The sequence below is a fragment of the Flavobacterium panici genome (assembly GCF_903819335.1).
Classification (GTDB): domain Bacteria; phylum Bacteroidota; class Bacteroidia; order Flavobacteriales; family Flavobacteriaceae; genus Flavobacterium; species Flavobacterium panici.
In genome coordinates, this window is the sequence record NZ_CAIJDE010000029.1 from 154562 (window position 1) to 212232 (window position 57671).

The following is a 57671-nucleotide window of genomic DNA, read 5'->3' on the forward strand; positions in this document are numbered from 1 at the left end:
AATTATTGGCTTTAGCCAAAAAAGGATTAGTCGCATTTGCCGGAATACCGGTTGATGTTTTAATGACTTTTTATATGTTTTGCTGTAGTTTAAGCGAAGCTCCGTTTCAGTCTGAAGAAAAAGTTATTTCTGTAGAAACAGGAAAAAAAGCTTTACAGATGTTTCGAGAATTGGCACAATTAATTGATCCGGCAAATTTTAACCGAAACCCAATTCAGGTTTACGAAGCAATGGTTAATACCGATGAAATTGCCTACTGCCCTTTTGCTTACGGATATTCTAATTATTCAAGAGCCGGATACAGTAAAAACCTGCTTCATTTTTATGATTTGGTTAAGCTGAATAATGCGCCTATGATAAGTTCTCTGGGCGGTACAGGATTAGCGGTTTCATCTTTCAGTAAACATATTCCCGAAGCAATTCGTTATGCTGAATTTACAGGTTCATCTCAAGTACAGCAGAATATTTTTGCTGACAACGGAGGGCAGCCGGGACATTTGCAAGCCTGGAAAAATGACCGAATCAATTCAATAACAAACAATTATTTCAAAAATACTTTACCAGCTTTAGAAAGAGCTTTTCTACGACCAAGATATTCCGGACACATGTATTTTCAGGATCATGCAGGCGATGTAGTTCGTGATTATTTAATAAATGGAGGCGATGAAGAACTTGTTTTAGATGCATTGAATGGACTTTATGCTAAATCTTTAAAACTGCAAAATTCATGAAACCATTAGAAGGATTAATTGTATTAGAGTTCTGCCAGTTTTTGGCGGGTCCTTCTGCCGGATTAAAGTTAGCCGATTTAGGCGCAAGAGCTATTAAAATTGAACGTCCTATAAAAGGCGAAGCGTGCCGACAATTAAGCATTAAAGATCTTTTTGTTGACGACAGCAGTCTTTTGTTCCATACAATTAATAGAAATAAAGAATCTTTTGCAGCCGATTTAAAAAATCCAGACGATTTGGTTTTAATCAAAAAACTAATCGAAAAGGCCGATATTATGACGCATAATTTCAGACCGGGCGTGATGGAAAAAATCGGTTTAGATTATTTTACAACGCTTACCATAAATCCGAAGATAATATACGGAACTATAGCAGGTTACGGCGATAAAGGTCCTTGGGCAAAAAAACCGGGACAGGATTTGCTTTTGCAGTCCCTTTCGGGTTTAAGCTGGCTTAGCGGCCGAAAAAGTCAGGGACCTGTTCCTTTTGGTTTGGCTGTCGCCGATTTAATGTGCGGGAATCATTTTGTGCAAGGGATTTTAGCGGCATTATTAAAAAGAGCCAAAACCGGAAAAGGTGTTTTGGTTGAAGTGAGTTTACTGGAATCTATTTTAGATGTTCAGTTTGAAGCGATTACTTCTTTCTTAAACGATGGCGGGCAACAACCGGAAAGAGGCGATATTAAAGGAAGTGCACACGCTTTTTTAAGTGCGCCTTACGGAGTTTACAAAACACAAGACGATTATATTTCGCTGGCAATGGGCGATTTACTTTTCATAGGAAATACGCTTGGAGTCGATTTAAATCAATATGCTGACAAACATCTTTGGTTTGAAAAAAGAGACGAAATCAGAATTCTTTTAGCCGATAAATTAGCCGAACAAAAAGCAGATTATTGGTTAGGATTACTTCAAAAAAAAGGTATCTGGGCAGGAAAAGTTTTGAATTACGAAACTTTGGATCAACAGCCTTTTGTGAAAGAATTACAATTAAAACAAACCGTAAAAAATTCAGACGGAAAAACTTTGGTTACAACCCGAAGTCCTATTCAGCTTGACGGCAAAATTTTAAGCAGTACAAAAGCAGCACCTAAAGTGGGCGAAGATAATTTAGCAATACATCAACAATTTTTAAACGAGTAGAATGAAACCTTTAGAAGATTATTTAATAATAGATTTTAGTCAGTTTCTTTCGGGTCCGTCGGCGAGTCTTCGCTTGGCCGATTTGGGCGCACGCGTTATAAAAATTGAAAAACCGGGAACTGGTGATATTTGCAGAACCTTATATACTTCTGACTTAATCATGAACGGCGAATCGTCTGTTTTTCATACCATAAACAGAAATAAAGAATCGTTTGCCATTGATTTTAAACAGCCAGAGGAACTTCAAAAATTAAAAAAATTACTGGCTAAAGCCGATGTTGTCATGCATAATTTCAGACCGGGCGTTATGGAACGCATTGGTTTAAGTTATGATGATGTAAAAGCGATAAATCCAACGGTAGTTTACGCTTCGATTTCTGGTTTCGGGAATCATCCAGAACTTAAAGATTTACCAGGACAAGATTTGTTACTACAATCTTTAACGGCTTTAACCTGGCTGAGCGGTAATCAGGAAGACGGCCCGGTACCAATGGGATTATCGATTGTAGATATGCTTGCGGGCGCACATTTAGCACAAGGAATTTTAGCGGCTTTATATCGAAAAGCAACACAAAATATAGGCGGAACGGTTCAGGTAAGTATGCTTGAATCTGCTTTTGATTTTCAGTTTGAAACGATTACTACTTTCTTTAATGATGGCGGAGAATTACCCGTTAGAACTAAAACTAATAATGCTCACGCTTATTTAGGCGCGCCATACGGAATTTATCAAACTAAAAATGGTTATCTGGCTTTGGCAATGGGATCGATTCCGGTTTTAGCTTCACTGTTGAAATGTGATGAATTATTACAATTTCCAGAGAATAAATTTACGCTAAGAGACGAAATAAAAAATATCCTGGCTTCTCACCTATTGACACAGGAAACACAGTTTTGGCTGGATATTTTAGAACCTGCTGACATTTGGTGTGCGGGAGTTTTAAACTACGAACAGCTCTTCAAAGAAGATGGTTTTAAAGTTTTGGAATTTACGCAACAAGTTGAAATGCTCGACGGCTATACGTATAAAACTACAAGATGTCCTATAAAAATTGATGGTCAATATTTTACATCTGATAAAGGTTCTCCAAAATTAGGACAAGATAACGAGCGAATTATAAAAGAATTTATAGCATAAGTATGGACAAATTCAGAATCGCTGTTAGAAAATTTTCTCCTTTTGAAAGTACGCTGCAAAAGCTGTGGGACGCATTTTGCCTGAAAAACAATATTGAGATTGAGGTTGAAATGGTTCCGCTGGAACTGCACGATCTTTATGAAGAAACCATCGTCAATAAAGGTTTAAAAAACGGAAAATGGGATATAGCACACTTAAATACCGATTGGATTTTTGATGCCGCAAATGAAAGAGCTGTTCTGGATTTAACTTCTTTTATCAATCAAAATCCGCCGCAGGATTATCCTGAAGGCTGGCATCAATCGTTATTAAATCTGCAGCAGATTAATGGCGGAACTTACGGACTTCCGTTTCACGATGGACCTGAATGTTTGATTTACAGAAAAGATTTATTTGAAGATTTATCCGAAAAAGAAAACTTCAAGAAACAATTTGGTTACGAATTGTTCCCTCCAAAAACTTGGGAGCAATTCACCCAAATTGCCACATTTTTTAATCGGCCGGAAAGTAACTTATTCGGCTGTGTTTTTGCCAATTATCCTGACGGTCATAATATGGTTTTCGATTTCTGCCTGCAGTTATGGACGCGCGGGGGATCTCTTTTAAATCCTCAAAACAAAATAAATATCAATCATAATCAAGCAGCTGCAGCTTTAGATTATTATAGAAAAATAGTTAACAATACAAATGCGGTTCATCCGGGTTCGAAGAATTTTGGTTCTGTTGAAGCAGGAATGGCTTTCGCCGAAGGACAAGCCGCAATGGCAATCAATTGGTTTGGATTTGCTTCGATGTGTGAAGTAATTGAAGAATCAAAAGTAAAAGGTAAAGTGGATATTACCGAATTACCGCATGATGAAAACCACAAAACGGCTTCATTAAATGTGTATTGGCTTTATACAATTGGCATTGGAAGTAAAAATAAAGCACTTGCGTATGATTTTTTACGATTTGCAACAACAGCAGAAAGCGATAAATTATTGACAATCGAAGGCGGAATTGGATGCAGAAAATCAACATGGAATGATACCGAAATCAACAAAACGATTCCGTATTACCATAAACTGGAAATGCTGCATGAAAATGCTTTGACTTTGCCACAAACGCCAATTTGGCCAAAAGTAGCTGAATTGATAGATCAAATGGTTTTAAAAGCGATTGAAACTGATATTCCGTCGAAAACGCTTTTAGAAGAAACACAGGAAAATATTGAAAAAATAATGAATTGATTAGGCTGGTCAACTTTGTCAAAGTTTAAAACTTTGACAAAGTTTGCTCGTACCAACAGAACTTAAAATAGTACAAAAATGAATATTCCATATAAACCTTTACTGCCTGAAACCAAACAGCCCATTATCATTATCGGCGCAAGCGGAATTGTAAAAGATGCCCATTTGCCCGCTTATAAAATGGCTGGTTTTTCGGTTTTTGGCATTACGAACAGAACGATTGCAAAAGCACACGATTTAGCTAAAGAATTTGAGATTCAGCATGTTTTTGAAAATGTTGCCGATGCAGTAAAAAATGCGCCATCAAATGCGGTTTACGACATTACCGTTTTGCCAGATCAATATATCGAAATATTAGAGCAATTGCCCGACGGTGCTGCGGTTTTGATTCAGAAACCAATGGGAAATGATTTGGCTCAGGCAAGAGAGATTGTAGAAGTCTGCGAAAGAAAAAACCTTGTGGCTGCGATCAATTTTCAGCTTCGATTTTCGCCTTTTGTCAGCGCTGCGAGATATTTAATTAACGAAGGATTGCTTGGCGATTTATACGATTTTGAGTTTAAAGTGACGGTAAATACACCATGGGAATTGTTTCCGCTGATTAAAGAACATCCTAGATTGGAAATTCTTTTTCACAGTGTTCACTATATCGATTGCATTCGCTCGTTTCTGGGAAATCCGAAAAGTGTGATGGCAAAAACAGCCAAACATCCGCTTAAAAAATTATCATCTAGCCGTTCTACAATCATTTTAGATTATGGTGAAGATAAACATGTTGTAATCAATACAAATCACGATCATCATTTTGGCCCAAATCACGAAGAAGGCTACATTAAATGGGAAGGCACAAAAGGCGCCATCAAAGCCAAAATGGGTTTATTAATGAATTATCCCGACGGACTTCCTGACATTTTTGAATATGCAATTGAAGACGAAAACGGTCAATACGAATGGAAAAAAATCAACCTTGAAGGTTCTTGGTTTCCAGAAGCTTTCATAGGGACAATGTCGAATCTAATGCGTTTTAAAGAAGGCTCAGATTCTAAATTATTAGCAAGCGTTCAGGACGTTTTAGACACCATGAAAGTCGTTGAAGCGTGCTATATCAGTAACACAAACGGCGGTATTTCCCTTGCTGAACTATAAAATTTTAAACCATATAAGTGATATAAGTTCATTTAATCACTTTGTGTAAAAAGTAGAAACAAAATTTAAAACCATATAAGTGATGTAAGTTCATTTAATCACTTTGTGGAAAAAGTAGAAACAAAATTTAAAACCATATAAGTGATGTAAGTTCATTTAATCACTTTGTGGAAAAAAGCAATAAATAATTTAAAACCATATAAGTAATATAAGTTCATTTAAATCATTTTGCGCATAGCTTTTATGACCTAAAATAAGCGCTCTTAAAATCAACGCACTGCTTAAATGACCTTACATTACTTATATGGTTCAAAAAACAAAAAACTATGTATTTCAAATCAACCTTTTTCGAAGATTATCAACTTGAAGATAAAAGAGTTACATTAGGAAGGACTATTACAGAAACCGATTTTGTGGTTCATGCCGGACATACGGGAGATTTTTTCCCGCATCATATGGATGAGGAATGGTGCAAAACACAGCCATTCGGACAGCGTATTGCGCACGGAACTATGGTTTTTGCAATCGGAATCGGTTTGACGGCATCAGAAATAAATCCTGAAGCTTTTTCAAGAGGATACGACAAAATGCGTTTTGTAAAACCGGTTCATATTGGTGATACAATTCATTCTGAAATCACGATTTCTGAAAAAGGCGAAGCAAAAAATCCAGAAATGGGAACCGTAACAGAACATGTCGAAATCATTAACCAAAGAGGTGAAGTGGTTTTGGTATGTGATCACTTATTACTGGTGAAGAAAAGATCCTAAGATACTAAGACTCTAAGATGCTAAGATTTAAAACTTTGCGTCTTAGTGCCTTCGCGGCAAAAAACCTTAGAACCTTAGCATCTCAGAATCTTAGCAACTAAAAAAAACTATCTAACAAATGCAAGTAACAAACCAAACAGGCGATCTTCATGAAGTGCCGACTGAAGGCGGAAAAACTAACTATCTTCTGCCATTTATTTTAATTACCAGCCTATTTTTCCTTTGGGGAATGGCACATAATCTGGATTCTATTTTAATTCCGCATTTAAAAAAGGCGTGTGAATTAAACAACCGCCAGTCGACATTGATTGATACTTCGGTGTTTTTTGCTTATTTTATAATGGCGATTCCGGCGGGAATGCTCATTAAACGATTTGGTTACAAAAACAGCATCATTACCGGATTATTGGTTTTCTCCGCGGGAGCATTTTTATTTGTACCTGCTGCCAATTCAAGAACTTATGAATTGTTTTTATTCGCTTTGTTTGTTATTGGCTGCGGCTTAACGATTTTAGAAACAAGTGCCAATCCGTATGCTGCGATTTTGGGCCCTGCCGAATCTTCTTCTAAAAGATTGAATTTAGCGGCTTCTTTCAACGGATTAGCAGCAATGGTGGCTCCAATTGTAGGTTCATTATTCATCTTATCAGGAAAAAATCATACTCCGGCACAAATGGCAGCGATGCCCGAAGCTGAAAAAGCAACGTATTTATTAGGTGAAGCAGCTGCGGTAAAAATGCCTTATATCATTTTAGGAAGTGTATTGGTTTTAGTGGCGATTATATTCTATTTCATGCATTTACCTTCAATGAAACCACAACATACCGAAGCTGAAATTAAACCGGGATTTTTCTCTGTTTTAAAATTTCGTCATTTAAGCTGGGCTGTTGTAGCGCAGTTTTTTTATGTTGGCGCGCAAGTTTGTATTACTAGTTTCTTTATCAGAATTGCGCAACAAGGAGCCCATTTAGACGAAAAAACAGCCGGATATTATCTTGGTGTTTACGGTTTCTTATTTATGGCGGGACGTTTTATTGGAACTTTCTTCCTGAAATTTGTAAAAGATTATGTCTTACTTTCGATTTACTGTGGCGCCAGCATTATTCTTTGTTTATTAGCCATTTACGGAACCGGAATTGTAGTTATTTATGCACTTGGCGGCATCGGATTTTTTATGTCAATTATGTTTCCAACTATTTTCTCTTTAGGATTGGTTGGTTTAAAATCAAATACTGAAACTGGTTCTTCATGGCTGGTAATGTCAATTGTAGGCGGAGCGATTCTTCCCTACGCAATGGGAACTTTAATTGACATGAAACATGATGATATTCAGTCTGGATATATAATTCCTCTAGTTTGTTTTGTGATTATTTTATCGTTTGGTTTGTATGGACATAAAGTAAAAAATGTCAATCAAATTGTGAATGGTTAATTGCGAATGGTTAATTGTGAATTGTGAATGATGAAAATAAATCTTACATCGATTTTATTTATAAAAAAAACGCCTCATTACTGAGGCATTTTTTGTCATGTTTATTTAATTAATGATGATCATTGTGGGAATGATCGTGGTCTTTTTTTGAATCTTTTTTAGATTTATTGTTGTTTTTATTATCGTGTTTATGTTCACCTTTAGGTTTGTTGTACTTTTCAGGTTTTGGGCCTCTGTTTTTTTGAGGTTTTCCGTGATAACCTTTTGGATAATTGGCTCTGTGTTTGGTATGATACGTATACGGAGCGTCTCCTCTATAATTGGTCAAAACTACTTTATAACCTGAATACAAATCATATTGTCTGTATCTTGAAGGAAGCCTTTTCGCACGAGTCCAATTTCCGCTGTTGTCGTAAATAAATACGCTTTGGTTTACATCATAATACACATCGATGTCAGGCAAATAATAATACCTGTCGTTATCGTACCCTTCTGGTCCCCAGCTTGGAGGTGTTCCAATATTAACATTAACTGATACCTGCGCATGGGCAAAAAATACACTCATAAATAATACTGAGGCGAATACTAATTTTTTCATGATTTTGAGTTTTTAATATTAATTTTAGTAGATATTAATCTAAAGTAGTGCCAAAATCTACATTTACAATATCCATTATACAAAAACATTAAATCAATCGACGAAGAGTACTTTTCAACCGATATATATTAAATTTAAAACGCCCCATTTCTGAGGCGTTTTAGTCATGTTTCAATTTAATTTAATGGCGGATATACTAATATTTTTAACCAATCAAAAATATAATCTTTTTTTTACACTAAATTATCTTTTAGACCAAGGTTCGAATTTTGACGACGAACGTAATATTCAAATTGAAACAATTTTATTTCCAGCCTCCGCCCAAAGCTCGGTATAAGTTCACAACGGCTTGTAATTTTTGCAAATTATCATTGATTCCGCTTAACTGGGCTGCTAAAAGGTTTTGTTCAGAAGTTAGTACATCTGTATAATTAGTGGCAGAGCTGTATTCTAAAAGCTGCTGCGTAAAATCGACTGCTTTTTCAAGGGCTTCAATTTGTTTTTGTCTTGAATCTTCTTTTTCAACGGCCATTTGATACGAATACAAAGCATTCGAAACTTCCTGACCCGCTGTTAAAAGGCTCTGCTGAAAGTTATTGTAAGCTTGTAATTGCTGCGACTGCGCAGTTGTTAATCTCAATTTGTTTTTTCCCTGATTAAAAATAGGCTGTGTTAATCCTCCAATAATCGAATAAAAAATAGAATTACTAAAGAAATCTTTTAACTCTAAATTCGAAAATCCGCCGCTTGCTGTAAGCGTTAAACTTGGATAGAAATAGGTTTTAGCCAAATTTGTAGATTCAAAAGCAACTCTGAAATTAAACTCAGCCTGACGAACATCAGGTCGGTTTTGTAATAACTGCGAAGGCACACCAATTGCAATATTTTCAGGAATAACCTGCGTTCCTAATTCTCCTCTGTCAATTGGTCCCGGAGCTTGTCCTAATAAGATATTTAAAGCATTTTCGGTTTCGCGAATACTTTGCTTCAAATCCGGAATCAAAACTTCTGCTGCATACTGATTAGCTTCACTTTGTACAACCGCCGCACCTGTTACAATTGCGCCTTCTTTTAAATCTTTAATGGTTGCCACATTTTTAATACGGCTTTCTAATGTTTCCTGTGTGATTTTTAACGATTTATCATAAGCCAGCAATCTAAAATAATTGTTCGCAATATCTGAAATCAATTGCGTCTGAACAGCTTGTTTCGCCGCATCTGTAGCTAAATAAGTTGCCAAAGCTGCTCTTTTAGAACTGCTTAATTTTCCCCAGATATCAGCTTCCCAAGACGTACTCAAACCTAATTTATAAGTTGTCGTTAAGGTATTGATATTAATTCCCGCCGGAAAATTAAGTCCTGCTTCTGATTGTTTCGTGTGGGTTGCATTGGCATCCAATTGTAAGGTTGGATAATACGCTAATTTACTTTGACGAAGTGAAGCTTGTGCCTGTATGATATTCTCAATTGCATTTTTCAAATTAAGGTTATTGTCTAATCCTTTTTGAATTAATGCATTCAGTTTTTCATCTTTAAAAACGCTCTGCCACGGCATATCTGCAATCGTAGTCGAATCGGCGGAAGCCTCATCACGATACAGTTTATCTGTCGAGAGTGTTGTTGGGCGTTCGTACTTTTTGGTAATTGAGCACGCACTTAAAAGCGTGGCTGCAATTACCATAAGAATATATTTATTTGAACTATTAGTCATCTCTGTTTTAATTTAATTTACTCTTTGTGAGCTTCTATTAACTGAATTTCCTCGTCATCGTCTTCATCATCATAACCATCTTTTGCCGGGCCGCTCACTCTTTCTTGTAAAGTCTGGAAAATGATAAATAAAACCGGAATAACAAATACTCCTAAAATGGTTCCAATTAACATTCCTCCTACTGCTCCAGTACCGATAGATTTGTTCCCCACAGCTCCTGCTCCAGTTGCAAACATCAACGGAACAAGTCCTAAAATAAAGGCGAATGAAGTCATCAAAATTGGTCGTAAACGTGCCACGGCTCCTTCAATAGCAGCTTGTACAATTGGCAGACCTTTTCGTCTTCTGTCCAAAGCAAATTCGACAATCAAAATACCGTTCTTGGCCAAAAGTCCAATTAACATGATTAAGGAAATCTGCAGGTAAATGTTACTGTTCAGTTTAAAAATAATCGAGAATAAATAAGCTCCGGCTAACCCAAACGGAATCGAGAATAATACCGCAAATGGTAAAATATAACTTTCGTATTGGGCACTTAATAAGAAATAAACGAAAACCAAACACAAAATAAAGATGAAAATCGTTTCACTTCCAGAGGCTAATTCCTCACGTGTTAATCCTGAAAACTCATATCCATAACCTGCCGGAAGGTCTTCTGCTGCCACTTCCTGAATTGCTTTAATCGCATCACCGGAACTAAATCCAGGATTTGGTGCTCCTGTAATAGCAATAGAAGAGAAAAGGTTAAATCTTGAAATAGATTCCGGCCCAAAAACTCTGGTCATTTTTACAAATTCTGTAATTGGCGCCATGTTTCCGGCACTGTTTCTAATAAAGATTTTGTTAAGTCCTTCTGTATTCGTACGGAATTCCGGAGAAGCCTGAATCATAACACGGTATTGTTTTCCGAATTTATTAAAGTTCGAAGCATACAATCCGCCATAATATCCCTGCATTGTTGATAAAATTGAATTTATCGAAACTCCTGCATCTTTGGCTTTTGCCAAATTAATATCCATCATATATTGAGGGAAACCAGGATTAAACGGCGTTGTTGCGTATTGTATTTCTGGACGTTTTGATAATTTTTCTAAAAACTCCGTATTCACTTTAAAGAATTCAGCAGTTGTGTGTCCGCCTTTATCCTGAAGCTGGAATTCAAATCCACCACTTTGTCCAAAACCTTGAATTGTGGGTGGTGAAATAAAGAAAATATTAGCTTCACGAATACCGCTTGTTTTAGCAAAAAGCTGTCCGATAACGTCATTCACACTCAACTCACGCTGATCCCAAGGATATAATTTTACAATAACCATACTGTAAGCACTTCCCGCTCCAGCCGTAAAGTTCTGCCCCACAATACGAAGCGTGTTTTTTACTCCCGGAATAGTTTTGGCAATACTGTCTACTTTCTTCGCAATTACATCAGAACGTTCCATCGAAGCCGATGGCGGTAAACTAATATTAGCAAAAACAGTTCCCTGATCTTCTGCAGGAACGAAAGCAGACGGCGTGGTTTTCATCATATAAAATAAACTCGCACCAGCAATAACAATAGCGGCTAATACAATCCATTTTTTAACTGAAAGGAAACTTACCGAACGCTTGTATCTTTCTGTTACATTTTCAAATGCAACGTTAAACGACGTATAAAATCTTTGTAAATAACTTTTATGTTTATGATCGTCTGCGTGTGGTTTTAAAAGCAAAGCACACAAAGCCGGGCTTAAAGTCAAAGCGTTTACTGCCGAAAGAATAATCGCAACAGCCAGCGTGATACCAAATTGTTTGTAGAAAACCCCTGTTGATCCGTTGATAAAAGTAACCGGAATAAATACTGCCGCCATTACCAATGTAATCGAAATAATGGCTCCCGAAATTTCGCTCATCGCATCAATCGTAGCTTTCTTAGCTGATTTATAACCGTGATCGAGTTTAGCGTGCACCGCCTCGACGACCACAATCGCATCATCGACCACAATACCAATGGCAAGTACCATTGCAAAAAGTGTTAATAAATTAATCGTAAATCCGAATAAACTCAGGAAGAAAAATGTTCCTACAATCGCAACCGGAACCGCAATTGCCGGAATTAAAGTAGATCTAAAATCCTGAAGGAAAATAAATACTACGATGAAAACCAAGATAAAAGCTTCGATCAAAGTATGAATTACTTTTTCGATAGAAGCATCTAAGTTTTCGTTAACGTCAACCAGAATCGTGTATTTTACTCCTTTTGGAAAACTCTTCGCTGCTTCTTCAATCAATTTTTTAGAATTGTTGATTACGTCACGCGCATTCGATCCCGGCGTCTGGCTGATCGCCATCGCTGCCGATTCTACACCGTTTGTTTTAATCGTTGAAGCATAACTTAAAGATCCTAACTCAACTTTAGCGACATCTTTAAGGCGAAGCATTTGTCCGTTTCCAACAGATTTTATAACAATATTCTCAAATTCCTGAGCGCTTGTTAAACGCCCTTTGTATTTAATTACATATTGAAAAGCCTGATTTCCGTTTTCACCAAATTTACCCGGTGCTGCTTCGATATTTTGTTCTGCCAAAGCAGCCGAAATATCGCTCGGAATCAGTTTATATTGCTGCATTACGTCTGGTTTCAGCCAAATTCTCATCGAATAATCTTTGGCACCAAAAACAGTTACATCTCCTACTCCAACTACACGCTGAATTTGTGGTACAAGGTTGATCTTCGCATAATTTTGAAGGAATGTCTGATCGTAAGCTTTATCTTCACTGTATAAAGAGAAAATTAATAAGTTACTACTCTGGCTCTTGGTTACCGTAACCCCAGCCTGAGTTACCTCTACTGGTAGTAAACTTGTTGCTCTTGAAACCCTGTTTTGAACGTTTACCGCTGCTAAATCAGGATTTGTTCCTACTTTAAAGAAAATTTTAATCGATGCATTTCCATCATTTGTTGCTGAAGAAGTCATGTAGGTCATGTTTTCTACACCATTAATTTGCTCTTCAAGCGGAATTACAATACTTTTTAATACCACATCTGCATTGGCACCCGTATAACTTGCCGATACGTTTACCGTTGGCGGCGCAATATCCGGATACTGAGAAATAGGTAACTCAATTAGGCCCAGAACACCTAAAATGACAATAATAACAGATATTACTGTCGAGAGTACAGGTCTTTGTATAAATTTTTTAAACATTTCTTTTATTTTAAATCGGCGTATACTGTTTCTGCTTTTTGATTTTGAGCTTTAATCTCGCTTCCTTCTTTTAAAGCAGCAACTCCTTCTAATACAATTTCGTCACCAGCTTTTAAACCGCTTGTTACTACATAATAATTATTAGTTGTGTTTTCAAGTACCGTGATATTGACATTTTTAGTTTTATTGTCTTTTCCTAAAACAACTGCGAAAATTTTATCCTGAAGTTCAAAAGTTGCGCTTTGAGGAACTATGATTACATCTTTAACGTCATTCGGAATTCTAACTGTTGTGCTGCTTCCGCTTCTGATAACTCCTCTTGGATTTGGGAAACGAGCTCTGATATTTACCGTTCCGGTTTCCGTATTAATTAATCCGTTTACGGTTTCGATTTTTCCTTTTTGATCGTATGCAGAACCATCTGAAAGCAATAAAGAAACTGCCGGAAGACTTTTAATTTTTTGATTTAATGAAGCTCCGGAATCTTTAGTAAAATTCAAAAGTGCTTTTTCATTTAAAGCAAAATAAGCATATACATTTCCAATGCTCGAAACTGTAGTTAAAGGTTCTGTTGTATTAGAACTTACCAAACTTCCTAAACGAAATGGGATTGAACCTACAACGCCGTCAACCGGACTTGTTACAGTTGTATATCCTAAATTGGTTTTAGCATTTACTAAAGCGGCGTTTGCCTGAGCTAAAGAAGCCACAGCAGATTCATAAGTATATTGTGCTGATTCTAAATCGTATTTGCTTATAATTCCTTTTTCAACCAATGGCCTTACTTTGTTTACAGCCAGTTTTGCTGCACTTAAATCGGCCTGAGCACTTTTAATACTGGCAGATGCTGTACGAACTTGCTGCTCATATTCTGGCGCGCTTATTTTAAATAATGGCTGCCCTGCTTTTACAACTGCTCCTTCATCAACAAAGATTTTATCGATGTATCCTTCAACTCTAGGTCGGATTTCTATATTCTGCTGTCCCTGAATACTGGCTGGGTAATCGCTGTTTAATGTAGCAGATTCCGGCTGTAAAGTCAGCGTTTTATACTCTTTAACCTGCGGTGCGCCTCCGGCCTGAGCCGATTTATCATTTTTACCGCAAGATGCGATAATAACTGATGCTGCGAGAATGCTTAAAAATGATTGCTTATTCATTTGAAATAATATCTAATTATCGATTATATGACAACAAAAGAAATAAAATATAACAAGCAAAAATTTTGAAATAGACGGAGAGCAAATGACAATCGATAAAGATAGCCTGACACACGATGGGATTTTTCAAAAGTTAAACAAGCGTTTAATTCCTAAACTCATCGGCTCAAAAATGGTTTTTAAGGACTGTAATTCTGTTTTTAGCGATTGGTTCAAAATCGCATTTAAATAAAGAGTAATATTGTCAAAAAAAGATAAAATTCGAAATGGCACCAAAAATATACAGACCATATTATTTTACCGGACTTCATATTCTGAGCTGGGTATTATTGGGATTTATCATGTTGTTTTACATGCCTTTAACCTGGAATGTAATACTTCCCGGTGTGTTTTGGATTTGGCAGATCGTTGTATTGGTTTTACTAATTATCATTTTTTATTCTAATGCCAAAATCATAGTTCCAAAAACCATTATAAAAGACAATACTTCTCCGTTTTTGATTTGGGCTTTTCTCACCGTTTTTGCCATGCAGGTTATTGCTTATTTTTATACTTCTCAAACCGATCTTCACAATAAAATCAGTTTAGTTTTAGGGTTTAAAAAATACCGAAATCCATATTTTGACAATTATGTATTAATGCTCACTTTATTGGTTTTAGGAATCAGCACGAGCTGGGCAATGTTACAGCATTGGCAGAAAGCCGCACAGCACAAACAAAAACTGGAACAGGATAAAACGATGGCCGAACTGGCAATGTTGAAAGCGCAGATTAATCCGCATTTTTTCTTTAATTCCCTAAACAGTATTTATTCGCTTACGTATACAAATATTGAAGATTCGAGAAATGCGCTTCATACGTTAAGCCGAATGATGCGCTACTTACTTTATAGTACCGAAGAAACAACGACATTGCTGAAAGAAGCTGAGTTTATGAGAGATTTTATCTCGCTGATGAAACTTCGTGCAAACAAAAAATTAACGATTACAACCGATATTCCGGAAAAGATACACGATTACCCAATTGTTCCGATGTTATTACTACCTTTAGTAGAAAATGCTTTTAAACACGGCATTCATGCTACGGATAAAAGTGAAATTTATATTTCGCTGAGACAAGACGGAAGTAATCTTGAATTTGAGGTAAAAAACACCTATTTCGAAAAAACAGCAACGACTGATGAAGGCGGAATTGGTTTAACGAATACAAAACGCAGACTTCATTTAATTTACCCAAATAAACATACGCTGACAGCCGGCATTGGTAAAAACGGAATGTATGATGTAAAACTGCAAATAAACTTAGAGTAATGACAACATTAAAATGTATAGCAGTAGATGATGAACCTCTCGCATTAAGACTTGTCGAAACTTTTATCGAACAAACTCCTTTTTTACAATTAATGGCAAGCTGTGATAATGCTGTTGAAGCCATGAGTATAATTCGGGAAAAACAGCCAGATCTTGTTTTTCTGGATATCAATATGCCTAATTTAACGGGAATGGAACTGGCGAGACTTTTGCAGGAACAGCCGGGTTTAGTGCCAAAAATCGTTTTTACAACAGCTTACAATCATTATGCTATTGAAGGTTATAAAGTAAATGCAGTCGATTATCTTTTAAAACCTTTTAGTTATGAGGAATTTCTGCGCGCTGCAAATAAAGTATTGCAAATAACAGAAGAAGCTTCAAACAACTTCCAGACGGTTGCTGCAGATGACGAATTTATTTTCTTAAAAGTAGAATATCAATGGGTACGTATTCCGCTTAAAGAAATTTTATATATCGAAAGTTTAAAAGATTATGTAAAAGTACATCTTGATGATTCTCAAAAAGGAGTGCTTTCGCTGATATCTTTAAAAGCTTTAGAAGAAAAACTACCATCGGCAAAATTTATGCGCGTTCATCGTTCGTTTATTGTTTCTCTTGACAAAATAAACGCTATTACCAAAAATTCAATTTTCATTGGAAAAACGGAAATTACGGTGGGCGAACAATACAAGGAAACATTTAAAACGATTGTCGATAAATGGCTGAAATAATATTGAAAATTAAAATATCATGCAAAAAAGATCCAACAAATATTATCTAACCCTAAGCTTAAAAGAATATGCCAACGGCGACACGCATCCGGCAAAAGAACTGGGAATAGAATTCGATAATCACGACGAAATTTTCGGAATCATCCAAAAAATAAAGGACAAAAATATATTCGAAAATCCGCATGAAGCCACACAATTTGCACTTGGCTTAAAATTGTTCAGCGAAATAAAACTGAAACACCGAAATAATCCTTTATTTGATGAATTGAATGAAGTGTTTCCAGTTTTTATGAAGAAGTTGAAAAGTCTTTAAACCGAAGTTTTCAGTCGCAGTCACAGTTTTCAGTTTCTCCAGCTAAAACTATTCACTAAGGAATATTCATAATTCATAATCAACAATTAACTTTTTATTCCCTAATTTAGTTATCCCAAAAAATCAAGATCATGGATAACAAAATAACCAAAGAAGATATCAGTCAGGAAGTATTTGATTTGTATGATGATTATGCTCATAATAAAATTAACCGAAGACAGTTTGTAGAAAAACTTTCCATATTTGCGGTGGGTTCGCTTACACTTCCGTCACTTTTAAGTTTTATGACGCCCAATTATGTCGACAGTATTTTGGTGCAGCCAACAGATCCTAGATTAAAAACGGGCTACATCAACTACGATTCTCCAAAAGGCGGCGGTTCTATAAAAGGGCTTTTATCGCAGCCCGCTGAAACCAAAAAGAAATTATCCGGAATAATTGTGGTTCACGAAAACCGCGGACTTAATCCGTATATTGAAGATGTGGGAAGAAGAGCTGCAATTGAAGGATTTATTACTCTTGCACCAGATGCCTTGTCGCCATTAGGCGGTTATCCCGGCAATGACGACGAAGGTCGAGAACTGCAAAAGAAACGTACCAGAGAAGAAATGCTCGAAGACTTTATTGCTGCTTACGAATATCTTAAAGCGCACCCAGATTGTAACGGTTATATTGGCGTTGTCGGGTTTTGTTTTGGTGGATGGATTTCGAATATGATGGCAGTAAAAATTCCCGATTTAAAAGCAGCAGTTCCGTATTACGGCGGACAGCCAACAAAAGAAGAAGCTGAAAAAATAAAGACTCCTATCCTATTGCATTACGCAGGTTTAGATACGCGTGTAAACGAAGGCTGGCCGGCATTTCAGGAAGTTTTAAATAAAAATAAAGTCGAAAATACCGTTTATTTTTATCCAAATGTAAATCACGGTTTTCATAACAATACAACGCCAAGATACGATGAAGCAGCGGCAACGCTGTCGTGGACGAGAACTATCGATTTTTTTAAAATAAAACTGAAAAAATAAACGAGAAGTTTCTACAATGACAAAAACTAAACCATCAGTTTATTTCTATATTCCAAAACAAGTGACTTTACTTGATTTGAGCGGTGTTGTCGAAGTGTTTCAGGAAGCTCGTGATTTGGGTTTGGATTATCAATTGATATTTATCAGCGGGCAATCTTCTGTAAGTTCAAATTCTGGTTTAGAACTTTCTTCATTAATTCATTTTACAAAAGTTAGTCCGCAGAAAGAAGATATTATTTTTATTTCCGGATTTAGCACGCGTGCTTTACATGCAATTTCTGATGATCCTGATTTTTTTGACTGGCTGCATAAAGCAAATCAAAATCAAATTACAATTTGCAGTGTTTGTACCGGAGCCTTTCTTTTGGCAAAATCCGGTCTTTTAGATTATAGAGAATGTACCACGCATTGGAAATTTGTTGAAAAACTTAAAACTGATTTTCCTCTTGTAAAAATACAAAAAAATACACTTTATACGAAGTCTGAAAACATTTACACAAGTGCTGGAATTATTACCGGAATTGATTTGGCTTTGTTTCTGATTGAAGAAAGACACGGCAAAGAAACGGCATTAAAAATAGCCAAAGAACTCGTAGTTTATAAAAGAAGAAACGGAACGGAAGAACAGGAAAGCGTTTATTTACAATATCGAAATCATCGTGACGAAAAAATCCATACCATTCAGGATTGGATTATTTACAATTTAGAAAAAACTTCGACCATAGAATTTTTAGCTGAATTAGTTTATGTAAGCCCAAGAAATCTAACCCGAATTTTTAAAAAAGAAACTGGCCTTACAATTGCTGATTACCGAACCAAATTAAGAATTGAAAAAGCAAAAAGTCTTCTCGCTAATTCTGATTATAAAATAGAACATATTGCCCATTTATGCGGTTACAAAACTTCTAAACAATTAAAAATTGTACTGCATCAAAATAGCGATACTTTAAGTTCTTCCATCAAAAAATTGTTGTCCTAAACCGACTATTGTTTGTCCTTTTTCTGCATTTAGTTCCAAAGTACATTTGCAATCTAATCAAATAGATAAACAAATGAAACTTAGAGACAAAAATCCCACTTTGATCATAATTGATGTGCAAAAAGGTTTTAATGAAGAAGACTTTTGGGGCGGCAACCGAAACAATAAAGATGCTGAAACTAAAATTGCACAGATTCTTGAAAAATGGAGAACGCTGCAATTACCCATTTTTCACATTGTGCACAGTTCTGTACATCCAAATTCAAAATTACATCCTTCTAATCCCGGATTTGAAATTAAAGACGAAGCAAAACCAATTGGCAATGAACCAGTAATTACAAAAAATGTAAACAGCGCTTTTATTGGCACAGATTTAAAAGAAAGACTGGACTCGCAAAACATTACCGATCTTGTTATTGTGGGTTTAACTACAAATCATTGTGTTTCTACAACAACACGAATGGCAGGTAATTATGGTTATGAAACTTTATTAATTGCCGATGCCACAGCCACGTTTGACCGAATAGGAATAAATGGAGAAAAATTCGATTCTGAATTAATTCATCAAACTACTTTAGCCAGTCTGCATAAGGAATTTGCAGAAGTAATTACGACTGAAAAACTATTGGAATTAGTATAAAATAATTGCAGCTTTTAAACCAGTTTAGCATTATAAATCAAAAAACTGGATCATTTTTTAGTTAGGATGCCTACCTAAGTTTGTCGTGACGATAATGTCCTAACAAAAAATCAAAAAAATGAAAAAAGCAATTTTAGCAGTAGTACTCGTTATTACCCTGCAAGCCGCAGCGCAGGAAACAAAAGCACCGCACGGTTATACGTACGGAACTAAAGAAGTGGCAAAATCACCGTTTACACTTGAAGAATTAAAACTTTTAGAACAATCTTTACTTTTTTCTGAAGAAGATGTAAAGTATTTACAAATGAGTCACGATATTCTTGAAGGTCAAACAGATGCCATTCTGGATGTTTGGTACGGATTTGTGGGATCGACTCCGCAATTGGTTTACTTTTTTGGAAACACAAAAACCGGAAAACCAGACGGAGAATATTTAGCAAAAGTAAGAGGTCGTTTTAAAATGTGGATTCTTCAAACAGCTGAAGCAAAATACAATCAGGACTGGCTTAACTATCAATATGAAATTGGTTTAAGACATTACACCACCAAGAAAAACAAAACAGATAACGTTACTTCTGTTCCTGTGATCAATTATCGTTATATTCCGGCTTTAACCATTCCGGTTACAACGACGCTAAAACCATTTTTGGCAAAAACCGGAGCAAGTGCCGCCGATGTTGATAAAATGTATAATGCCTGGGTAAAAAGTGTTTTAATGCAAAGTATACTTTGGGGTCAGCCTTACATGAAAAAAGGCGAATTTTAAAACAAAAAACAGCCAAAACTAATGATCAGTTCTGGCTGTTTTTTTATTTACTGCACGACAAAATTATTGTAAATTTGGTCTATCCACAAAATGCATTTTTAATTTAAACTACTAGTCCAGATGTTAAGACCTTGGCAATTTGAAATCCACTTAGATAAAAAATCAGACAAAGCGCTTTACCTGCAAATTGCTGATGCGATTATCAATGCGGTAAAATCAGGTAAACTGACCAGCGGAAATGCTTTGCCCGGAAGCCGACAACTTGCTGGACTATTAAATGTGAACAGAAATACGGTAATTGAAGCTTTAGATGTTTTAATTGCCGAAGGCTGGCTGATTACAATGGACCGAAAAGGAACATTTATTGCCGATATTCTTCCTGAAATCAGCCCAAATAAAAAAGCAGAAACACAAGTCAATATTGCAGTCGAAAATCAGAAACCGCATCTTATTTTTGATGACGGACTTCCCGACAGCCGCCTCGCTCCTATGAACGATCTGGCACGTGCTTATCGTGAAATTTTCAACAGAAAATCGCGCTGGCAGATTATGGGTTACAGCAATGAACTTGGGAATATCGAATTTCGAAAAGCGATCGTACAAATGCTGAATTTTAAACGCGGAATGAATGTTTCTTTGGATGAAATCTGCATTACACGCGGCAGTCAAATGGCGATGTATCTGGCGGCGCATTGTTTATTATCAAAAGGAGATTATGTTATAATTGAAAATCCCGGTTATAAACCTGCGTGGGAAGCGTTTGAAAATGCCGGTGCAAGTCTGCTTCCGGTTAGTGTTACCAAAGATGGTTTAGATTTAGATGAAGTCGAAAATCATCTTAAAAAACATTCTTCTGTAAAAGCGATTTATGTAACGCCTCATCACCAGTTTCCAACTACGGTTACGATGAGTTTGAAGAAAAGATTAAAACTTATTGAACTTTCGAATCAATACGGATTTACGATTATTGAAGACGATTATGATAATGAGTTTCATTTCGGACAACGTCCAATATTGCCCATTTCGAGTTACAACAATGCTAAAAACTTTATTTATATTGGGACTTTAAGTAAAATTGTGGCTCCGGCTTTGCGAATTGGTTATGTGGCAAGTTCATCTCAAAATATTGAAAAAATAGCCAATCACCGCAGAATAATTGATGTTCAGGGTGATAATATTATGGAAGAAGCAGTTCTACATCTTATTAATGAGGGAAAAATCAAAAGGCATCTTAAAAAAACAAACCTCATATACAAAGCCAAAAGAGATCATTTTGAAAGTCTTTGCAAACTTCATTTAAAAGATAAAATTACTTTTATTAAACCAGAAGGCGGTTTGGCATTTTGGATTGTTCCGAATAAAATTATCGATACTCAAAAAGTCTGCACCGAATTGCTTTCTAAAGGAATCAAAATTATGATTCCTGAAAAATTCAGTTTTGGCACTCCAATAAATGGATTTCGATTAGGATATGCATCACTTACCGAAGAACAAATGGAAGAAGGAATAAAAGCACTTTCGAAATATTTATAAACGAACTGGTTTGTGATCGTTACAATCTAATCTGATATCTTTTGTTTCTAATTGAATGTCCATTAATCGGCAATAATTATTCCCGTTTTGCTGTACAAAATAACCGCAATTGTGACACGTACTCTGAACATTTATAACTTGTAAATAGTGCAATTGTTCAATTACAGAACTAAGATTTTTCCACAAAACCAATTTCTCCTTTTCGGGTACTATTTTTACCAAATCAAATAAAGGATTTGTAAAATCTTCGGTTACCAAAACCATTTCTAAACCTTTTGCCGTGAGTTCGATTGTAGAGCTTCTGGAATCATTCGCATTAACAGTTTTTGTAATGTATTCTTTTTGTTCCAAAATTTTGATTGTATCGCTAATCGTAGCTTTTGTCAAATGGAATTCTTTCGCCAGATAACTTACTGTTGCTTTATTTTTGGTGTGATGTTTTATAAATATCAAAACCTGAATCTGTATTGGACTCAAATCGTGTTTTTTTGCTTTTTCCCACAACAAAACTCTGAAAACCTGAGACAAGCGCTCAAATCCTGCTGTAATTTTTCCGTCTAAACTATTGTTCTGCGTTTCTAAATCGAAGATATTTTTCATAATTATAACAAATAAAATAGACTGAAAGTCCCCACACTTTCAGTCTATGAATTAATAATTCTAAACGAAAAATTAATAACAGTTTTCCATTTCAATAATCGAAAAACCGTCTTTAAGAATTTGATTTTCTATATCTGCAGGCGCTTTGTCAATATGACAAAATCTGCATTCTTTTGAGGTCAAAGGCTGACCTTCTTGTAAAACTGTTTTAAGGTATGCTTTTCCATATTCAAAAACCTGATTTGCATCATCCGTAGTTTCATCTACTAAAATATCAAAATGCATTATTTTACCGTCTTTTCGGGTTACATAAGTATCCCATACTGCTACTTTCATCTTATTTTTATTTTTTTATTTGTTGTGTTGTTATTTTTAAACACATAGGGACATAGTTTTTAAAGCGTAGTAAAGGCGTTTCACTTGTTTAAACAAACATAGCTATGTGTTAGAAACTAGTTTCTTTTTGCAATCTTTTTAAAAGAAAAAATCTATGTTTCTATGTGTTAAAAATTAAATTCCTTGTTTTGTTTTAAGTATATTATTTTCTCTAATAAGTCAACTTTGTCAAAGTTTAAAACTTTGACAAAGTTTGAGGACTATTTGTATTTACCCAACCACTTCTTCCATAGAAGCACCAAAATTAATGTGCAATACATTTCCGTTTGGCGTTACCAAAGCCGGAACTGATTTTATACCAGCCTTCTGAGCTTCAGCAATTCGAGATCTGTCTTCTCCGATGTTTACTACTTCAACATCTTTTACTAAATTTAAAATGTCGTGTTCTGCGCTTACGCAAACTGGACAACCTGCATGATAAAAAATTGATTTACTCATTTTGATTTGATTTTAATTTGACTTCATTGCCGAGACAAAATTAGGCAGGATACCTAACCATTAAATAATCCAGTTTTGTCATTTCTGAGCATTTTCTGGTCTGGTTCTTCAAATAATCTGGACTAGTTTATATAGAAAAAACTGGATATTTTTTACATTCCACGATTGCGATACCTTTGTCGGTATGAAAGAGGATATTATTTTTAATTTGAAACAGGTTCACGATCGTATTGAAAATGCCTGTAAAGTTTCGGGCAGAGATGTTTCTGATGTGCAATTATTATTGGCAACCAAAACTGTTCCTGCGGAGAGAATACGAATTGCAATCGAAGCCGGAGAAAACCTGATTGGTGAGAATAAAATGCAGGAATTCAGAGATAAAGATTCTGAATTAAAAGATTTAAAAATAGAACGTCATTTTATTGGTCATCTACAAACCAATAAAGTCAAAGATGTTTTGAAATATGTAAGCTGTATTCAATCTCTGGACCGATTAAGTCTTGCGGAAGAATTACACAAACAGCTTTTAAAAGAAAACCGAAATCTTGATGTTTTTATTCAGGTTAATACTTCGTTTGAAGAAAGTAAATTTGGATTGCCACCAACGGAAGTTGTTTCTTTTATTAAAGAAATCAGAAAATATGATGCTTTAAAAATCAAAGGATTAATGACGATTGGGTTATTAGATGTGGAGAAAGAAAAAATGCGTCCGTCGCTACGTTTACTGAGAGAAATAAGAGATGAAATTTACGATGCAAAAATAGATGGAATAACGAATTTAAAACTTTCAATGGGAATGTCTCAGGATTTAGAATTGGCTATTGCCGAAGGTTCCAACATGGTGCGAATTGGAACTTCTATTTTTGGAAACCGTTTTTTAGGGAAAGAAATCTGGAACGAAAATATTGCAGAATAAAACTTAATTTTGCACGAAATAAAATCTCAAATGAATCTGTACGAACTTGTTGTAAACGATACTGAAAAAATTGCGCTGGACGATCTGCTTTTTAGCGAAGAGAATAAATCTGCGTTGCTTCAAACCATAAAAGAGCATAAATATATTGAGGAATTAAAAAAGTACAACCTTAAAGTTGACAATAAAATCCTGCTTCACGGGCATTCCGGCTGCGGAAAAACTACAACTGCAAAAGCTATTGCAACGGCATTAAATAAAAGTATTGTTATTATCAACCTGAGTACTTTAATTAATGCTAAAATTGGTGAAACGTCTAAAAATGTAAAAGCGATTTTTGACAAAGCAATTCGCGAAAAAGCTGTTTTATTTCTGGATGAATTTGATCAAATTGGAAAAAGCCGTGAAAGCGATGACAAAGATGTTGCCGAAATGAGACGTTTGGTAAATACGATTATTCAGTTAATTGATTATTTACCTACGGACAGTTTACTGATTTGTGCAACGAATTTTTACAACAGTATTGATACGGCTTTGCTTCGAAGATTTCAAATTAAACTAAAATTTGAAATGCCAAACAAAAAAGAACTGGATATTTATTACGATAAATTATTAGCTGATTTTCCGGTTCATTTTCAGGATATTCCACGTAAATATGATATTTCTTATGCTGAAGCAAAAGATTATATTCAAACCATAATGAAAAGACAAATTATTGCTGAATTAGAATTGAAAGAACAAAAACTCAGCGAAACAATTGCATAAAAAAACGCCTCATATTCTGAGGCGTTTTTTAAACAAATTAAATTCTCGTAATTAAGCTTTTGCTTTTCTTTTTACTGTACAGCCAATTTCTTTAGTCTGTGTTACAGCTGGTTTTTGACCACTTTTTAAAGATGCAATTACATCTTCTGCATATTTTACCTTCTCCGTTTTTGTTCCTTCCGGATCGTTGTCAATTGCTCCAACATATTCTACAACATTTCCTTTTGCTGTTTTAGAAACGATAAAAATGTGAGGTGTACGTTTTGCTCCGTATTCATCTGTAATTTTTTGTCCTGCATCAAATAAATATGGGAAAGGATATTTTTTCTCTTTTGCCAAATCCTGCATTTTATTGAAAGTATCTGCTGTTGAAGCTTCCGGATCGTTTGGATTAATGGCAATTACCGGATACCCCTGCGATTTGAATTTTTTATCTAAATCGATGATTCTTTGCTCATAACCTACAGCGTATGGACATGTATTACAAGTAAAAACAACGATATAACCTTTTGCATTTGGAAAACTTCCAAAAGAAACTTCTTTATTGTCTACATTTTTTAACTTAAAATCCGGTGCGGTATCTCCGGCTTTAAGAGTTGTTCCAGTTTGTGCCTGCGCTAAAAAGGCAGAAAGTGCCAATGCGAATAATAGAATTATTTTTTTCATGGTTTACGGTTTTACAGTTTTTTATATTCAGTTAATAATTGTTCATAGGTAAATTCACTTTCTACAAATTTTCGTTTATCATCTTTGATAAAAAGTGTTGCGGGAATACTTCCTGACCAGCTTGGATCAATTCGGTCGATAAATTCCTGCGGGCTGCTTTCGTTTAAAAGAAATACTTCATTTTTAAGTTTTTTTCTTTTCACAAAAGGAACGACATTCGAACTTAATTTCGATTTGAAATCAAGGCTTACTAATAAAACGGCCAATTTTTCGGATTTGTGTTCTGCGCTGAGTTTTTCGAAATGCGGCAGTTCTTTAATGCAGGGTGCGCACCAGGTTGCCCAAAAATTCACTACATATGTGCTGTCTTTTCCATTTTTGATTCTTTCATTAAGCTGATTGATATTTAACAGCTTCACGTTCTGACTATAAGCTGAAATTGAAAAAACACCAAATAGAAATACATACAAAAAAGACTTGATTTTCATGAGGTACAGTGCTTTAGGATTAATTTGTGCCTTACAAATATAAACTAATGAAATCTTACTTTTTGTTAATGAAAATTTAATGCAGGAAAAAAATTGCCACGAAGGCGCAAAGGCGCAAAGTTTTATTTCTCAAAACAAAAAAAATGTTCCATAGGAACATTTTTTTGATAGATTTTTTTTATATCGATCCGTACGAACGTTTGGAATTACATTCCGCTTTTAATATTTACATTATTGACAAAACGAAGGGGCTGCATTGTATCCATTTTAATTAAGGATAAAATCCCATTTTTATTCTCATTTATGGCAATTATTTTAAAACAAAATTCATTTCCGTCTTTATCCATTAAAGTTATAAATTCGGTATTATCATCTGAATTATTCTGACAGCTATGTGAAATAGTATAGCGAAACATAACCTTGAAAGTATCCTTATCATAATTATACAATTTTCCATCTGAACCAAATATCCATTTTGCATTTCGGTTCGCATCATTATACCAAGTTCCAATAATTTTTTTTGATGAAGGTTCAACAGTCTGGTTCTGTGCAAAGACTGCAGAGATTTGCAATAAAAACAGTAAAATTAAAAATAGCTTTTTCATATTCTTTTATTCTTTATTATATAATCCAAGTAAATTTAGGATTGTCTATAACATTGCATTTCCTGCAAAAAGTTTTAATGTGTTATGATAGGTCAAATTTAATGAAATAAAAAAGCTGGAGAAAATATTTTCTAGATCATTAAATCATAACCAACTGTTAATTATGCAACTATAATTTATTTTCCTGTAAAACATTCCGTCTACACGCTTGCTAACTTTGTAAAATACAACTTTAAAAACGTAAAGCCATGGAAAAGCAAAACAACTATGACTACGGTCATACGGATCCGGATTTTATAGATCAAAATACGCTTGTAGATGGGACGTATTCTAATGAAGATCAATACAAACAGGATTTAAAGAAAGAAAATAATTGGGAATTTGGCGAAATCGATCCTGATGTTATAGAGCAAAATACACTGATAGATAATGACAATTATGCAAGAGATGAAGATCCTTATCAATATCAGGAAGAGTTTATCGAAGATTTGAAACATCCTGAACAGGATTTCGAAAAAAACTCTAATGTTAGATCAGAAAATATTCCAAACGAGGAAAGAATCATAAATGAAGATGATGCCATTACCAATGACGGTGAAGAAAATGATTTTGATGATGAGTATGATCCGGATTTAGATTCTGATGATGATTTAGAAAAAGACGGCGATCTTGATAATGACGAAGAGTTAGACGATTTTGACGCTGAACATTATCCGGAAAATCACCCGAGAGAATAAGAAAAACTAGTTAAAGCATTATCAGTTTATGACTATAGCAACTCAAATTTTCTGGCTGTTTATACTGGCTGTTCCCATAGCCTGTATAAGCTGGACTATAACTCACGAAGAGATTTTTAGAGAACCTCATGAATGGTGTGTAAAACGGTCTCAAAATGAGAAGTTTTTACTCACTAGAAAGTTCTTTTATCTTTTTACCTGCGAATATTGCTTTAGTCATTACGTTACAATTGGTTTTTTATTTTTGACAGATTATAAACTTTTGTTAAACGACTGGCGCGGTTATATTTTGGCCGGGTTTTCGCTGGTGTTTATAGCAAACATTTATATGAGTCTTTTTGCTCTTCTGCGACAAGCTATAAAAAAAGAAAAAGTGGAAATTGAAAAAATTGAGACTGAAACTGATAAAGAAAAGAATATTAACAAATAGAAATACGTATAATTAAATAAATAAAAATCATGGAAAATTTACAATTCATTGACCCATTATTGCACGGAATAAAACCTATCGAAAATAATACTGCTAATCTTTCTGTAAAACAGCTGGCTATTGCCGGATTTGGTTCTATTTTAGTTGGAGCTGTTTTAAAGAAAACCGGACATAATAAAGCTGCCGCAATTGTAGGAAGTCTTGCACTGCCTTTATTGTCTGCAGCAGTTTATAAAAAAGTAGCAAAGTAATAAAAGAAAAACGTTTGCTAATTGCGAAAATGCCCGTTAAGATTTTAAACCTAACGGGCATTTTCTATTAATGTCATGTTTGTTTTTATTTGCTGATGATCAATTATCTAATTGTCGCATTCTCTAATTAGCTAATTTATTAATTAGCCGGCAAATTTATATTTCCTTCAACCCAGTTTAAGGCTTTGTTGAAAGCTTCTTTTTTAAATCCGTGGAATTCTCCGGGAACTACATAACTGAACCCGTTTGTAAAAGAGATAATATCTTCAGAATCTGTTACGATGGCTGCCCTATTCCATTTCCCTAAATGTTTTAATCCTAAAAGTGCATCCTGAAGCCACGCACCGGCTGTGAAATTTTTAATATCAGTGTCGAGTACCAATAAAAAATTGATTTCATTAGTTTGCTTTACTAAATGTTCTACTGCGGGAACCACAGCGGTTAAAAAATCTTCTTTTGTTACTTCTGCCAATGCTCTAAAGGCAACAATGTTATCGGTAGTGTCAATTTGATGTATCATGATTTTTTACACTTTTTGAGTTATTTAAATAGTTGTTTTATTCTTTGATATGCACTATCAAATGCTACTCAAATTTACTTATTTTCAAACAGTTAAATCTTACATTTTTCTTAATTGTTTATTATATTTTTTTCAGTTTCTGAGATTCTAAGATGCTAAGGTTCTAAGTTTTTTTCTGTAGAGACGCACAGCAGTGCGTCTAACGTCCAATATTCCATTCCAATAAAACGTGTGTTGTTCTCACGCGATGTTAGACGCACTGCTGTGCGTCTCTACGGAAAATCTTTGTCAATTTAATATAACCTGTTGCAATAAAAACCTTTGAACCTTTGCATCTCTGAACCTATGTTCCTTAAAAAGAAAAAACCTGCTTCTTTCGAAGACAGGCTTTTTTCAAAAAAAATAAAAAATAAACTAACACAAACTCTTAATTGTATCCTTGGTTTTGTTTAAACAGTTTTTGGTCGATAACTGTTTGTGGAATTGGAAAATATCTTCTGAATGGCTGAGTAGCAGCTTTTGCTGTTCCGGCTAAGTCAAATTTTCCAAAACGGATGCTCTCTGGTCTTCTTTGTAATTCCCAGTATAATTCGAAACCTAATTCTTTATATAATTGCGCCCCATCTAATGAAGTAAGCGCTTTTCCCGGAGCATTTGCAAATAATGATTCTCTTTTTCTGCTTGTACGCAATTTGTTTAAATCATCCATTGCTGGCCCTGTGCTTCCTTTTCTGTAAAGTGCTTCAGCTCTCATAGCGTACATTCCACCTAAACGGAATAAAGGAATATCAACATTACTGTTTCCGTTTCCTCCTTCCGGATCAAACTCATATTTAAATACACGAGCACCCTGATTAATTTCATTTTGAGCAAAAACAGATTTAGTAGGATCTGCAAACGTTAATGATGGTGTAAAATCCATTCTCGTAGTAGTACTTTTTTCCATAACTAATGGAGAAACTTTAATACGGTTACCAATCATTTGAAAAGATGCAGAAGTCAATAATACAGGTCCATATTGTGGTCCGGCCTGAATACCTCTGTTAAAGTGGAACCACGGAGTAGCAGGACTACTTTTAGGAACAATATCTGTTGCAGGCACACTTACATCTGTACCATCATTCATAAACCATGTTCCATCAGCATATTGATAATGCTGCTCAAATCTTGGATCATCATGGTTTCCGTCCCAGCTTGCATAAAATTCAGGAGTTGTACAGGCAGCATTTGTACCTCTGTTTAAAGCAGATGTTCTCTGGTTACGCTCCATACATACATAAGCAAAACTGTTAGATCCGTTACGGATATAATCTATCTTTTGAGAGATTGCAAAAATAAGCTCTTTACCATTATCGTTATCTCTTGCAAAGTTTTTGAAAAAGTCGCTTTCTAAACTAAATTTTCCTGAATCAATCAATAATGAAGTGTAATAAATTACACGGTCCATATCAGTACCTGTACCTGATACTGCTGGTTCATTAAAATTGAAATTTGAAGAAGCATTGTAACGATCTTTGAATGTCGCACGATTTAAATACATTGTTGCTAAAAAAGCATAACCAGCTTGTTTTGTAAATCTTCCGTGGTACGTTCTTTGAGTTCCAATATCAGCCAAATCTGGTAATATAGCTTCAACATCTTTGATCAATTGGTCAATTTGAGTATCTGCTTTTAAAATTTGTATCGGTGCATCTACATTCAACGGATCTCTATATGGAGCTTGTCCGTAAAGATCTAATGTAGTATAAGTATAGTATGCTAAAAGAGCTTTTGCTTCTGCTAAAAATAATTTCTTTTCAGGAAAATTGTTTTCTTCAGATGATTTAATTGCCGTTAAAGAACGTGTAATTCCGTTTGTCAATAAATCCCAGTTACCTACAATAATAGCATTACTTGAAGTCCATGTAAATTCATGCATATCTCTCCATTTTCCACCATCTCCCCAGTCACTTCCACGAGTTGGTAAAATAGCCTCATCTGTAGTATATTCCTGCATTGCAAAAACAGCTCCGTGATCTGTAAAAGTTCCGTCTCCAAGTCTGTCATATGCAGCAGCAAGCGAACCTGCAGGGTCTGTAGCATCTGTTCCTAATTTTTCATCTAATACAGCTTCATTAAGATCTGTACAGCTGTTTAATAGAAAAATAAAAGAGAATATCGTTATAATTTTTATGCTAAAAGATGTCTTTGTTTTCATGTTTTATTATAGTTTTAAAGTTGCTCCAAAACTGAAGGTTCTCGAAGTTGGGTAAGCAGCGTAATCAATACCTATAGATTGATTTCCCCCGTTTGATTTTGGACTGTTGATTAACGGATCATATCCTGTATAGTTAGTAATTGTAATCAGGTTATTTCCTGTTACATAAAGTGTTAATCCGTTGATCCAGTTTTGACCTTTTAAATCAAAATTGTAACCAATACGAGCTGCATTCAATCTAATAAAATCAGACTTTTCTAAGAAAAGTGTAGATAAAATTGGTGAGTTTGTTGGATTTGCACCAGACTCATAATAACCTGTAGCAACGTTTCTGTCAGAAGCTAGGTTGTTAATATTTAATGCGTTCAATCCTGTATTATTCAACAAGTAACCTCCTGTCTGTCCAATGATTGAGAATGAAAAACTAAAGTTTTTGTATCTCATGTCACTATTAAATCCGTAGTAAAAAGTTGGTAAAGCTCCTTCAATAATAATTCTGTCGCTGTTATCAATTTTACCGTCACCGTTTTGATCTTTAAAGATGTTTCCGCCTTTATCATCAAAACCAACATGTTGTAACAAATAAAATGAACCTGCTGCATAACCACTTTTGTAAATGTTAGCATTTACCCCAGATTGTCCAGGCCCTGAAATAGTTCCTGTTAAGATTTCTGAAACTGGTAAGTCCTCAATTTTATTGTTTAATGTTGCTCCGTTTGCATCAATATTCCAGCTAAAATCTTTAGTATCAACGATTTTTGAACCTAACATAATTTCAAAACCTTTGTTAACGATTTTCCCGTCAATATTTGTCCACACAGTTGTTGTTGGTTTCAAAGGACTTGAAGGAACGTTTAAGATCGCGTCTGTAGTTGTTTTGTTGAAATAATCAACAGTTCCGTACAATTTATCATTCCATAAACTGAAATCTAAACCTACATTGTATTGTGTAACAACTTCCCATTTCAAATCAGGATTTGCAGTTCTTGTTACAGAAACTCCGTTAACCAAATTCAAATCATCATATAAATAATATCCGTCTGGACCAGATAATGAATAACTTGCTTTAGTCAATTTGTTTTGAACTTCCTGGTTTCCTGTTTGTCCCCAGCTCGCTCTAAGTTTTAAGTTATTTATAGCAGTTGCATCTTCTAAGAAACTTTCTTTAGAAATATTCCATCCTAAAGCAAATGATGGGAAGTAACCGTATTTATTGTTATCACCAAAACGTGTAGAACCGTCAGCTCTCATCGAAGCTGTAAAAAGATATTTGTCATTAAATGAATAATTTAATCTACCAAAATACGATTGTAATTCATTTTCCTGAGCATAACCTGTAGTTCCTGATTGAATTCCGGCAAATCCAGGGTTAATTGATGGTTTTATACCAACTCCCTGAGCAGCAATTCCGTCAATACTGAAACTTGTTCCTGATCTTTCAAATTTTTGATAAGAGAAACCACCTAAAGCTTCAATTTTATGTTTATCTAATGCAAGATTATAAGTCAAATAATGCTCAACTAAAGAGTTTTTAGAATCTAAATTATTTTGAACATATTTTCCTTTTGGATTTAAATCCGTCACGTTTGGATAAATAGTAGTGTTTCTTTCGGCTGTAGAACGATCCAGACCAACATTTAATTTATATTCTAATCCGTCAATAATTCTCAAAGAAGCGTCAAAATTTCCTAAAACTCGCAGCGTACGCGTTTGATCCTCATAAATACTCAATAAATAAGCAGGATTATAATGCGCATTCATGTTAAAGTTTGTGTAGTTTCCGTTCTCATCAAAAACTGATCTTGTTGGGTTTGCCATTAAAGTATGCACAATAAGCTGACCGTTTGAACCACCATCATCACTTGTAGGAACACCATCATCTTTAGTTTCACTTGCAGTAAGATTCATTTTTACTTTTAAACGTTTGTTGTCTAAAAATGATTCTGCAGCATTGATTCTACCCGAAAGACGTTTGAAATTACTGTTACGAATAACTCCTTCCTGATCCATTTGTGCAACAGATGCATAATAATTTCCTGATTCTGTTTGTTTTGCAAAAGACAACGCATTGTTTTTAGTAACTGCGCTTCTGTAAATTACATCTTGCCAGTCTGTGTTGCCGCCATGGTCAAATGCTTTATCTTTTATTGCACCTCTATATTGACTTGCGCTTAAAACGTCTAATTTGTTAGCAACAGTCGAAACTCCCATATAAGAGTCAACAGTTAATGTTCCTTCTCCTTTTGAACCTTTTTTAGTTGTAACTAACACAACTCCGTTAGATCCTCTTGCACCGTAAATTGCTGCAGCCGAAGCATCTTTAAGAACTGTAATCGATTCGATATCACTTGTATTCAAAAAGTTTAATGGATTTTTTGCAGATGAATTACCAAATCCAACATTGCTTCCAGAAGGGCTCACATCATCATTAGTCAATGGCATTCCGTCTACAACAAATAAAGGTGTACTACCGCTTCTGATAGATCCAACTCCACGAATGGTAACATTTACTCCTGCTCCAGGCTCACCACTTGTGTTTACCACACGTACACCCGCAACTTTTCCTTGAATTAAATTATCTACAGAAACGTTAACTCCTTGTTTGAAATTTGCAGCTTCTAATTGTGTAACCGCTCCTGTAACATCTTTTTTAGATTGTTTTCCGTAACCTACCACTAAAACTTCGCTTAGTTCAGAAGTGTTTGGTTCTAATTGAATAGTCATAAAACCTTTTTGAGCCGTAACTGTTTTAGTTTTATATCCTAAATAAGCAATTTCCAGCGTTTTTCCTTCTTCCACAGAAAGTTCAAATTCTCCGTCAAAATTACTAACTGCTGCATTTTTTGTAGTAGCTTCTAAAATCGTTACACCTGGCATTGGAACATTGTTTTCGTCAACAATTTTTCCTTTTACTTTGATTTTCTCAGCATCTACTGGTTTAGAAACTTTAACCGCAGCTGTTTTCTGAATTAAAACTAATTTTCCGTTGATGTTATAATTGAAATTAGCTTTTTTTGAAAGATCACTCAAAATTGATGTAACCGATTCTTTACTATAATCTACAACATACGATGTATTATCAGCGATTACAGCTTGCCCGTAACTGAATTTATAGTCAGTCTTCTGACTTAATTTTGAAAAAATAGAAACAAGTGTAGCTTTTTCTATTTTATTTTCTATTTTTGATTTTTTTAAGGTAGTTTTACTAAAACCACTCTGAATGGTTAGTAACGCTAGTACTAAAAAGATACAACTCTTTAGATTTAAATAAGAAGGTTTAAAATACATGATTTAAGTTATTGGTTTTTTTACGATACTTAATTATTAATGGCAGTTGTTCTCAGCAACTGCTTTTTGTTTTTAATCCACTTTTACTATTTCGCCATAAACTTTGAATTTTAGGTTTGTGATATAATTTATTTGTTCTAAAACATTCTCTAATGCTGCGTCTTTTTTAATGAATACCGTTAACGGCGTTGCTAATACTTGTTCATTATCATATTGAAATGAAACTCCGTATTTATATTGTAAAATGGTGATAACGTGTTTAAGTGTAGTTTGATCCAGAGTAACATCTGTATTGTACCAATTGACCAAAAATGATTTATCAGCCATTTGTTTGGTCAGTTTTTGTGATTCAAAAAGCGCTTCTTCATTTGGAACTAAATCAACGCTCTGCCCTTTTGAAGTAACATTTACTTTTCCTGTTACAACAATGACTTCACATTTTGATTTTGACATTTGAATGTGAAATGAAGTTCCCACAACTCTCGTTTTAAGCTCGCCAGAAGTGATTATAAAAGGATGTTTTTTGTCTTTTGCAATTTCAAAAAATGCATTTCCTTTTAATAAAACGACTTTTCTTTCGTCTCCTTCGAATTTTTCAGGATACTGAAATGATGAGTTTGCTGCCAGATAAATTTTCGAGCCGTCACTTAATTTGATAGATTTGGGATCTGATGACGTTTTAAATGATAATTGTTTTTCTTTTGCAAAATCAGGCTTAAAGAAAAAACCTAAACCAGCAAGAAAAAGAATACTGGCAGCCGCCATATATTTTAGGTACGGATTGAATGTTTTCTTCTTCACCATTCGAAGTTGAATTCCGTCGTATATATTTTTAGAAACTTCAACAGAATTTCCCATTGAAGATTCATCCCAATTTGAATTTTGGTATTCGCTTAAAGCAAAATTATTCAGCAGATTTTCTTCTGCCTCTGAAGTTTTATTTCGAGAACTTTTATCTATAAGATATTCTAAACTATGCTTGATTCTTTTTATCATAATACTTATTGTTACCTATAAGTACCGAAAGTTTAAAATCGTACTATCCCGAAATATTATGAAACCATTAACAGAAAGTTATCTTAAAAATTTTGTTTAAAAAAGATAATTGGAGCTATCCAGGCCAGATCTTTCAAGCCTTCGCGTAATTGTTTTAATGCCGATGAAATTTGGTTTTTTACCGTTTGTTTTGAAATTCCAAGTTCTTCTGCAATTTGATCAATTGACATATCCTGAAATTTATACATTAATAAAACCTCTTTTCTTTTCTCTGGAAGCTGGTCTAATAAGGAATAAAGTAAATCCATTACTTCGGGGTCAATCGACTGAAAGTTGTCGATAATGTAATCTTCAAATTTATCCTCCATAATCGTCTTATCGAAACGATTATTTTGATAATGTTTAAAGATCTGGTTTTTTACCGCTCTAAATAAATAAGGTTCGATTGCATTAATGTTCAAATCGTCTTTTCGTTCCCATAAATCAATAAAAACATCCTGAACAATATTCTGGGCCAAGTCTTTATCCTGAGTCATCGTATAGGAGAAGGCATTGAGTTTCTGCCAGTAATCAGTATACGTTTTTTCAAAAATTTCAGGATTCTTCATTGGTTATTTTAATCGTATTAATTAATGTAAAATAAGGAAATGTTATACCAATAGTTTTTGCCTGAAAGTTATCTTTAAATTAAATTTTGAATTGTTTTGTTTTATTAATACTACGATTTTCGGGCAAAAATGATAATCGATTTGCGATTTCTTTTCGTTTAGCTAACACAAAAATTAAATTGCGGCGCTACATTAGTAATCTCTAAAATGCAATTCTCTCTTGCTGCGTCTCCATACTTTTTAATCCTAATTTCATCTAAAAATCATGAAACAAATTTTGTTTGCATTGCTTTTTGCCGGGACAGTACAATTGAGTCAAGCGCAAAATGAGAATTTAAAAATCAACCAGATACAAGTTATTGGTTCGCACAACAGTTACCGCCATAATATCGAACCTGACTTATTCAATTTCATTCAGGCAAAAGATACTACACGTTCACTAAAAGGTTTGCAATATACACACATCAGCCTTACAGATCAGTTAAACAAAGGTTTACGTCAATTAGAAATTGATGTTCAGGGCGATCCTCAAGGTGGAAAATTTGTACATCCAAAAGGTCTTGACATTGTAAAATCACAAGAGGCTTACGATCCAAATGGAGAAATGAAAAAACCGGGTTTTAAAGTTTTTCATATGATTGATATCGATTTTAGAACATCTTGCTACACGCTTCAGGGCTGTCTTGCTGAACTAAAAAAATGGTCTGACGCAAATCCTGATCACGTTCCTGTTTTTATTACTTTAGAACCAAAAGACGATGATAGTTATTTAGGAACAAAAGCCGAGAAATTTACATCTGAACTTTTTGATGCTTTAGACAAAGAACTTCGTAAAGGTTTAGGAAATAAATTGATTACACCAGACATGGTTCGTGGAAAATACAAAACGCTTGAAGAAGCGGTTTTAAATAACAACTGGCCAACGCTGAAAAAAGCAAAAGGTAAATTCTTGTTTATTTTGGATAATAACGGAGCAAAAAGAGATTTATATGCTTTAAATCATCCATCATTAAAAGGACGCGCGGTTTTCATTAATGCCGAGCCTGGAAAACCAGAAGCAGCAACAATTTTCAGAAATAATCCAGAAGATGCTTCAATTGCTGATTTAGTTAAAAAAGGCTACATCATAAGAACAAGAGCCGATGCTGATACTAAAGAAGCAAGAGCAAACGATTACACACACTTCAACGCTGCAAAAACTTCAGGAGCACAAATCATAACTACCGATTATTACCTTCCAAGTACTTTCTTTAATTCTCCTTATCAAATTAAATATGATGATGGTACTTATGTGAGAGTTGATCCTGTTAACGGTGAAAAATAGTTTCAAGTTTTATTGTTTCAAGTTTCAGGTTCCTGTTGGGACTTGAAATTTGAAAAACATAAAGTATGTCATTTCGACTGAAAGGAGAAATCGCACTAGTGTATCGACAAAGATTGGCGATTTTCTTTGTAGATTAACGAGTGCGATTTCTCCTTTCAGTCGAAATGACAAAAATCTGTTTAAATCTGCGTCATCTGCGTGCCATTACTTTCAGCTTGTAGCTGTGATTTTTTTAACGCAAAGAGCGCAAAGGTTTTTCGCAAAGTTTGCAAAGGGTTCTTTAAGTGTTTATCAATAAACGTAAAGTTCACAAAGCTGTTATTGATAAAGCTTTGTGAACTTTGATTTTTATAAAATCTTCTTTAAAAAAACTCTGTGTTCTTTGCGAAAAACCTTTGCGCTCTTTGCGTTAAAAATATACATCTAACACTAAAATTACTTCAAACTCCTAACTTCACCAGTTTTCAAATCAACAGTAAAATGATCTGCAGGAACTTCATGCATGAATTTATTAAAGATGACAAGAAATAACTTCATCTGTTTTTGTAAAGGTTTAGAAACTTCTTCTTTAGAATTCTCTAAATACAACTTCAATAAAACTTTATAAGCTGCAACACGTTTTTCCTCAACATCTACAAGAGCTAATTCATCGGCACTTCTAAAACGATAAAAGTCAATTAAAAGATCATTTCCTGTCCAGTTGAAATCTTCTTTTTTGAGATTGTTTTGAGCTAAAATTTGTTCCGACTTTATTTCAGCTTCGTTCCATTCTTTTTGAAACTGTGATTTATTTTTCAGAATAAAATCAAAATCTTTATCCGATTGAATATTAGCTAAAACCAATAAATCATTGGCCGAAACATTCAGAATAAAATCCTTAAAAGCAGAAGGCCAGTCATCTGATAAAAATCTTAAACGAACCAATTCCTTCAAATGGAAATCGGTGAAATCGTGGTAATTTTTAGTTTTCAGAATATCGATATTCCAAATATCTTTTGCATTTTGATTTTGTAAAAACTGATATTCCATTTTATACAAATCAAAAAGTTCATCAAATCCCTTAACCTCATCAATAGTAATAGTTTGAATATCTACGAGATTATCTTTTTTAATCGTCAATAATTTATAAGCCGGAATATAAGCCGCAAGCGACGGCGTTTGAATATTAACCAAAGTATTGCCTTTTGCAGTAGTACGCAATCCTGTATCGTTGATGTGCATGTGCCCGCCAAAATGAATCTTCAAACCTGCATCGGCAAAAACCTGCGCTACTTCTTCAACCGGAACTCGGTTTAACTGCCATTTATTTGGGCCTAATAATTCTTTAATTTCCGCGGAAGCGTCATCATTAAAATCAATCATTGGGAAATGACTGAAAGCAACTAAAGTTTTACCGCGAAGTTTGGCTTCCGCCGAAATATCCTGAACCCATTTTATAAGGTGTTTTTTATTTGAAAGTACATTATTATATCCTGTACTTGCCTCTGAATAACTTTTAGAATCTTTTGGATCGCCATCGGTTTTCTTCGGAATATAAACGTTTCCGTCAATTGCCATTAACCAAAGGCCATCAATTGGTTCCACAACATAACTCACATCCGGAACTTCAAATCCAGGTGCAACATTATAAACTCTTTTGGTTAATTGTGAAGCTTCAACGGCTTTTTTGTAATTGTAGTTTTGGGAATTATAACTGGCAAAAGGAGTCGACCAGAATTTGTATTTTTTACTCGGATAAAATCCGAAGTTTTGCAGATCATTAGTTATGCCTAAATAACCCATTTTAGCAATATCGGCTGTTATGACAACTGGCTGTTCGATATTCATGTTTGGCTTATACATGCCGTCTTTGCTAAAAATGGGTTGGCTTTTTCCTTCCTTTCCTAAAAAATCTTCTTTTCCCGATTCCTGAGCAAATGGTCCAACCGGATCATGATTTCCGGTCGTTATAAAAAATTCAATACAATATTTTTTTTGGTACTGATCTAAAATTTTCTTCAATCCTCGCACGTGTATCGGCTGTCCGTCATCGGTGTAATCGCCCGGAAGTGCAACATATTTTATTTTTCTTTTTGCAATATCTTCAAGAGCGGCGATGAAGGCAAAATAATTTTCATTGAAAATTCTCGTCGAATGTAACTGCGAGGCCATCGTTCTTATTAACGCATATTTTCCGGTTTTGGTATTCAAAACACCTTTAAATTCATTATCAGAGAAGCTTCCAAACAAATCCTGAAGGTGAACATCAGATAAAAATGCAACCTGAACGCCGTCTAAATTCTTTTGGTTTTGGGCTAAAATGGTATGATTGAAGATTATTATAAAGAGTATAATTATTGGCGAAGTAAATTTTAAATTCATAGGTTTTAAGCTTTTGCAAAATGGGGAATTTATTAAAAGTAATAAGCAGCAATTTTATCGATTTAAAGATGAAATGAGTTTATGTTATTGTTATCGAATGATAATGTTTTTATTGAGGTTATTTTTTTAACGCAAAGTTCGCAAAGGTTTTTCGCAAAGTTCACGAAGATTTTTTAAGTAAGTTTTTAATAAAAACTAAAGATCACAAAGCTTTGTGATCTTCATTTAGCTGCGAATCAAAATATTATAAAATCTTAGCGTGCTTTGCGGAATTTTCGATTGGTTAAAATTTCAGTTGTCCCTATGGGACAATTTGTGGAACGAGTCGTTTATTTTTTTACCGACGATTTACCTCTAACGAGGTAATTTTACAAAAATTTTAAAAACTCCGTTAGGAATTTCTGGTCGGTAGAAAAAAGAATATGACGTAAGCAAAATTGCCCTGTAGGGACAACTCTTAGCAATTAACGTATAAAAAATCAAACGAATAATTTATTATAAAAAATGTATAGTCCCTACGGGACAATTTTGTTGTGGTCACATTTTTTTTCTACCGATATTTAACTCCTAACGGAGTTTTCTAAATTGTAGTAAGTTTACCTCGTTAGAGGTTAAATATCGGTAGAATCATAGATTATCGCCCCTCTAAAAATGTCCCGCAGGGACACCCCCTAGCAATTACCGCATAAAAATCAAACGAATAATTTATTATAAAAAATGTATAGTCCCTACAGGACAATTATATTGTGGTCACATTTTTTTTTCTACCGATATTTAATTCCTAACGGAGTTTTTAAAATTTTGTAAAATTTACCTCGTTAGAGGTTAAATATCGGTAGAACATAGATTATCGCCCCCCGAAAATGTCCCGTAGGGACTACACATAAAATTATCTAACTCTAAATAAAATATTGACAACAAAAAAAGGCTGTCATTTCTATTTTTTTTAACGCAAAGCCACAAAGATTTACGCTAAGTTCGCTAAGTTTTTTTTTAAGTAAGTTTTAAATAAACTAAAGATCACAAAGCTTTGTGAACTTTAGTTAGCTGTCCTCAGAATGTTTATAAAATCTTAGCGAACTTTGCATATTTTTTGCGGACTTTGCGGTAAAATTTTAATCATAAAAAAAGGCTGTCATTTCTGACAGCCTTTACATTAAAACCTAAAATTTAATGTATAAAACCATTATGGCGAAATGGATTATTTCTTTATAAAACGTTTTATTGTTTTTTGCCCATCTTTTTCAAAAACAACAAAATAAATTCCTTGTCTCAAATGCGAAACATTCAAACTATCATCATTGCTTTTTTGTGATGAAACTACAGAACCTTGAGAATCTATTACTTTGACATTTCCTCCCGAAACATCTTTTGTAAAGAAAAGTGTTTCTGAAACCGGATTTGGATAAACATTAAATACAACCTCTTCAACTTTTTCATCTATATCTTTTGATGCAGCCGGTGCTCCTGCTCCAACTTTCGTTATTCTGATCCAATTGATGTTCATTCCGGTATTTTGAATGTAGATTCCGAAATTATATGTTCCGGCATTTACGTTTACGGTTTGCGTAACCGTCTGCCAGTTTTGCCAGCCTCCTGTATTTGGAATATCAACATTTCCTAAAATGATAGTTCCTCCGTTTAAATCAGATGATAATTTACCGCCAGTTACGGCACTTGCCACTCTGTATTCAATTAAATAAGAACCTGTTGTTGGGAAATTAATATTGTTATACGCCAACCAGTCTCCTGTTTCGGTATAACCTACGTTTGAACCTCCGCCAGTATCTGTAGTTGCTTCAACCTGAATGCCGCTCATTGCTGAATAATCTTCGGCCTGAATTAAACTAGAAGTCTGAGAAGCAGTTGTCGCAATTAATTTCCATTGTCCACACGTTTGGTTGTTATTGTCCCATTGCTGAACATTCGCACCATTTGCAGTACTTGCCCCGGCAACCTCAACGATTCTTCCGCTGTGTCTCGCAACGATTTTATAAAAGCCGTCGCCTGTAGAAACTAACACAAATTGTTGGTTTGTAGTTCCGTTATACGGATATTGCTCTACACTTACACCATTTGCTGTATTGAAACCATTTACGTCTAATGATTGCCCGCTGTGGTTGGCAATAATTTTGTATAAACCGTCACCTAAATGTGTAAACGTAAATTTTTGATTATTTCCTGTATTTGCAGTTCCTTGTTTGATACTTGCTCCGTTTGTTAAACTAGCGTTCCAAACGTCCATATTTAGGTTGCTGTTTCTGTTTTGAAGGAAGAAAGTCTGATTTCCTAAAGTTGTAACTCCGTTTGCCAGAATTCTGATAGAACTTACTTTATCATTCCAGGTTGCATTCAAACATGAATTATCAGAATTAATTACCGTTGAAGCTCCGGTAAAATTATCATCCTGATATAAAATTGCCTGAAATCCCTGCGTAATTCTAAGTGACGAAATATCATCATTTAAAATGCCTAAAGAATTTAAACGAGCCAGATTATAATCTCCAATAGTTAATCCGCCTGAGAAACCTGTATAATTACAATCTTTATAAGCGGTAATTACACCCGTTGTTGGATTGATGTTTCCTCCCGGAGGAATTGTTCCTGTAACCGAATAACTTCCGATAGAACCGTAAGCCGAATATCCACCGCTTCCGGCATTTCCTGCTCCGTTTCCATCAACGCCGACAAAATATTTACCAGCCGGAAGATTTACATTCATAGAAGCATTTAAAGCAAACGGATCAGAATTCCAATACGTTCCCATTTCTGTTCCTGCTGAATTATATAATCTTAATAAAAGATGCAGGTTTCCGTCTCTTGAAACGGTGTTGGCATTTATAGAAACATTTCCGCCGCCAGTTGTAAAAGTGAAGAAATCATAATCAGCTGCACTTGAAATAATTCCATTTTTTTGATTGATTGCTCCACTTGCATTATAATCTAAAGTAGCTGCAGAAGCGGTATTATCTCCGTAATCATCGCCGCGATATCCAACTCCAAATTTAGAACCTGCAATTGTAGCTACGTCATCTTGTAAATTATTAGCAAAATTGTATTCGCCTTTACTCCATTGTACAACAGGTCTGTAATATCCTGCACCCATAATTGGAGCCCACGAAGTTCCGTCTAAACCTACGAAATAATCTTCGGCAGGATTGGTACGTCCGTCGTGACCCAAATCAAAAGTATGTCCAATTTCATGAGAAGAAGCATCACCACCTGATTTCCCGGAAGTAATGAATACCCAGCAAGGTACATCATTATCCCAGTTAAAAGAACCAATGTAAGCTACACCACCCGCGCCCGGAGCTGCCGTATTTGTTGGCGTTACTACAACACGCATTCTTCTGTTTCTTGGGTAAGAATTAAAAACAGCTTCGCTTGTGGTTACGTTTAAATTAAAAGGTCTGTAATCTTCTGAAACTACTTCCCAATGCTGCTGAACAGCTGCATCACTCATTCCGGAAGCGGCTGCGTTAATCGCATTACCATTGTTCCAAAGATTTCCTGCGGGCATATAATAACCATCAAAATCTAATAAAACGCAGCCTGCAGCACCCGGTAAACTTTGCAGGTTTAGCAATGCCGGAGCAATTTCTGCTGCCGCTGATGTTTTATTTGCTGCTTTTGATGGAAGATTTTTATAATCAATACAAACCAAAGTATTAATATCAACTTTTGAAACAAAAGCATTTCCTTGTGCATCAGAGTAATATTTGTAGGCTTCTCTGGTTTTCTTTAAAATAATATGACCTTCAAGAGATTGATCTTTAACTTTAATATAAAAAGAAGATTCTGCAACATTTTTAATTTCTCCAATTAAAAATTCACTTGACTGATCTGATTCTTTATAGTTTATTTTTCCGTTAAAGCTTTTGGAATCGGCTGCCTGAAGCAGAATTGTTTTTTCAGGACCTTTTGCAGTTGTTGAAGAAACTAATCCACTTTTTATTTTATTTAAAAATGTTTTGCTCGAACCTAAAGAAGTCTGCGCCGTGGCAAAATATCCAAAGGAAATTATCAAGAGTAAACTTAACCGAAATCTGTAATTATTTTTCATATAATTGGGGTTAAAGGGGGTTACAATTTAAATGGAGCGTTTTTTTTAACACATAGAGACATAGTTCATTATGGATAAAGACGTTTCACTCGCATAAACAATCATAGTGTTTTGCGTTTAGCTATGTGTAAAAACTAGTTTTTTGAATTTCCTTTATTTCAGAAGAAAAATCTATGTTTCTATGTGTTTAAAAAATACTCTATAAACAAAAGCACTAATCTTCTCTGCCGAAACAAAGAAGAAAAGTGCTTTATGTAAAACTTATTTTTTAATAAAACGTCTTACCGTTTTGATTCCATCTTTTTCTAATGAAATCAGGTAAATTCCTTTTTTCAAATCAGCAACGTTGATGCTGTTGTTGTTTACTGTTTGTGATGAAACTGTAGCACCGCCTTCAGAATTGATAACACTTACATTTGCTCCGGAAACTTCTGAACTAAAGAAAAGTGTATCTTCTGTTGGGTTTGGATAAATAGTAACGCTTGCAATATCCGCAGGAGTTTCAGCAGCTGGAGCTACCGATTTTGCAGCTAAACCAGAAGCCGATTTTGTGATTCTAAACCAGTTTAAATTTACTCCAGAAGCTTGAATATAGATTCCGAAATTATACGTTCCGGCATTTACATTTACAGTTTGCGTAATTGTCTGCCAGTTTTGCCATCCGCCAGTATTTGGTACATTAACTGCACCAAGCTGAATTGTTCCGGCATTTAAATCAGATGATAATCTTGCTCCGTTAACAGCACTTGCAACTCTGTATTCAATTACATAATTCCCAGATGTTGGAAAGTTAATATTGTAATATGCCATCCAGTCTCCTGTATCAGCATAACCTACATTTAAACCTCCGCCTGTATCTGTTGTAGCTTCTGTTTGAACACCGCTCATTGTATTATAACTTTCGGCTTGTATTAAAGTTCCTGTTCCAGGAGGATTACTTCCTGTAATAACCTGATTGATGGCAGTTAATAATGATTTAGAGCCTGTTGCATCCTGAGATAATTCCCAAATCATAACTCCGCCTGCGTTTTGAATCGCAAAAGTTGTTTTTGCTTTAATTGTTGGAATTCCGTTATAGTAAATTGTATTTCCAACCTGATCCTGATTTTCTGCTCCCGGATATTGAGCTACGATATTAGCATAAGAAATTCCCTGATTTGCAGATGCTCCAAAGCCATATCCGTAAAATGGTAATCCAATAATAGCTTTACTTGCAGGTAAACCTCTTCCTGTCCAGTAATTAAATTGGTTTACAGCCATACTGTATGGAGAATGCTGTCCCGGATTGTTTGGCTGCCATGGCCCAGTTGCATCGTATGCCATGATATTGATCCAGTCATAAGCCGCAAAAGTAGATGCAGGTACATTTGCACCACCATATCCTTCTGAAAGCGCTGACGAAATCAATTTTCCATTGGCATGTAATTTATTCGCCAAGGCAATAACAAATCCGCCATAATCGCCGTTAATTGCCGGACCTTCTAAATCTACGTCGATTCCGTCAAAATTGTGAGCGACCACATAGTCGTACAGTTTTTGAATAAAAGCGGTACGGTTTCCCGGCGTAATTAAATTAAAATAATTGTCACGAATGGCACCGCCTTCAGAAATGGCACCTCCTCCAAGAGAAACAAAAACTTTAACGTTTTGAGCATGTGCAGTATTAATAATGGCATTGTTTCCAGAATTAAAACTTAAATATCCGTTTGCATCAGGATTTTCGAACGCAATATTAATGTGCGTTAATTTACTGTACTGGATAGTTCCTGCTAAAGCATTTAGATCAACCCAGTTCGGGACATAAGCGATTACTTTTTTCTGCTGGGCCGCAGCTAAGTTAAAAACACCCAACACTAAAATAATAATGCATTTCTGCAGCATTCTTCGGTAATTGTTTTTCATAATAAATTGTTTAATAGATTAATAAAAATTTGTAAATTTTGGGGGAAATGAAAAATTTTGGATTTCAAACTTCAGATTTTAGATTTGATCGCTGTGCAATCTAATTGGGTCAAACTAACTAACGCTCCCTAATTATTATCTAAAATCTAAAGCCTAAAATCGTTTTTAAAACTATTTTTTTATGAAACGTTTGATCGTCTGTTTGCCTTCTTTTTCAAAAACAATAAAATAGATTCCTTGCTTCAAATGCGAAACATCAAAACTGTTATTATTGATTTTTTGAGAGGCAACAGTAGATCCCGTTTGTGAATCGACTATTTTTACGCTTCCGCCAGAAAGATCTGTCGTTACATAAAGTGTATTTTCTACCGGACTTGGATAAACATTTAAAGCAATTTCTGTCGGTTCTTCTGCTGGTTGAACTGAAGCCGTTTTAGCAGCTGCACCCGCACCAACTTTAGTAATTTTAATCCAGTTGATGTTCATTCCGGTATTTTGAATGTAAATTCCGAAATTGTATGTTCCTGCATTTACATTTACTGTTTGCGAAACCGTCTGCCAGTTTTGCCATCCTCCTGTATTTGGAATATCAACATTTCCTAAAACAATGGTTCCTCCGTTTAAATCAGATGATAATCTTCCGCCTGTAACAGCGCTTGCCACTCTGTATTCAATTAAATAAGAACCTGTTGTTGGGAAATTGATGTTGTTATACGCTAACCAGTCACCTGTTTCTGTGTAACCTACATTTGAGCCTCCGCCTGTATCTGTAGTGGCTTCAACCTGAATTCCGCTCATTGCTGAATAATCTTCGGCCTGAATTAAAACAGAAGTCTGCGAACTTGTGGCAGGAACCAGTTTCCATTGTCCGCAAGTTTGGTTGTTATTATCCCATTGTTGTACAATTGCTCCAGAAGCTGTACTTGCACCTGCAACCTCAACAATTCTACCGCTGTGTCTTGCTACAATTTTATAGAAACCATCGCCTGTAGAAACCAATACAAACTGCTGGTTTGTTGTTGCATTGTATGGATATTGCTCTAAACGCGCGCCGTTTGCTTTATTGAAATTATTAATGTCTAAAGACTGGCTGCTATGGTTAGCAATAATTTTATACAATCCATCGCCTAAATGTGTAAACGTAAATTTTTGATTGTTTCCAGAATTCAGCGCGCCTTGATTAATTCCTGCTCCGTTAGATAAACTTGCATTCCAAACATCCATATACAAACCGCTGTTTCTGTTTTGTAAAAAGAAAGTCTGGTTTCCTAAAGTTGTAGTTCCGTTTGCAAGGATTCTGATAGAAGTTACTTTATCATTCCAGGTTGTGTTTAAACAAGAATTATCAGAATTAATTACGGTAGAAGCTCCTGTAAAATTATCATCCTGATATAAAATCGCCTGATATCCTTGTGCAATTTTTAATGACGAAATATCATCATTTAAAACACCTAAAGTATTTAAACGTGCTAAGTTATAATCTCCAATTGTTAATCCGCCAGAGAAACCTGTATAATTACAATCTTTATAAACCGTAATAACATCTGTCGAAGCCGGAACAGAAGGAACCGTTCCTGCATAACCTCCAAAAACTGCAATTACTTTTGTTGGCTGTGGCGAATGCAATGATGGTGACTGATCTGCAACGTCATCATAAGCAAAACCATAAGCTAAATTATCAATGCTGATTCCGGGTAAATGCCAGAATTTAGAATAATGGTTTGTTGGATTTACCTGATAATATTTTGAAGCATCGTACCAGTTTTGCTGACCCAGATTTGCTGTTGTAGTATTTACAACGTGTCTGTTAATGGCAGCCGTTAATTGCGCCTGAATCACAAGATCTAAATCTCCGTCAACCAATCTTCTGTCGAGAACACCTTTTCCTTCAAGCGCCTCCTGAGTACTTGGTCTGTATTGAACTCTTCCTGTACGGCCAACAAATCCTCCAGATTGTCCAACCATTTCAAGCTGTTCGCCAATAACTCTTCCTTTAAAAACTCCGGCGTCTCCGGCATAAAAGATCAAGTCTTCATTTTTGTATTTATTCCAGATCGCGTCGATATACGATTTTAAATAATTGGCTTGCGGCCCAACTGTCGTTCCTCCTGTTCCATCTGCGAAAGCGGGAGTTTTTGACGGAGCTGTAATTTCACCTGTTGTATTGTTTACACAACCTTGAAATTCTGATGGAACATTGGCTTTAAAAGCAGCAATAATATCTGCATGGTTTTTTAATTCACCTACTTTCTTTTGATATCCGTTTGCACCAAATAATTCCAATCCCATTGGATATTTATATGAATCTACTCTCGAAGGATTTCCAAAGAAACCATATTGATTGTTAGTCAATTCGATTATTTCATATAAAATTCCCTGATTTGGATCTGTCGCATTCAACGGATTTGGCGATGTATATCCCGAAGGAGCTCCATTGGCACCAAAAAAGTAAAAATACAACTGCGAACCTTTAGAAATAAAAACTCGGCAGCCTGCAATTAAAGGCAGCGTAAAAGTTTTGTTTGGAATTTCACTCAACTTAGTAAAACAAGCTGCGTATTTTGAATTTTGTCCCGGTCCGGTATTTCCGCCAATTGTTGGCCCCGTAACGGTATTATAAGAAGAACTCATTGGTAAAACCTGACTTGTTTTGGCATTTACCCAAACATGGTTTCCGGTGGTATAATCGATACCAACAATGGCTACATACAATTCATTATCATTAAATTTAGAAGTATTACTAATCGTGAAAGGAATGGCTCCCTGCCCGAACATATAATTTGAAAACACCAAAAACAGTGCTGTCAGTAGTGAAAATCTTTGAAGTTTATTTTTTTTCATATCTAAATAATTGTGGGGTTTATGTAAATAGATTCTAAACTGGAGTCATTTTTAAATCATGACTTTTTAATCATCCGTCAGGTGCAATTATTTGGTGCTATCCATTTAAATTTAATTCCAGCTTACAATTGAATGAGAGGGTTTATTTTAAAACAAACTACACCCAACGGATTTTTAATTATTTCTTAATTAGCTTTTTTGTCCAGCTTTTTTGATCTGATTTGAAATTCAGAATATAAATTCCTTTTGTCAGTCTGCTCAAATCAATTACGCTTTCACTTGCTTCTTTCTCCGGTTTATTCTGAAGAACCAGTGTTCCTGAATTGTCATAAATGGTAATGATTTTGTTGTCTAAATTTTCAGGAATGGCAACTTGAATATAGTTACTTGCCGGATTTGGATAGATGGCGAAAACAACACTTTCAGGCGCACTTTCTTCAACTATAACATTTGCTTTTTTAGCTGCAGAAGCAGATCCGTAAGCTTCGATTTCATATAATGAATATCCGTAAGGAGCCAAAGCTTTTGTTGTACATAAAATGCGAAGGTATCTTCCTGTTCCGCTTACGGTTAAATCATCCGTTCCTCCGTCGCTTGCAGTTTGTGTGTTGATTGTTTCGTTTTCAGTAAAAACGTTATCTGTAGAAAGCTGTACTTTATATTGCGTTGCAAAAGCTGCTTCCCATTTCAATACTACACGATTCAGGTTGTAATTGCTTCCTAAATCAACATAAATCCATTCTGTAGCATTTGCAAAAGAACTCGCCCATCTTGAAACCGTTCCGTCTCCGTCGGTTGCTTTACTTGCAGACAATGTTGCATTTTCTTCGGTAGAAGCCGTTGCCGTTTTTGACAGAGCTAAATTTACATTTGGATTTGCTGTAATATTTCTAACAATAACATCGCTGAAAACTCCAGTTCCTAAAGTTCCATTTGCATGAGACGTAACCGCCATTCCAACATAAATGGTATTCGCCATTGTAATTGTTTTTGGAGTTCCAAGCTGTGTCCACGTTGTACCATTATCAGAAGTATAAGAAGTAAATACATTTCCTGCACGCACCACACGAACCCATTTTGGAGCTGTTCCCGCGGCAACATCTGCAACTGTTACTCCTGAAGTAGCATTTCTTGATAAAAACTCAACGCCTGCAGCCGGTGTAACATCTGTCATAGCATGTTTAGAAGTTACTGTAAGTGTTTCTCTAAACATTACTCCCGCTTTTGCATATGTATTCGTATTGGTTAACGAATTAACTTTGGCAATAATTTCGGCATCACCAGTAATAGATTGATTTACAAATTGAAATTGATCGCTGGTTTCCCAAATATCAGTTCCTGAACCTTTTATCGTGAAAGTTCCGCTAGAATGTGTTGCTTCTCCCGCTGGTGTTACCGCACCTAAATCTGTACTAACCCACGGTGCAGGTAATCCAACTGGAGTTTCTGTCGAAACTAAATTTAAAGCTCTTAAATTGTCAAAATAATACGTGTTTCCAGAATTTGTTCCCGGCTCGTATAAGAAAACAAAACGGTTTACTTCGCTGTCTAAAGTCGAAGCGTCTGGCGTGCTTACATACGTAAAAGTTACCGTATGCCAAGTATTGGTTTGTTTTACAACTCCCTGATAAATACTGTGTCTTCCTACCGGATAATTTGACGGAACCGAAGCACTGCTTTCTGCCTGCCATGAAATAACAGATCCAACCGGAGCAGAGGTATAAACATCCATTGCGAATTTTTTAGTTCCCGCTTTGAAATCCCCAATATTGGTTAAAGTCGTATTGAAGGAGAAATTATCATATAATTCTGTTGACTTACGAACATATCTTCCAACGTTTGCCGAAGTATTAATTCCTGTCGCACTCGGATTTGCTACGTTTGCTGTATAAGTTCCGATAGCGTCTCTAAATGTAATATTGTGAACCGTTTGATAATCTTCGTAAACAACTCCAGGCGTAAATGTATCCGGAAGTTTGGTTGCTCCAATTCTGATATTATCAAAATAATAGGTATCGCTTGTAAAAGAACCTGAGTTAAACAATAAAACCATTTGGTTTACTGCCAAATTCGAAGTTCCTGCATCTGGGCTTGAATTGTAATAAAAAGTCAACGTTTCCCATTGGTTTTGTTTCGTCGTAATCGCAACATAATTACTGTTTCTTCCCGTTGGGTAATTAGCAGGAAGTGAAGTTGCGCTGTTTTCTAAATTCAAACTTACAACCGTACCAATTGGTGCCGATGTATACACATCAATCATGATTTTATTCGTCTGGTTTTTTAATAAACCAGCATCTTCAATCGTGCTTTGCGTATTAAAGAAAAGTACATCGTATTGTTCGGTTACGTTTCTAACGTATCTCGCCACATTTGCAGACGAGTTAACAGCATTTGAACCCGGATTTGCCACAACCGAATAAGTTCCTGTTGTAGTTCCTTTTATAATTTTGTTGATGCCGTCGTAATTCTGCAATATATCTGTGGCAACAATTGGTTTTTCTGGTGTAGCTCTTGTCAACAGGTTATCAAAATAATATGTTGCGCCAGAATTTGAATTCGATTCAAAAAGTAAAGCCACATTATTAATCGTCAAAGCGCTTGTATTTGCATCGATAATTTTTTCGAATTCAAACTCAATCGTTTCCCATTTATTTTGAACTGTTGTAGTTGCTTTGTAACCGCTGTGTCTTCCTAACGGATAATTTGTTGCAGTTGTTACATTACTATTTTCTAACTGCAGCGAAACTTTAGTTCCAACCGGAGCCGAAGTATACAAATCAAAAGAAATTCTTTTTCTTCCGTATACATAATCGTTCGCATTGCTGATTACTACGTTTTTGATATTGAAAACATCGTACAATTCAGAAGAATTACGAACATATCTTCCAACCAAAGCCGAAGTATTAATTCCGGTTGCAGAAGGATTTGCTACGGCTTCAGTCAAAACTCCCGTTTTGTTTCCGTAAACAACATTTCTGTTCGTTTGAAAATCTTCCTGAATTTTCTCTACCGGAATAGCAGGTTCAGTTTTTACAGCCAGTTTATACGTATTTGCCGTACATCCCGAAGTTGTTGCTGTTACCGAAACATCTCCGCCTGCAGTTCCCCAATTTACAGTTAAGGCATTTGTTCCCTGCCCAGCCGTAATTGTCGCTCCCGCAGGAACAGTCCAATTGTACGTTGCGCCAGTAATAGCATTTATAGAATACGTTTTACCTGTTTCGTTTTGATACACTTTTGCATCTCCGGCAACGCCATATTTATAACTTCCGTCATAAACACGAACATAATCCACCTGCAATTTTGCCGGAAAATCAGCCGGAACTGGAGCTACTCCTGCCCCATTTACGCTTGTATAAGGCGTTCCTGCACTACCTACTGCCAAATTTAAAATAATATAAAACTGATTATCGTTAAAAGGCCATCCGCCATTTACAGTAGTATTAGGCGTTGCGGTGTGAAATAAAACATCATCAACATACCATTTTATAAAGTTTGGTCCCCATTCTACCGCATACACGTGAAAGTCTGTAGATAAATCCGTTGGAGAGCTATAACTTCTTCCCGTAAAATGATATCCGTTTCCATCGTAATGAATTGTTCCGTCTACAGATTGTGGGTTTCTGTGTTTGGCTTCCATGATATCAATTTCACCTGTATACGGCCAATTTCCTCCTACCGGAAGCATCCAGAACGCAGGCCATGCACCTTGTCCGTTTGATAACTTCATGCGGGCTTCAACTCTTCCGTATTTAAGGGAATACTTTCCTTCTGTAGTTAATTTTGAAGAAGCGTAAGGCTGATCAGGAAATGCGCCATTCGGCTCGTATTTTGCCTGAATGTTCAAATAACTGTTTGCTCCTTCTTTTACAATTGTCGCCTGATTTGGGTCGTAACGCTGAGCCTCAGCATTTCCGAATCCGCAAAGTGCCGGACAACCGTTTCCTGAAATACTCTGCCACTTGGTTAGGTCGACAGTAGTACCGTTAAATTCATCAGACCAAACCAATGTTTTACATTGTGCCTGGACATTCAAAATTGGCAGCAGCACAAATATTGCCGCAGCCAAAAATCGTTTAAAATAATAGAAATTGTCTTTCGGTGGTCGGCCGAAAAAAGAGTCATTTTGATTCATTTTTTTTAGTTTTTTGTTAGTAAAGTTTATTACCTCGACAAAAACCTATTTTGCAGAAATGGGTTCTTATTCTAATAATAATCCGACAATATTAACAAATAAATCAGGCTACACTTACATTTTTGAGTACGGTTTGACTACGGTGATTTAAAAAAAATGAAGAAAAAAGGCGTAAAACTACTTAGGATATTACTTACGAGATGAAATCCCGTTTTTTATAAGTTATTCTTAATGCCGAAGGTTGTAAAATAACTACCACAGATTTTAAAGATGTGGAAAAAATTAAAGGCGTGAAAAATTTTAAACACATAGAAACATAGATTTTCTTCTTGCTTCTTATTTGAGATTATAAAAAAAGCTCGCTTTTTACACATAGCTATGTTTGTTTATATTAGTGAAACGCCTTTTTTATAGACAAAGCAAACTATGTTCCTATGTGTTTAAATAATCGTCCAGTAATTTATTCACTTCTTTTTCAAACAGCTATGTTTGTTTAAACTAGTGAAACGCCTTTTTTATAGACAAAGCAAAACTATGTTTCTATGTGTTTAAATAATCGTCCAGTAATTTAATTACTTCTTTTTCACACAGCTATGTTTGTTTAAACTAGTGAAACTCCTTTTTTATAGACAAAGCAAAACTATGTTCCTATGTGTTTAAATAATCGTCTAGAAATTTAGAATGAATTCTGTGATATTTGCATCAGACGGAAGCTGTAATTTTTTTCGAATTCTGTATCGGGTATCTTCAACTCCGCGAACAGAAATTCCTAAAAGCGGAGCAATTTCTTTGGTATTAAAGTTCATTCGCAAATACGCACACAATCGCATATCGCGCGGAGTCAATTCCGGATAAGTTGTTTTCATCCTCTGCATAAAATTATCATGCAATTGATTGAAGATTTCCTCAAATTCGTTCCAATGTTTATCTCCCTGCAATTCGTGATCGATCAGTTTGTTTATTTTGGTCAATAAACTAAAGTTCACATTCGGATCGTTTTTCTTATCCATCTGCCCTATCAATTCTTTTATAGAAAGCAGGATTTCATTTAAATGAATAAGGTTCACCGTATTCGAAGCTACTTTGGCATTTTTAAGATTTATCGTAGTTTGAAGATTTTCGCGAACAATGGCCATATTTTCCTGTTCCAATGTCAATCGCTGTTCGTTAAGTTCGGCACGGCTTCTAAGCAGTTCCTTTTCCTGATTCAGGATTAATTGCTGACGATCGCGTTCAGCCAGAGATTTTTGATATCTAATAATAAAATAAATCACAACACTATAAAGTATCAAATACAAAATATAAGCCCAGATTGTTCTGTACCAAGGCGGTAAAACTTCAAAACGAAAAACCGCTTCTTCACTTACCACATCATAAATGTTTTTTGCCCTTACATGAAAAACATATTCGTTTTCAGGTAAGTTCGTATATTCCTTTTCCGTCTGAAGACTGTATTCTGACCATTTTGGTTCAAAACCTTCCAGCCAATATTCATATTTTGTAGCGTCGGCTTCATCATAAAAAAGCGATGAAAACGAAAAATGAAGCGCATTATGGGAATGAGATAAAACATTTGAAATTTCTTCGCATGCTTCTTTTGTTTTATTTGGAAGCACATCAAATCGGCTTGAAAATAACAGACTGTCTTTCGGAAAAATACATTTAACCTCTGAAATTAAGGCTTTATATTTCGTTTGATATTGCTTGTTTTTAATGGTGTTATAATGAATTAAACCATCCTGCGTACCAAAAAACACATCGCCGCTGGCTGTGGTTTGAATATTCTCAAAACCCGGAACGTATAAATAACGAAGTTTTCTAAAAGGCAGTTCTTCAACCTCAAAACTTCCATTTGGGTTCTTAGTTATTTTTCCGGTATTTTCTCCAGATACGTACCAGATATTATCCTGATTATCCGATTTTAATAAACGAATATGGTTTTCCATTCCAAGATATTTCTTAAAAACGGGTTCTGGAATCATTTTCTTCGAATGAGAATCTTGTTTATAAACTCCTTTTGTTGTTCCAAAAAGAATTTGATTATCAATTTTAAAAGTATTCAGAAACAAACTCGACGGGAAACCATTCTTTTGATTGTAAAACTCAACCTTTGAAACTGCATCAAATGTTTTATTAAACTGAATTTTATAAATTCCTTTGTAACCGTGGGCAATCCAGAAATCGCCGTTTTTATCTGTTTCGATAACGCGGCTGCTTTCTTCAAAGCCTTTTATTTTATTTTGATAAACCCACGAATTATTTATTTTTTTAAGAAGATACATTCCGTTATAACCGCCAACGATCAATAAATCAGGATGATTAGGAACTAATATTCCTTTCCAAGCTCCATCTGTTTTTGCCAGCAATTTTGCCGAATTACCGGAAACTTCAAAGATTCCGTTTTTTTCGAAAGCCAAAAGTGAGCTTCCAAAAACACCAATATTCCAAACATTTTCAGACATTCCCGAAACGTGTTGAAAGTTGGCATTTTCATGTTTTCCATTTTTATAAGAAAGCCAATCCATCCAAAACAAACCGTTGTCTGTCGCGATATATAATTTGTCCTGATATATTTGACTGCAGTATATTTTTGTTTCTGAATTTGAAGTATCTAAAACTCGGGATAATGGCGAAGAAATCTGAATAAGCGAAATTCCTTCCTTAAGCGTAACCCATAAATTACCTTCTTTATCAACCTTTAAATTAGTTACATAATCATTTTGCAAACCCATTTGTTTGTTGATATGCTGAATCAAATGTCCCGAACCATCTATGACTATCAATCCCGATTGTCGGGTTCCAATTCCGAAATATCCATCAGAAAGCTGAATCCCTGTAGAAATTTGATTTTGCTTCAAAACATTGTCTGCTTCTGTTACAAATGGCTTTAGCTGATTATCTTTAAAAGTAAAAAGTCCGTTTTTTTGTGAAAGTAACAAAAGTCCATTTTTAGTTTGAAAGATTTTTCGAATCTTCATTCCGGCATATTGATCACTGTTTGTAATCGCCGTTAAAGCATTGTTTTTTAACTGCAATAAACCTTTTGCATTGTCCAAAACATAGATTTCCTTATTGACTTCAAAGAAATCATCAAATTTCACGTTAGACTTTATAACTTTGATTTTATTATTTTTGTAGATAAAAATTTCCTCGTAAGAGAAGAAAATCACTTCATTATTTCGGATAACGGTATGTACAACATCACCAAAATTTCGCGCCGATTCCGGAAGTAATTTCACTAAAGAGGTGTATTGGTACTGCCCGTTTGGCAATTGAATGGCATAACCAAAATCGCCCTGTGCGCCCACATACATTTTGTCTTTTTTGTCGATGGCAAGCGAACGAACCATACTCTTGTTTTCGGGCTGCGTTACAATACTCCAGCGAACACCATCAAACTGCATAATCCCGAAATGATTGGCAAAAAACATCATTCCCTTAGAATCCTGTAAAACATCCCAGTTTTCTGAAGCCGCTTTGTACGTTTTCGGATTATAATTGGTTATAAAAGGAACTCCAATTTTTTTAATCTGCGCCTTTACAATTGGAGGAACGAGTATTATCGATAAAACTAAAATTCTAATTATACATTTCGTCATTTTGTTTCTGTCTGTAGGTTATTGTGTGATTTTTGGGAATCACATTTTAGGAAATTGACTCTTGGGGAAAGCCATTTTCCAGGCAAAAAACATTCATTTTTTAAATGTATCAATAACAATTATTCATTATTATCAAATCAAAATAGAGAATGTCGAAATTCAAATATATAAAAATTTATTTTAATGCAACAAATTACAATTTAATCAAACAAATTAGTAATTGTAAGATTAAATTTTAAATTCCAAATCTTCAAATTCCAAATTCCAAACACAATCTTGTCATTGCGAGGAACGAAGCAACCACACTAACAAAGATTACTATGATTTAGCACGTGAGATTGCTTCGTTCCTCGCAATGTCCAATCTTTATCGATCTACGAGTGCGATTCCTCGTTCCTCGGAATGACAAGATTGCGGATATACTTTGTGTGCCTTCTCCCAAAGCCTCGGGATCGCTCAGGCTGACAACTTAAATAACTTAATCTCACGCTCTCGCCATGTCAGGCTGAGCGAAGTCGAAGCCCCGTCCTGCAAAAACTTGAAACCTGAAACTTGAAACAAAATAAACTCTAAACTCCAAGCATATTACTCAACTCTTCATAACTATGAAAAAGTACCGCACCTTCTTCCTCTAAATCATCATTGTTATAACCATTGGCAAAACCATAAACTTTAAAGCCGCCGCTTACGCCAGCTTTTACACCCGCTTTACTATCTTCTAAAACAACACATTCTTTTACATCAAAACCCATTTCTTTGGCGGCAAATAAAAAGATTCCCGGATCTGGTTTCCAACTGCTGATTTGGTAGGAACTGAATATCTTGTTTTCGAATTTATCCAATAATCCAGCTACTTCAAGATTCAATCTGATTTTATCAACTGGTCCGCTCGAAGCCACGCAATACGGAATCTTTAATTTTTCGATAAACGAAACTACACCTTCCATTGGTTTCACCTGTGTTTTAAAAGCTTCAAAACTTCTCTGACGGTAATCTGATTCAAAAGATTCAGGAAGTTTTTGATCGATAGCTTCTTCAATATGTCGGAAACAGTCTTTTAAATTACGGCCGTTAAAATTGCGATAGGCATCTTCAAGTTCCATTTCAAAACCATGTTCTGCTGCCATTTCTAGCAAAATTCCGTTACCAATTTTTTCTGTATCGACTAAAACTCCATCACAATCAAAAATAATACCTTTAACTTCCATATCTAATTTTAAACTTTTAATTAATCTGATCAATTCATCAGATGACAAAATGGAAATTACAAAAATTAATTCAAAAACTAGTTTTGATTTATAACGTAGCCGAAATTTTAGACACCATCTGAATAATAAAATCGGCTTGTGCGGGATTTATTTTCTTTAAAGCTTCGGCAGTTTGAAACCATTCGCCTCTGTCGACTTCGGGAAACTTTTCTGTTTTTCCGGATTTCGGAGGCCATTCCATTTCAAAATCATTGCTTTTTATCAAAGTTTCATCAACTTCAAATTCAACCGCCCAGGCATGAACAATTTTACCCGATTTTAGTTTTACGTATTCCAGTTTAATAAAATCGCCATCGACCTCAAAACTTGTTTCTTCCTTAAACTCGCGTATAGCAGCGTCAAGCGGATCTTCATCATCTGTGAACTCCCCTTTTGGAATCGACCAGCTTTCTAAATCTTTGTTTTTCCAAAGCGGTCCGCCCGGATGCACCAAAAAGAAAAAGATTGTTTTGTCTACAAATTTATACAGTAATATGCCGGCGCTTTGTTTCTTCATGAGGCTGTTATTTATTTTTTCAAAAATCTAGTCTATAAATATCGTTATACTTTTTGGAATATCAGAGATTAATTATGGTTAACCATTTGACGATAAAGCATTAGGATTCCGTTTTCATCCCTTTTCCAAAGATTAATGCTTTTTCCGGTTACAATTGCCCTTCCCTTTTTATTGTCCCACGAAACATCGACATAATAATAACCGTACTCGATAACAAAATTCTTTATGGGAATAATTCTGCTTGC

The 57671-nt window shown here is 35.2% G+C and carries 45 protein-coding genes (2 of these 45 running past the window's edge); 21 read left to right on the forward strand and 24 right to left on the reverse strand.

The features are described 5' to 3' along the window. The 7 genes from FLAPXU55_RS03695 to fucP all read left to right on the forward strand — a co-directional run. Positions 1 to 731, forward strand: partial view of an ABC transporter substrate-binding protein gene (locus FLAPXU55_RS03695; protein ID WP_180856631.1) — the 3' portion only. The gene continues 418 nt to the left of window position 1, outside the view; 731 of the gene's 1149 nt are visible here — the last part of the coding sequence; the start codon falls outside the window, past its left edge; its stop codon occupies positions 729 to 731. After that, positions 728 to 1873, forward strand: a complete 1146-nt coding sequence (locus FLAPXU55_RS03700; RefSeq protein WP_180856632.1) for a CaiB/BaiF CoA transferase family protein — start codon at positions 728 to 730, stop codon at positions 1871 to 1873. The genes FLAPXU55_RS03695 and FLAPXU55_RS03700 overlap by 4 nt, the downstream gene beginning before the upstream one ends. 1 nt (position 1874) lies before the next feature. Beyond that, entirely contained in the window at positions 1875 to 3011 is a 1137-nt protein-coding gene (locus tag FLAPXU55_RS03705) for a CaiB/BaiF CoA transferase family protein (protein ID WP_180856633.1), read from the forward strand. Positions 3012 to 3013: 2 nt separating this feature from the next. Beyond that, positions 3014 to 4240 (forward strand): extracellular solute-binding protein, encoded by a 1227-nt coding sequence (locus FLAPXU55_RS03710; RefSeq protein ID WP_180856634.1) that lies wholly within the window; start codon positions 3014 to 3016, stop codon positions 4238 to 4240. Positions 4241 to 4318: 78 nt separating this feature from the next. Beyond that, complete coding sequence (locus FLAPXU55_RS03715; protein ID WP_180856635.1) at positions 4319 to 5386, forward strand: Gfo/Idh/MocA family protein; 1068 nt, start codon at positions 4319 to 4321, stop codon at positions 5384 to 5386. Positions 5387 to 5712: 326 nt separating this feature from the next. Next, positions 5713 to 6156: a MaoC/PaaZ C-terminal domain-containing protein gene (locus FLAPXU55_RS03720; RefSeq protein WP_180856636.1), complete on the forward strand. Its 444-nt coding sequence runs from the start codon at positions 5713 to 5715 to the stop codon at positions 6154 to 6156. 118 nt (positions 6157 to 6274) lie between these two features. Then, complete coding sequence (gene fucP / locus FLAPXU55_RS03725) at positions 6275 to 7588, forward strand: L-fucose:H+ symporter permease (RefSeq protein ID WP_180856637.1); 1314 nt, start codon at positions 6275 to 6277, stop codon at positions 7586 to 7588. Between the two features lie 109 nt (positions 7589 to 7697). Here fucP and FLAPXU55_RS03730 read toward each other — a convergent pair whose 3' ends face one another. The 4 genes from FLAPXU55_RS03730 to FLAPXU55_RS03745 form a co-directional block, all read right to left on the reverse strand. Beyond that, the gene (locus FLAPXU55_RS03730) at positions 7698 to 8186 is read right to left on the reverse strand and encodes a hypothetical protein (protein ID WP_053471902.1); all 489 of its coding nucleotides are present in this window, start codon (positions 8184 to 8186) and stop codon (positions 7698 to 7700) included. A 304-nt stretch (positions 8187 to 8490) separates the two neighbouring features. Beyond that, on the reverse strand, positions 8491 to 9897 hold the full coding sequence (locus FLAPXU55_RS03735) for an efflux transporter outer membrane subunit (RefSeq protein ID WP_180856638.1): 1407 nt from the start codon (positions 9895 to 9897) through the stop codon (positions 8491 to 8493). 17 nt (positions 9898 to 9914) lie between these two features. Continuing rightward, a complete protein-coding gene (locus FLAPXU55_RS03740; protein WP_180856639.1) occupies positions 9915 to 13082 on the reverse strand; it encodes an efflux RND transporter permease subunit in 3168 nt (1055 codons plus the stop codon). Between the two features lie 5 nt (positions 13083 to 13087). Further along, complete coding sequence (locus FLAPXU55_RS03745) at positions 13088 to 14242, reverse strand: efflux RND transporter periplasmic adaptor subunit (protein WP_180856640.1); 1155 nt, start codon at positions 14240 to 14242, stop codon at positions 13088 to 13090. A 266-nt stretch (positions 14243 to 14508) separates the two neighbouring features. On the opposite strand from FLAPXU55_RS03745, the gene FLAPXU55_RS03750 reads away from it, so the two are divergent. The 8 genes from FLAPXU55_RS03750 to pdxR all read left to right on the forward strand — a co-directional run bounded on the left by FLAPXU55_RS03750 (position 14509) and on the right by pdxR (position 21539). Beyond that, positions 14509 to 15552, forward strand: coding sequence for a sensor histidine kinase (locus FLAPXU55_RS03750; RefSeq protein ID WP_180856641.1), 1044 nt, complete (start codon positions 14509 to 14511; stop codon positions 15550 to 15552). Next, complete coding sequence (locus FLAPXU55_RS03755; RefSeq protein WP_053471907.1) at positions 15552 to 16283, forward strand: LytR/AlgR family response regulator transcription factor; 732 nt, start codon at positions 15552 to 15554, stop codon at positions 16281 to 16283. Before FLAPXU55_RS03750 ends, FLAPXU55_RS03755 begins: the two co-directional genes overlap by 1 nt. Positions 16284 to 16302: 19 nt before the next feature. After that, positions 16303 to 16596: a DUF3861 family protein gene (locus FLAPXU55_RS03760; RefSeq protein WP_053471908.1), complete on the forward strand. Its 294-nt coding sequence runs from the start codon at positions 16303 to 16305 to the stop codon at positions 16594 to 16596. Positions 16597 to 16727: 131 nt separating this feature from the next. Next, positions 16728 to 17621: a dienelactone hydrolase family protein gene (locus tag FLAPXU55_RS03765; RefSeq protein ID WP_180856642.1), complete on the forward strand. Its 894-nt coding sequence runs from the start codon at positions 16728 to 16730 to the stop codon at positions 17619 to 17621. Positions 17622 to 17637: 16 nt separating this feature from the next. After that, positions 17638 to 18600, forward strand: coding sequence for a GlxA family transcriptional regulator (locus tag FLAPXU55_RS03770; protein WP_180856643.1), 963 nt, complete (start codon positions 17638 to 17640; stop codon positions 18598 to 18600). A gap of 73 nt (positions 18601 to 18673) precedes the next feature. Further along, positions 18674 to 19240 (forward strand): cysteine hydrolase family protein, encoded by a 567-nt coding sequence (locus FLAPXU55_RS03775; RefSeq protein ID WP_180856644.1) that lies wholly within the window; start codon positions 18674 to 18676, stop codon positions 19238 to 19240. Positions 19241 to 19358: 118 nt separating this feature from the next. Beyond that, the gene (locus tag FLAPXU55_RS03780) at positions 19359 to 20006 is read left to right on the forward strand and encodes a protoglobin domain-containing protein (RefSeq protein ID WP_180856645.1); all 648 of its coding nucleotides are present in this window, start codon (positions 19359 to 19361) and stop codon (positions 20004 to 20006) included. 120 nt (positions 20007 to 20126) lie between these two features. Beyond that, positions 20127 to 21539 carry a MocR-like pyridoxine biosynthesis transcription factor PdxR gene (gene pdxR / locus FLAPXU55_RS03785; RefSeq protein WP_180856646.1) on the forward strand — a complete coding sequence of 471 codons (1413 nt, stop codon included), beginning with the start codon at positions 20127 to 20129 and terminating at the stop codon, positions 21537 to 21539. Here pdxR and FLAPXU55_RS03790 read toward each other — a convergent pair. The 3 genes from FLAPXU55_RS03790 to FLAPXU55_RS03800 all read right to left on the reverse strand — a co-directional run bounded on the left by FLAPXU55_RS03790 (position 21534) and on the right by FLAPXU55_RS03800 (position 22973). Further along, on the reverse strand, positions 21534 to 22139 hold the full coding sequence (locus FLAPXU55_RS03790; protein ID WP_180856647.1) for a MarR family winged helix-turn-helix transcriptional regulator: 606 nt from the start codon (positions 22137 to 22139) through the stop codon (positions 21534 to 21536). The two genes, pdxR and FLAPXU55_RS03790, sit on opposite strands and share 6 nt — an antisense overlap. 72 nt (positions 22140 to 22211) lie before the next feature. Further along, the gene (locus FLAPXU55_RS03795) at positions 22212 to 22475 is read right to left on the reverse strand and encodes a DUF2024 family protein (RefSeq protein ID WP_180856648.1); all 264 of its coding nucleotides are present in this window, start codon (positions 22473 to 22475) and stop codon (positions 22212 to 22214) included. 270 nt (positions 22476 to 22745) lie between these two features. Beyond that, positions 22746 to 22973, reverse strand: a complete 228-nt coding sequence (locus FLAPXU55_RS03800) for a thioredoxin family protein (RefSeq protein WP_180856649.1) — start codon at positions 22971 to 22973, stop codon at positions 22746 to 22748. 184 nt (positions 22974 to 23157) lie between these two features. Between FLAPXU55_RS03800 and FLAPXU55_RS03805 the strand changes: the two genes are divergently transcribed. Together FLAPXU55_RS03805 and FLAPXU55_RS03810 are read left to right on the forward strand one after the other, a co-directional pair. Next, positions 23158 to 23889: a YggS family pyridoxal phosphate-dependent enzyme gene (locus tag FLAPXU55_RS03805; protein ID WP_180856650.1), complete on the forward strand. Its 732-nt coding sequence runs from the start codon at positions 23158 to 23160 to the stop codon at positions 23887 to 23889. 30 nt (positions 23890 to 23919) lie between these two features. Continuing rightward, positions 23920 to 24651, forward strand: a complete 732-nt coding sequence (locus tag FLAPXU55_RS03810) for an AAA family ATPase (protein ID WP_180856651.1) — start codon at positions 23920 to 23922, stop codon at positions 24649 to 24651. Between the two features lie 51 nt (positions 24652 to 24702). Here the strand turns inward: FLAPXU55_RS03810 and FLAPXU55_RS03815 are convergent, their stop codons facing one another. From FLAPXU55_RS03815 to FLAPXU55_RS03825, 3 genes are all read right to left on the reverse strand, one after another. Next, positions 24703 to 25317: a thioredoxin family protein gene (locus FLAPXU55_RS03815; RefSeq protein ID WP_180856652.1), complete on the reverse strand. Its 615-nt coding sequence runs from the start codon at positions 25315 to 25317 to the stop codon at positions 24703 to 24705. A gap of 11 nt (positions 25318 to 25328) precedes the next feature. Beyond that, entirely contained in the window at positions 25329 to 25805 is a 477-nt protein-coding gene (locus tag FLAPXU55_RS03820; RefSeq protein WP_180856653.1) for a TlpA family protein disulfide reductase, read from the reverse strand. 206 nt (positions 25806 to 26011) lie between these two features. After that, a complete protein-coding gene (locus FLAPXU55_RS03825) occupies positions 26012 to 26410 on the reverse strand; it encodes a DUF1292 domain-containing protein (RefSeq protein WP_180856654.1) in 399 nt (132 codons plus the stop codon). 248 nt (positions 26411 to 26658) lie between these two features. On the opposite strand from FLAPXU55_RS03825, the gene FLAPXU55_RS03830 reads away from it, so the two are divergent. The 3 genes from FLAPXU55_RS03830 to FLAPXU55_RS03840 are packed head-to-tail and all read left to right on the forward strand — an operon-like array spanning position 26659 to position 27828. After that, positions 26659 to 27147, forward strand: coding sequence for a hypothetical protein (locus FLAPXU55_RS03830; RefSeq protein ID WP_180856655.1), 489 nt, complete (start codon positions 26659 to 26661; stop codon positions 27145 to 27147). A gap of 28 nt (positions 27148 to 27175) precedes the next feature. Further along, positions 27176 to 27577 carry a hypothetical protein gene (locus FLAPXU55_RS03835; RefSeq protein WP_180856656.1) on the forward strand — a complete coding sequence of 134 codons (402 nt, stop codon included), beginning with the start codon at positions 27176 to 27178 and terminating at the stop codon, positions 27575 to 27577. Positions 27578 to 27606: 29 nt separating this feature from the next. Further along, entirely contained in the window at positions 27607 to 27828 is a 222-nt protein-coding gene (locus FLAPXU55_RS03840; RefSeq protein WP_053471924.1) for a hypothetical protein, read from the forward strand. Between the two features lie 139 nt (positions 27829 to 27967). Here the strand turns inward: FLAPXU55_RS03840 and FLAPXU55_RS03845 are convergent, their stop codons facing one another. The 5 genes from FLAPXU55_RS03845 to FLAPXU55_RS03865 form a co-directional block, all read right to left on the reverse strand. Beyond that, on the reverse strand, positions 27968 to 28348 hold the full coding sequence (locus tag FLAPXU55_RS03845; protein ID WP_053471925.1) for a SpoIIAA family protein: 381 nt from the start codon (positions 28346 to 28348) through the stop codon (positions 27968 to 27970). Between the two features lie 427 nt (positions 28349 to 28775). Continuing rightward, positions 28776 to 30545, reverse strand: coding sequence for a RagB/SusD family nutrient uptake outer membrane protein (locus FLAPXU55_RS03850; RefSeq protein ID WP_180856657.1), 1770 nt, complete (start codon positions 30543 to 30545; stop codon positions 28776 to 28778). Between the two features lie 6 nt (positions 30546 to 30551). Then, positions 30552 to 33833 carry a SusC/RagA family TonB-linked outer membrane protein gene (locus FLAPXU55_RS03855; RefSeq protein ID WP_180856658.1) on the reverse strand — a complete coding sequence of 1094 codons (3282 nt, stop codon included), beginning with the start codon at positions 33831 to 33833 and terminating at the stop codon, positions 30552 to 30554. Positions 33834 to 33905: 72 nt separating this feature from the next. Continuing rightward, positions 33906 to 34829 carry a FecR family protein gene (locus tag FLAPXU55_RS03860; RefSeq protein WP_180856659.1) on the reverse strand — a complete coding sequence of 308 codons (924 nt, stop codon included), beginning with the start codon at positions 34827 to 34829 and terminating at the stop codon, positions 33906 to 33908. An 83-nt stretch (positions 34830 to 34912) separates the two neighbouring features. Next, positions 34913 to 35437, reverse strand: a complete 525-nt coding sequence (locus FLAPXU55_RS03865; protein ID WP_073489226.1) for an RNA polymerase sigma-70 factor — start codon at positions 35435 to 35437, stop codon at positions 34913 to 34915. A 265-nt stretch (positions 35438 to 35702) separates the two neighbouring features. Between FLAPXU55_RS03865 and FLAPXU55_RS03870 the strand changes: the two genes are divergently transcribed. After that, positions 35703 to 36761, forward strand: coding sequence for a phosphatidylinositol-specific phospholipase C1-like protein (locus FLAPXU55_RS03870; RefSeq protein ID WP_180856660.1), 1059 nt, complete (start codon positions 35703 to 35705; stop codon positions 36759 to 36761). Positions 36762 to 37196: 435 nt separating this feature from the next. On the opposite strand, the gene FLAPXU55_RS03875 is transcribed toward FLAPXU55_RS03870, so the two are convergent. From FLAPXU55_RS03875 to FLAPXU55_RS03915, 9 genes are all read right to left on the reverse strand, one after another. Next, positions 37197 to 39122, reverse strand: coding sequence for a metallophosphoesterase family protein (locus tag FLAPXU55_RS03875; protein ID WP_180856661.1), 1926 nt, complete (start codon positions 39120 to 39122; stop codon positions 37197 to 37199). A gap of 1201 nt (positions 39123 to 40323) precedes the next feature. Continuing rightward, entirely contained in the window at positions 40324 to 43185 is a 2862-nt protein-coding gene (locus FLAPXU55_RS24060) for an RICIN domain-containing protein (protein WP_235991986.1), read from the reverse strand. A gap of 261 nt (positions 43186 to 43446) precedes the next feature. Further along, entirely contained in the window at positions 43447 to 45087 is a 1641-nt protein-coding gene (locus FLAPXU55_RS03885; RefSeq protein ID WP_180856662.1) for a glycosyl hydrolase family 18 protein, read from the reverse strand. A gap of 171 nt (positions 45088 to 45258) precedes the next feature. After that, positions 45259 to 47928: a beta-1,3-glucanase family protein gene (locus tag FLAPXU55_RS03890; protein WP_180856663.1), complete on the reverse strand. Its 2670-nt coding sequence runs from the start codon at positions 47926 to 47928 to the stop codon at positions 45259 to 45261. Between the two features lie 178 nt (positions 47929 to 48106). Then, positions 48107 to 52063, reverse strand: a complete 3957-nt coding sequence (locus FLAPXU55_RS03895) for a family 16 glycosylhydrolase (RefSeq protein ID WP_180856664.1) — start codon at positions 52061 to 52063, stop codon at positions 48107 to 48109. Between the two features lie 668 nt (positions 52064 to 52731). Then, positions 52732 to 55662 carry a triple tyrosine motif-containing protein gene (locus tag FLAPXU55_RS03900; RefSeq protein WP_180856665.1) on the reverse strand — a complete coding sequence of 977 codons (2931 nt, stop codon included), beginning with the start codon at positions 55660 to 55662 and terminating at the stop codon, positions 52732 to 52734. 569 nt (positions 55663 to 56231) lie between these two features. After that, the gene (locus FLAPXU55_RS03905; RefSeq protein ID WP_180856666.1) at positions 56232 to 56870 is read right to left on the reverse strand and encodes an HAD family hydrolase; all 639 of its coding nucleotides are present in this window, start codon (positions 56868 to 56870) and stop codon (positions 56232 to 56234) included. Positions 56871 to 56958: 88 nt separating this feature from the next. Next, the gene (locus tag FLAPXU55_RS03910) at positions 56959 to 57426 is read right to left on the reverse strand and encodes an NUDIX hydrolase (RefSeq protein WP_053471938.1); all 468 of its coding nucleotides are present in this window, start codon (positions 57424 to 57426) and stop codon (positions 56959 to 56961) included. Positions 57427 to 57494: 68 nt separating this feature from the next. Beyond that, positions 57495 to 57671, reverse strand: partial view of a YybH family protein gene (locus tag FLAPXU55_RS03915; RefSeq protein WP_180856667.1) — the 3' end only. The gene runs 747 nt beyond the window's last position; only the last 177 of its 924 coding nucleotides appear in the window; the start codon falls outside the window, past its right edge; the stop codon is at positions 57495 to 57497.

Excerpts from the sequence above, each read along its gene's own strand:
- FLAPXU55_RS03745 (WP_180856640.1), bottom strand. The coding sequence starts at position 14,242 with ATGAATAAGCAATCATTTTTAAGCATTCTCGCAGCATCAGTTATTATC.
- FLAPXU55_RS03835 (WP_180856656.1), top strand. The coding sequence starts at position 27,176 with ATGACTATAGCAACTCAAATTTTCTGGCTGTTTATACTGGCTGTTCCC.
- FLAPXU55_RS03850 (WP_180856657.1), bottom strand. The coding sequence starts at position 30,545 with ATGAAAACAAAGACATCTTTTAGCATAAAAATTATAACGATATTCTCT.
- FLAPXU55_RS03820 (WP_180856653.1), bottom strand. The coding sequence starts at position 25,805 with ATGAAAATCAAGTCTTTTTTGTATGTATTTCTATTTGGTGTTTTTTCA.
- FLAPXU55_RS03825 (WP_180856654.1), bottom strand. The coding sequence starts at position 26,410 with ATGAAAAAGCTATTTTTAATTTTACTGTTTTTATTGCAAATCTCTGCA.
- FLAPXU55_RS03845 (WP_053471925.1), bottom strand. The coding sequence starts at position 28,348 with ATGATACATCAAATTGACACTACCGATAACATTGTTGCCTTTAGAGCA.
- FLAPXU55_RS03840 (WP_053471924.1), top strand. The coding sequence starts at position 27,607 with ATGGAAAATTTACAATTCATTGACCCATTATTGCACGGAATAAAACCT.
- FLAPXU55_RS03890 (WP_180856663.1), bottom strand. The coding sequence starts at position 47,928 with ATGAAAAAAAATAAACTTCAAAGATTTTCACTACTGACAGCACTGTTT.
- FLAPXU55_RS03815 (WP_180856652.1), bottom strand. The coding sequence starts at position 25,317 with ATGAAAAAAATAATTCTATTATTCGCATTGGCACTTTCTGCCTTTTTA.
- FLAPXU55_RS03875 (WP_180856661.1), bottom strand. The coding sequence starts at position 39,122 with ATGAATTTAAAATTTACTTCGCCAATAATTATACTCTTTATAATAATC.
- FLAPXU55_RS03710 (WP_180856634.1), top strand. The coding sequence starts at position 3,014 with ATGGACAAATTCAGAATCGCTGTTAGAAAATTTTCTCCTTTTGAAAGT.
- FLAPXU55_RS03900 (WP_180856665.1), bottom strand. The coding sequence starts at position 55,662 with ATGACGAAATGTATAATTAGAATTTTAGTTTTATCGATAATACTCGTT.
- FLAPXU55_RS03720 (WP_180856636.1), top strand. The coding sequence starts at position 5,713 with ATGTATTTCAAATCAACCTTTTTCGAAGATTATCAACTTGAAGATAAA.
- FLAPXU55_RS03705 (WP_180856633.1), top strand. The coding sequence starts at position 1,875 with ATGAAACCTTTAGAAGATTATTTAATAATAGATTTTAGTCAGTTTCTT.
- FLAPXU55_RS03750 (WP_180856641.1), top strand. The coding sequence starts at position 14,509 with ATGGCACCAAAAATATACAGACCATATTATTTTACCGGACTTCATATT.
- FLAPXU55_RS03800 (WP_180856649.1), bottom strand. The coding sequence starts at position 22,973 with ATGAGTAAATCAATTTTTTATCATGCAGGTTGTCCAGTTTGCGTAAGC.
- FLAPXU55_RS03700 (WP_180856632.1), top strand. The coding sequence starts at position 728 with ATGAAACCATTAGAAGGATTAATTGTATTAGAGTTCTGCCAGTTTTTG.
- FLAPXU55_RS03870 (WP_180856660.1), top strand. The coding sequence starts at position 35,703 with ATGAAACAAATTTTGTTTGCATTGCTTTTTGCCGGGACAGTACAATTG.
- pdxR (WP_180856646.1), top strand. The coding sequence starts at position 20,127 with ATGTTAAGACCTTGGCAATTTGAAATCCACTTAGATAAAAAATCAGAC.
- FLAPXU55_RS03855 (WP_180856658.1), bottom strand. The coding sequence starts at position 33,833 with ATGTATTTTAAACCTTCTTATTTAAATCTAAAGAGTTGTATCTTTTTA.
- FLAPXU55_RS03775 (WP_180856644.1), top strand. The coding sequence starts at position 18,674 with ATGAAACTTAGAGACAAAAATCCCACTTTGATCATAATTGATGTGCAA.
- FLAPXU55_RS03805 (WP_180856650.1), top strand. The coding sequence starts at position 23,158 with ATGAAAGAGGATATTATTTTTAATTTGAAACAGGTTCACGATCGTATT.
- FLAPXU55_RS03780 (WP_180856645.1), top strand. The coding sequence starts at position 19,359 with ATGAAAAAAGCAATTTTAGCAGTAGTACTCGTTATTACCCTGCAAGCC.
- FLAPXU55_RS03830 (WP_180856655.1), top strand. The coding sequence starts at position 26,659 with ATGGAAAAGCAAAACAACTATGACTACGGTCATACGGATCCGGATTTT.
- FLAPXU55_RS03885 (WP_180856662.1), bottom strand. The coding sequence starts at position 45,087 with ATGAAAAACAATTACCGAAGAATGCTGCAGAAATGCATTATTATTTTA.
- FLAPXU55_RS03755 (WP_053471907.1), top strand. The coding sequence starts at position 15,552 with ATGACAACATTAAAATGTATAGCAGTAGATGATGAACCTCTCGCATTA.
- FLAPXU55_RS03905 (WP_180856666.1), bottom strand. The coding sequence starts at position 56,870 with ATGGAAGTTAAAGGTATTATTTTTGATTGTGATGGAGTTTTAGTCGAT.
- FLAPXU55_RS03770 (WP_180856643.1), top strand. The coding sequence starts at position 17,638 with ATGACAAAAACTAAACCATCAGTTTATTTCTATATTCCAAAACAAGTG.
- FLAPXU55_RS24060 (WP_235991986.1), bottom strand. The coding sequence starts at position 43,185 with ATGAAAAATAATTACAGATTTCGGTTAAGTTTACTCTTGATAATTTCC.
- FLAPXU55_RS03895 (WP_180856664.1), bottom strand. The coding sequence starts at position 52,063 with ATGAATCAAAATGACTCTTTTTTCGGCCGACCACCGAAAGACAATTTC.
- FLAPXU55_RS03715 (WP_180856635.1), top strand. The coding sequence starts at position 4,319 with ATGAATATTCCATATAAACCTTTACTGCCTGAAACCAAACAGCCCATT.
- FLAPXU55_RS03790 (WP_180856647.1), bottom strand. The coding sequence starts at position 22,139 with ATGAAAAATATCTTCGATTTAGAAACGCAGAACAATAGTTTAGACGGA.
- FLAPXU55_RS03740 (WP_180856639.1), bottom strand. The coding sequence starts at position 13,082 with ATGTTTAAAAAATTTATACAAAGACCTGTACTCTCGACAGTAATATCT.
- FLAPXU55_RS03910 (WP_053471938.1), bottom strand. The coding sequence starts at position 57,426 with ATGAAGAAACAAAGCGCCGGCATATTACTGTATAAATTTGTAGACAAA.
- FLAPXU55_RS03765 (WP_180856642.1), top strand. The coding sequence starts at position 16,728 with ATGGATAACAAAATAACCAAAGAAGATATCAGTCAGGAAGTATTTGAT.
- FLAPXU55_RS03795 (WP_180856648.1), bottom strand. The coding sequence starts at position 22,475 with ATGAAAGTAGCAGTATGGGATACTTATGTAACCCGAAAAGACGGTAAA.
- fucP (WP_180856637.1), top strand. The coding sequence starts at position 6,275 with ATGCAAGTAACAAACCAAACAGGCGATCTTCATGAAGTGCCGACTGAA.
- FLAPXU55_RS03760 (WP_053471908.1), top strand. The coding sequence starts at position 16,303 with ATGCAAAAAAGATCCAACAAATATTATCTAACCCTAAGCTTAAAAGAA.
- FLAPXU55_RS03865 (WP_073489226.1), bottom strand. The coding sequence starts at position 35,437 with ATGAAGAATCCTGAAATTTTTGAAAAAACGTATACTGATTACTGGCAG.
- FLAPXU55_RS03735 (WP_180856638.1), bottom strand. The coding sequence starts at position 9,897 with ATGACTAATAGTTCAAATAAATATATTCTTATGGTAATTGCAGCCACG.
- FLAPXU55_RS03810 (WP_180856651.1), top strand. The coding sequence starts at position 23,920 with ATGAATCTGTACGAACTTGTTGTAAACGATACTGAAAAAATTGCGCTG.
- FLAPXU55_RS03730 (WP_053471902.1), bottom strand. The coding sequence starts at position 8,186 with ATGAAAAAATTAGTATTCGCCTCAGTATTATTTATGAGTGTATTTTTT.
- FLAPXU55_RS03860 (WP_180856659.1), bottom strand. The coding sequence starts at position 34,829 with ATGATAAAAAGAATCAAGCATAGTTTAGAATATCTTATAGATAAAAGT.